This is a genomic window from Terriglobia bacterium, assembly GCA_020073085.1.
GTDB lineage: Bacteria > Acidobacteriota > Terriglobia > JAIQFV01 > JAIQFV01 > JAIQFV01.
In genome coordinates this window covers 1-57671 of record JAIQFV010000019.1, presented here as the reverse complement: position 1 = coordinate 57671, position 57671 = coordinate 1, and the positions used below count along the sequence as shown (strand labels likewise).

General features: G+C 57.1%; 44 protein-coding genes and 2 pseudogenes (1 of these 46 running past the window's edge). 17 read left to right on the top strand and 29 right to left on the bottom strand.

Features of this window, described 5'->3' with window-relative positions:
• Positions 1–346, bottom strand: partial view of a response regulator gene (locus LAO21_17655; GenBank protein ID MBZ5554546.1) — the 5' portion only. 89 nt of this gene lie to the left of the window's left edge; only the first 346 of its 435 coding nucleotides appear in the window; its start codon is at positions 344–346; its stop codon lies off the left edge, out of view.
• 33 nt (positions 347–379) lie between these two features.
• Positions 380–1372: a GHKL domain-containing protein gene (locus LAO21_17650; GenBank protein ID MBZ5554545.1), complete on the bottom strand. Its 993-nt coding sequence runs from the start codon at positions 1370–1372 to the stop codon at positions 380–382.
• A gap of 599 nt (positions 1373–1971) precedes the next feature.
• Here LAO21_17650 and LAO21_17645 point away from each other — a divergent pair.
• The 13 genes and pseudogenes from LAO21_17645 to LAO21_17585 all read left to right on the top strand — a co-directional run bounded on the left by LAO21_17645 (position 1972) and on the right by LAO21_17585 (position 11676).
• Positions 1972–2667 (top strand): Crp/Fnr family transcriptional regulator, encoded by a 696-nt coding sequence (locus LAO21_17645; GenBank protein ID MBZ5554544.1) that lies wholly within the window; start codon positions 1972–1974, stop codon positions 2665–2667.
• 375 nt (positions 2668–3042) lie between these two features.
• On the top strand, positions 3043–3702 hold the full coding sequence (locus LAO21_17640) for a Crp/Fnr family transcriptional regulator (GenBank protein ID MBZ5554543.1): 660 nt from the start codon (positions 3043–3045) through the stop codon (positions 3700–3702).
• A gap of 665 nt (positions 3703–4367) precedes the next feature.
• Complete coding sequence (locus LAO21_17635; protein ID MBZ5554542.1) at positions 4368–5126, top strand: HAD-IIB family hydrolase; 759 nt, start codon at positions 4368–4370, stop codon at positions 5124–5126.
• Between the two features lie 45 nt (positions 5127–5171).
• On the top strand, positions 5172–5276 hold the full coding sequence (locus LAO21_17630) for a hypothetical protein (protein MBZ5554541.1): 105 nt from the start codon (positions 5172–5174) through the stop codon (positions 5274–5276).
• 5 nt (positions 5277–5281) lie between these two features.
• Positions 5282–6817 carry a glucose-6-phosphate dehydrogenase gene (zwf, locus tag LAO21_17625; protein MBZ5554540.1) on the top strand — a complete coding sequence of 512 codons (1536 nt, stop codon included), beginning with the start codon at positions 5282–5284 and terminating at the stop codon, positions 6815–6817.
• A 27-nt stretch (positions 6818–6844) separates the two neighbouring features.
• Positions 6845–7030, top strand: coding sequence for a hypothetical protein (locus LAO21_17620; GenBank protein ID MBZ5554539.1), 186 nt, complete (start codon positions 6845–6847; stop codon positions 7028–7030).
• Positions 7031–7033: 3 nt separating this feature from the next.
• The gene (locus tag LAO21_17615; GenBank protein MBZ5554538.1) at positions 7034–7756 is read left to right on the top strand and encodes an HAD family hydrolase; all 723 of its coding nucleotides are present in this window, start codon (positions 7034–7036) and stop codon (positions 7754–7756) included.
• A 9-nt stretch (positions 7757–7765) separates the two neighbouring features.
• Positions 7766–7933: pseudogene (locus tag LAO21_17610) on the top strand (hypothetical protein).
• 258 nt (positions 7934–8191) lie between these two features.
• Positions 8192–8899: a hypothetical protein gene (locus LAO21_17605; protein ID MBZ5554537.1), complete on the top strand. Its 708-nt coding sequence runs from the start codon at positions 8192–8194 to the stop codon at positions 8897–8899.
• A gap of 317 nt (positions 8900–9216) precedes the next feature.
• Positions 9217–9414: a hypothetical protein gene (locus LAO21_17600; protein MBZ5554536.1), complete on the top strand. Its 198-nt coding sequence runs from the start codon at positions 9217–9219 to the stop codon at positions 9412–9414.
• A gap of 36 nt (positions 9415–9450) precedes the next feature.
• Complete coding sequence (locus LAO21_17595) at positions 9451–10461, top strand: VWA domain-containing protein (GenBank protein ID MBZ5554535.1); 1011 nt, start codon at positions 9451–9453, stop codon at positions 10459–10461.
• Positions 10458–11141 (top strand): class D sortase, encoded by a 684-nt coding sequence (locus tag LAO21_17590; protein MBZ5554534.1) that lies wholly within the window; start codon positions 10458–10460, stop codon positions 11139–11141. Before LAO21_17595 ends, LAO21_17590 begins: the two co-directional genes overlap by 4 nt.
• 193 nt (positions 11142–11334) lie before the next feature.
• Positions 11335–11676, top strand: a complete 342-nt coding sequence (locus tag LAO21_17585; GenBank protein ID MBZ5554533.1) for an Hsp20/alpha crystallin family protein — start codon at positions 11335–11337, stop codon at positions 11674–11676.
• 251 nt (positions 11677–11927) lie between these two features.
• On the opposite strand, the gene LAO21_17580 is transcribed toward LAO21_17585, so the two are convergent.
• From LAO21_17580 to LAO21_17550, 7 genes are all read right to left on the bottom strand, one after another.
• The gene (locus tag LAO21_17580) at positions 11928–13652 is read right to left on the bottom strand and encodes a hypothetical protein (GenBank protein ID MBZ5554532.1); all 1725 of its coding nucleotides are present in this window, start codon (positions 13650–13652) and stop codon (positions 11928–11930) included.
• On the bottom strand, positions 13642–14004 hold the full coding sequence (locus LAO21_17575; GenBank protein MBZ5554531.1) for an energy transducer TonB: 363 nt from the start codon (positions 14002–14004) through the stop codon (positions 13642–13644). Before LAO21_17575 ends, LAO21_17580 begins: the two co-directional genes overlap by 11 nt.
• Before the next feature lie 327 nt (positions 14005–14331).
• The gene (locus LAO21_17570) at positions 14332–16914 is read right to left on the bottom strand and encodes a protein kinase (protein ID MBZ5554530.1); all 2583 of its coding nucleotides are present in this window, start codon (positions 16912–16914) and stop codon (positions 14332–14334) included.
• A gap of 144 nt (positions 16915–17058) precedes the next feature.
• The gene (locus tag LAO21_17565) at positions 17059–19791 is read right to left on the bottom strand and encodes a protein kinase (protein MBZ5554529.1); all 2733 of its coding nucleotides are present in this window, start codon (positions 19789–19791) and stop codon (positions 17059–17061) included.
• A 190-nt stretch (positions 19792–19981) separates the two neighbouring features.
• Complete coding sequence (locus LAO21_17560; protein ID MBZ5554528.1) at positions 19982–22561, bottom strand: protein kinase; 2580 nt, start codon at positions 22559–22561, stop codon at positions 19982–19984.
• Between the two features lie 352 nt (positions 22562–22913).
• Positions 22914–26267, bottom strand: coding sequence for a hypothetical protein (locus LAO21_17555; GenBank protein ID MBZ5554527.1), 3354 nt, complete (start codon positions 26265–26267; stop codon positions 22914–22916).
• 443 nt (positions 26268–26710) lie between these two features.
• A complete protein-coding gene (locus LAO21_17550; GenBank protein MBZ5554526.1) occupies positions 26711–28735 on the bottom strand; it encodes a M13 family metallopeptidase in 2025 nt (674 codons plus the stop codon).
• A 111-nt stretch (positions 28736–28846) separates the two neighbouring features.
• Here LAO21_17550 and LAO21_17545 point away from each other — a divergent pair, with 111 nt between their 5' ends.
• Positions 28847–29035, top strand: a complete 189-nt coding sequence (locus LAO21_17545) for a four helix bundle protein (GenBank protein ID MBZ5554525.1) — start codon at positions 28847–28849, stop codon at positions 29033–29035.
• Here LAO21_17545 and LAO21_17540 read toward each other — a convergent pair.
• Positions 28972–30609: an NAD(P)/FAD-dependent oxidoreductase gene (locus LAO21_17540; protein ID MBZ5554524.1), complete on the bottom strand. Its 1638-nt coding sequence runs from the start codon at positions 30607–30609 to the stop codon at positions 28972–28974. The genes LAO21_17545 and LAO21_17540 overlap by 64 nt on opposite strands.
• Before the next feature lie 370 nt (positions 30610–30979).
• Between LAO21_17540 and LAO21_17535 the strand changes: the two genes are divergently transcribed.
• From LAO21_17535 to LAO21_17525, 3 genes are all read left to right on the top strand, one after another.
• Positions 30980–31861 (top strand): M55 family metallopeptidase, encoded by an 882-nt coding sequence (locus LAO21_17535; GenBank protein ID MBZ5554523.1) that lies wholly within the window; start codon positions 30980–30982, stop codon positions 31859–31861.
• Between the two features lie 165 nt (positions 31862–32026).
• The gene (locus LAO21_17530) at positions 32027–32500 is read left to right on the top strand and encodes a DUF1203 domain-containing protein (GenBank protein ID MBZ5554522.1); all 474 of its coding nucleotides are present in this window, start codon (positions 32027–32029) and stop codon (positions 32498–32500) included.
• 264 nt (positions 32501–32764) lie between these two features.
• Positions 32765–35278: an ABC transporter permease gene (locus tag LAO21_17525; protein MBZ5554521.1), complete on the top strand. Its 2514-nt coding sequence runs from the start codon at positions 32765–32767 to the stop codon at positions 35276–35278.
• A gap of 645 nt (positions 35279–35923) precedes the next feature.
• Here LAO21_17525 and LAO21_17520 read toward each other — a convergent pair.
• The 19 genes and pseudogenes from LAO21_17520 to LAO21_17430 all read right to left on the bottom strand — a co-directional run.
• Positions 35924–36034: an SEL1-like repeat protein gene (locus LAO21_17520; protein ID MBZ5554520.1), complete on the bottom strand. Its 111-nt coding sequence runs from the start codon at positions 36032–36034 to the stop codon at positions 35924–35926.
• A gap of 62 nt (positions 36035–36096) precedes the next feature.
• Entirely contained in the window at positions 36097–36309 is a 213-nt protein-coding gene (locus LAO21_17515) for a hypothetical protein (GenBank protein MBZ5554519.1), read from the bottom strand.
• A 69-nt stretch (positions 36310–36378) separates the two neighbouring features.
• Positions 36379–36716 (bottom strand): annotated as a pseudogene (locus tag LAO21_17510) (helix-turn-helix transcriptional regulator).
• A 269-nt stretch (positions 36717–36985) separates the two neighbouring features.
• Positions 36986–39622, bottom strand: a complete 2637-nt coding sequence (locus tag LAO21_17505) for a protein kinase (protein MBZ5554518.1) — start codon at positions 39620–39622, stop codon at positions 36986–36988.
• On the bottom strand, positions 39612–40184 hold the full coding sequence (locus LAO21_17500) for a sigma-70 family RNA polymerase sigma factor (GenBank protein ID MBZ5554517.1): 573 nt from the start codon (positions 40182–40184) through the stop codon (positions 39612–39614). Before LAO21_17500 ends, LAO21_17505 begins: the two co-directional genes overlap by 11 nt.
• Before the next feature lie 653 nt (positions 40185–40837).
• Complete coding sequence (locus LAO21_17495; GenBank protein ID MBZ5554516.1) at positions 40838–41101, bottom strand: hypothetical protein; 264 nt, start codon at positions 41099–41101, stop codon at positions 40838–40840.
• A 20-nt stretch (positions 41102–41121) separates the two neighbouring features.
• Entirely contained in the window at positions 41122–43374 is a 2253-nt protein-coding gene (locus tag LAO21_17490) for a B12-binding domain-containing radical SAM protein (GenBank protein MBZ5554515.1), read from the bottom strand.
• 506 nt (positions 43375–43880) lie between these two features.
• Positions 43881–45953 carry an oligopeptide transporter, OPT family gene (locus tag LAO21_17485; GenBank protein MBZ5554514.1) on the bottom strand — a complete coding sequence of 691 codons (2073 nt, stop codon included), beginning with the start codon at positions 45951–45953 and terminating at the stop codon, positions 43881–43883.
• A gap of 226 nt (positions 45954–46179) precedes the next feature.
• Positions 46180–46806: a porin family protein gene (locus LAO21_17480; GenBank protein MBZ5554513.1), complete on the bottom strand. Its 627-nt coding sequence runs from the start codon at positions 46804–46806 to the stop codon at positions 46180–46182.
• Between the two features lie 218 nt (positions 46807–47024).
• Entirely contained in the window at positions 47025–47639 is a 615-nt protein-coding gene (locus LAO21_17475) for a LysE family transporter (GenBank protein ID MBZ5554512.1), read from the bottom strand.
• A 321-nt stretch (positions 47640–47960) separates the two neighbouring features.
• The gene (locus tag LAO21_17470; protein ID MBZ5554511.1) at positions 47961–48182 is read right to left on the bottom strand and encodes a DUF1161 domain-containing protein; all 222 of its coding nucleotides are present in this window, start codon (positions 48180–48182) and stop codon (positions 47961–47963) included.
• A gap of 46 nt (positions 48183–48228) precedes the next feature.
• A complete protein-coding gene (locus tag LAO21_17465; GenBank protein MBZ5554510.1) occupies positions 48229–49812 on the bottom strand; it encodes an NADH-quinone oxidoreductase subunit C in 1584 nt (527 codons plus the stop codon).
• Position 49813: 1 nt separating this feature from the next.
• Complete coding sequence (locus LAO21_17460) at positions 49814–51286, bottom strand: hydrogenase 4 subunit F (GenBank protein ID MBZ5554509.1); 1473 nt, start codon at positions 51284–51286, stop codon at positions 49814–49816.
• Positions 51286–51948, bottom strand: coding sequence for a hydrogenase (locus tag LAO21_17455; GenBank protein MBZ5554508.1), 663 nt, complete (start codon positions 51946–51948; stop codon positions 51286–51288). Before LAO21_17455 ends, LAO21_17460 begins: the two co-directional genes overlap by 1 nt.
• A 78-nt stretch (positions 51949–52026) precedes the next feature.
• Positions 52027–52971, bottom strand: coding sequence for an NADH-quinone oxidoreductase subunit H (locus LAO21_17450; protein ID MBZ5554507.1), 945 nt, complete (start codon positions 52969–52971; stop codon positions 52027–52029).
• A gap of 62 nt (positions 52972–53033) precedes the next feature.
• Positions 53034–55070 carry a hydrogenase 4 subunit B gene (gene hyfB / locus LAO21_17445; protein ID MBZ5554506.1) on the bottom strand — a complete coding sequence of 679 codons (2037 nt, stop codon included), beginning with the start codon at positions 55068–55070 and terminating at the stop codon, positions 53034–53036.
• A gap of 39 nt (positions 55071–55109) precedes the next feature.
• A complete protein-coding gene (locus LAO21_17440; GenBank protein MBZ5554505.1) occupies positions 55110–55628 on the bottom strand; it encodes an NADH-quinone oxidoreductase subunit B family protein in 519 nt (172 codons plus the stop codon).
• 18 nt (positions 55629–55646) lie between these two features.
• The gene (locus LAO21_17435; protein MBZ5554504.1) at positions 55647–55997 is read right to left on the bottom strand and encodes a metalloregulator ArsR/SmtB family transcription factor; all 351 of its coding nucleotides are present in this window, start codon (positions 55995–55997) and stop codon (positions 55647–55649) included.
• A 1267-nt stretch (positions 55998–57264) separates the two neighbouring features.
• On the bottom strand, positions 57265–57671 hold a 407-nt coding region (locus LAO21_17430), incomplete at its 5' end, for a transposase (protein MBZ5554503.1).

Genomic DNA, 57671 nt, shown 5'->3' with positions numbered 1-57671 from the left:
AACAATTGGCATACAGGCTGTAGCTCTTGGCGATGTCTTCTTCGGCCTTCGATGAGGTCAGTATCACGACCGGGATGAGCCGTAAGACGGGGTCGGCTTTGATTTCCGCCAGGACTTGCCTGCCATCCTTCCTGGGCAAGTTCAGGTCGAGCAAAATGAGGTCTGGTCGCGTAGCGTGGGCATATCTGCCGGTCCGGCGAAGCAGATCCAGTGCTTCAACGCCGTCGGCGGCGACGCTCAAGGTATTGCGAACCTTGGTTTCCTTCAAGATTTCCACCGTCAGTCGTACATCGGCGGGATTATCCTCAACGAGCAAGATTTCAATGGGCCTTCCAGCGGTCTCCATTTTCGCCTCCTCCGACCCATGGCCATGGCGGGGTCAAGCCGGTATCGTAAAGTAAAATGTCGATCCCTTCCCCGCTTGCGACTCGATCCAGATCTTTCCTCCGTGCCGCTCGACAATCTTCTTGCAAATCGCCAAGCCGATCCCTGTGCCGGAATGCTCACCCTTGCCGTGCAGGCGCTGAAATATCAAGAAAACGCGATCGAAGTGCTCGGGGTCCATGCCGATGCCATTATCCCGCACCGAGAAGAGCCATTCGTTCTCATTTCGCCGGGCTGAAACATGAATGACGGGCGGTGCCACCGAGCGAAACTTGATCGCATTGCTGAGCAAGTTTTGGAACAGGCGGCTCAGTTGGTCCCGGTCGGCCATCACGGTCGGCAACGGGTCGTGGGTCACTGTCGCTCCGTTTTCCCCCATCGCGCTTCCCAGATTCGAGACAGCAGCAGTCAGGATCTCCTCGCAGTCGGAGGGCGCAAATTCCGCGCCCCGGGAACCCAGGCGTGCATACGCCAGCAAGTCGTTAATCAGTCGATGCATTCGAGCAGCGCCGTCTACGATATAGGTGATGAACTCATCGGCATCGGAATCGAGTCTTCCCTTATAGCGTTTTGCCAGAAGCTGCGTGAAACTCGTCACCATGCGCAGTGGTTCCTGGAGGTCGTGGGAGGCCACATACGCAAACTGTTCGAGGTCCGCATTGGATCGCTCCAATTCCTTCGCATGAAGTTCGAGCTCCCTTCTAACTTCCGTGCGCTCAGTGATGTCTTCTATGGCGAGGAGAATCATCGGCTGGCCTGTCTCGGGCTGGATCCGGCGGGCATTGAGAACCATGAACCTCCGGCCGATGCCGGCGAATTCGCGCTCTACCTTGAAGTCCTCGATCGGCATGTCGTCACCGCAAACCTCATCCAGAAGAACGCGAAGCTCGGGAATGTTCCACTGGCCGTCCCCCAGTTCATAGATGAGTTTGTTCCCGGTCTCCTCGGGCTTGACATCAAAGGTTCGGTAGAAAGACCTGTTTGCCATTTTCACCCGGAAAGCAACATCGAGAATCAAGATCGGCTCCCGCATCGTATCGAGGATAGTCTGTGCAAGGATTTGGGGTGCTGCTGAAATCCTCTCTGCATGCGCCCGCTTGCCCCGAGTGACAACATTCATCAGAGTTCAGAAGCCTCCTGTCTTTACCACTGCGATTGGTGATGCCTGAACCCCGTCCTATTCGCCTAAAATAGCACACTCAGACCCGGTAAGAAACTTTCTCGGAAGGATTCTCAAATACCGGGGGCCGAGTGGCAGCTTGAGGTTCTATATGACCCTGATCTGGCTTCAGCTCGGATCAATCCAGCCCTTCGCCTCTACTGTGGATTCTGTAGAAACCTTCAGCGTCCTAGCCCTCAAATGTACTGTCGGATACTCAATCTGAAGAATTGCATCGGCTGCCGTTAAGGTATAGCCTCCACTCAGAGGAGCGTCTATCGTCCGGGGAGTACCCTGATCGTCGATGATAAAGCGGCAATCCCCCTTGCAATCCTCAGCTCCTCTCCAGCAAGCAGAAGAAGGTTGTCATGGCAAGCAAGAGAATTCCTATCGACGGACCCACCTTCAGCAAGATGGGGGATGCTGTGATGGCGCGCAACAAAAGCCGCCCCGCGGTTATTAAGACAAATCAGAAAAACCAGCCGATCGATTGGGAAGTCCTTCTCGCTGGAATCAACGGGGGGAAGACCGTTCTGGAGTACACCGCGAACCGCACCATCTACCGGCAAGGAGACCCCGCGGATTCCATCTTCTACCTCCGGCGAGGCAAGGTGAAACTCACGGTTACTTCACAAGAAGGCAAGGAAGCGATCGTCGCCATCCTGGGCGCCGGTGAGTTCTTCGGCGAAGGATGCCTGGCAGGCCAACCGTTGCGCGTTTCAACGGTTATCGCAATGACGGATTGCACCTTTGCCAGGATTGAGAAGGCGCGGATGGCGCGCATGCTCCACAAGCAGCACGACATTTCGGAGTTGTTCGTCACGCACCTGCTTTCACGCAACATCCGCTATGAAGAGGACCTCGTCGACCAGCTTTTCAACTCCAGCGAGAAGCGCCTGGCACGGATTCTGTTACTCCTGGCTCATTTTGGCAAGGAGGGTCGCTCCGAAACGGTCGTTCCCAGAATCAATCAGGAGAATTTGGCGCAAATGGTGGGCACCACCCGGTCGCGGGTCAGTCATTTCATGAACAAGTTCAGGGACCTTGGCTTTGTCGATTACGACGGCCCCACCGGCGGGTTGATGGTCCATAGTGGACTGCTCAGCGTGATCCTGCACGACTAGGCTTGTGTAACCCAAGTTTGAGTCAATGCATAATTAGTCTGAAGAATTGTATCGGCTCCGGTTGGAGTATATAATCCCTAATCCGGACGAGCCGGAACCGAAACCGGATTTTATTACGAATCCAGGAACCCGGAGAATCGGTCCTCGATGGAAGACACACCGCGGAGGGACCCTCTCATTCTCTTCCAATGGAAGGTTTCTGACTTCCTGTATTCCTGGCCTCCTATTGATTTTTTTTGCCCTCGTCGGCACAAGTTCTATTGATAAGTTACGAAGAGGGTTCACTGTGCCGGAGAATCGCCTGATTGTCGATGACAAAGCGGCAATCTACCCCGCGTCGCGACGCCCCTCACCAGCAAACAGAAGGAGATTGTAATGGCAAGTAAGAAACAGCAGCCTGTCGATTGGGAGGCCTTCCTCGCTGGATTTTCCCGCGGCAAAACCGACACAGAATACCATGCGGGTCGTAAAATCTTCCGTCAGGGAGATCCTGCGGATGCCGTGTTTTATATCCGCCGAGGCAAGGTGAAGCTTTCGGTGACATCCCAACAGGGTAAGGAAGCGATCGTCGCCATTTTGGACGCCAACGAATTCTTCGGCGAGGGATGTCTCGCAGGTCAGCCGTTGCGCATCTCAACGGCCGTCGCGAGGACGGATTGCGCTCTTTCCCGGATTGAGAAGTCGCTGATGACGCGCGTACTGCACGAACGGCACGAGATCTCGGAACTGTTCGTCGTGCATCTACTTTCACGCAACATTCGATTCGAAGGGGATCTCGTCGACCAGCTCTTCAACTCCAGTGAGAAGCGCCTGGCTCGGATTCTCTTGCTGCTGGCTAATTTTGGCAAGGAGAGCCGGGCCGAAATCGTGCATCCGAAAATCAATCAGGAACACCTGGCACAAATGGTCGGCACCACGCGATCGCGGGTCAGTCATTTCATGAACAAGTTCAGGACGCTTGGTTTTGTCGAATATACTGGTGATGGCGGGTTGACGGTTAACAGTGGCCTCCTCAGCGTGGTCCTGCACGATTAATCCTAGGTATCGGAAATAAGTGTTACAGGCGCACCCAACCTGCACTGGTGAGCGGTGTATCGCGGAGATAAGCATCTTGTCTAGATGGGGTGCTCCAAAAGGGAGACCCTTCGCTCCGACTCCGCAAAACAGCCCCCGCATCGTCCCACTTTCTTACGTCACCCAGCACCCGTATCCCTATCAAGCCCCCGGTAATTCCCATCAGTCCCAGACTGTGGCTCCCCTTCATTAACAGGGATGAGCAATTCTAGCCACCGCCTTGAGCAGGATTGAACTGACCCCGAATTGCCTCCAAGGTATAAGAAAAGCGTCCCCACCAGCCCGTCAGAATTCAGTGGCAGACGGACGTCGTGGGCGTACTATGCTCGCACGAACGGTTTCCATCATGGTGACGCCTGGTTGTGAAGCGGGGCATACCAGGATCTTCGAACAGGAAGTGATCCCGCGGGTGTGCGGCGCGTGCTGATATGCATCGAGGGCACGGGGCAGGGCGACGCCATTGCTCTTGCCGGAGCTGGTCGGAGCGCGTGCTTTTCGGCCGCCGAGGGCCGTGAGCTTGTTAACAATGGCGCTACCGGAATAGTTTACATCCGGGCCAGCAACGGGAGGGTTGGCAGGGCCGGAGACTGCAATTGAGAGCGCAAGAATTCAGAGGGGGAAGGATAGTGAAAAAGCTAATTGTTTATGATCTGGACGGCACACTGGCCGAGAGTAAATCGTCTCTTGATGCCGAAATGTCGGCACTGCTGCATGACCTTCTCGGTGTCGTCAAAGTGGCCGTGATTTCCGGAGGCGATTGGCCGCAGTTTGAAAAACAAATGCTCTCCAATCTTCCCCATGACGAACGCCTGGCGAATCTATCCCTCCTTCCTACATGTGGAACAAAGTTCTTCCAATACGCAGGGGATTGGAAGAAGATCTATTCAGAAGATTTCACCGCGGATGAAAAAGAGAAAATCGTCAGTTCTTTAAAGAAGGCGCTCGGAGTAGCAGGGTTCAAGGTCGAAAAAGTCTGGGGAGAGGTCATTGAAGACCGGGGAAGCCAGATCACATTTTCCGCGTTAGGTCAGCAGGCCCCCTTGGGAGAAAAGAACAAATGGGACTCCGATTTCACCAAGCGGAAGAAGATCAAAGCGATCCTTGATACCTTTATTCCCGAGTTTTCGGTCCGAATGGGTGGCGCGACATCCATTGATGTCACTAAACCGGGCATTGACAAAGCCTACGGACTCAGAAAGCTGCGAGACCTTCTGGGCATTCCACTGGAAGAGATGATTTTCATAGGGGATGCCCTGTTCGTCGGAGGGAACGACTATCCGGCGGAAGAAGCAGGGGTGTTTTCTATCCCAGTTCGAGGTCCCGATGAGACCAAGCAGGTTACCGAAGCAATCATCGCTTGTTTAGATCGATCTCCGCAAGCGTGACGTCGTGAAAGGACTTGATGAGTGGAATCAAGTTGAAGCGCCAGGCTGCCACTCAATCTCATCCAGGCCCGTAGGGATCACTTCGGCGCACACGCTTATGAGCGGATCGATGCCAAGGGCACGTCTCACCCGGAACAGGTGAAGAAGTGAGAATCATGGAAAAGAATGACCAACTCGAACCGACGGTGTTCGTCATTTTTGGCGGGGCCGGTGACTTGACCTGGCGGAAACTTGTGCCGGCCTTGTTTGACCTCTCACGCGACCGAAGTATGCCCGCTCATTTTTCGGTCATCGCGGTGGATCGCGTTGACTTGAGCGACGAAAAGCTGCGCCGGCGTCTCCACGACGGCGTCAAGGAATTCTCGCGCCAAGGAAAGGTGAAAACCGGCGAATGGGGCGAGTTTGCCCGGCATCTCCATTACCAGCAGGGCGATTTCAAGAAGCTGCAAACTTATACGGACCTGGGCGAACAATGCGCGAAGCTGGAAAAGGAATGGGGCGCCAAAGTCCACCGCGTCTTTTACATGGCCACACCGCCGAGCATGTTCGGCGAAATCCCAAAATACCTCGGCAAGGCCGGACTGGCGCGTGACCGGGAATGGGCGCGGATTGTGGTCGAGAAACCGATCGGCTATGACCTGGAATCCGCCCGCGCCCTGAATGCCATCCTCGCCGCCAATTTCGAGGAATCTCAAATCTTTCGCATCGACCATTATTTGGGCAAGGAAACGGTGCAGAATATTCTGGCTTTCCGCTTTGCCAATCCACTTTTCGAGCCGCTCTGGAACCGGCGTTATGTGGATTACGTGACTATCACCGCTGTCGAAGCTGTCGGTGTCGAACATCGCGGCGGCTATTACGACCACGCCGGAGCCCTGCGCGACATGGTGCAGAATCACCTCATGCAACTCCTTTGTCTCGTCGCCATGGAACCGATGGTCTCCTTCGAGGCCGACGAGATTCGCAACAAGAAAGTAGACGTCCTCCACGCCGTTCGTCCGATTCACGCTGACGCCGTCCATCATTGCGTGGTGCGCGGGCAATACGGCGCGGGTTGGGTCGGCGGCAAGAAAGCGCCTGGTTACCGCGAAGAAGACGGCGTATCGCCTGATTCCCAGACGGAGACATTTGTGGCGTTAAAGCTGTTCCTTGACAATTGGCGCTGGCAGGACGTGCCTTTCTACCTCCGGACCGGAAAGCGGCTCGCCCGGCAGGCCTCCGAAATTGCCATCCAGTTCCGCGGCGTCCCGCATCAGTCGTTTCCGCCCGAGTCGGGCCGCGATTGGCATCCATCTCGGCTCGTCCTGTCGATCCAACCGGAGGAAGGAATCGTATTGGGATTTCAAGCCAAATATCCGGGGCCAAAGATGCGACTGCGACCGGTGGACTTACGGTTCAATTATCGTGAGAGCTTTGCCGCACCATCTCCCAATGCGTATGAGACGTTGCTCTGGGACGTCATGAAGAACGACCCCACGTTGTTCATGCGGGCCGATCAGGTTGAGGCGGCCTGGCGGCTGTTGATGCCGGTCCTCGACGCCTGGGCGGTAGCTCCGCCCAGTGATTTTCCCAATTACGCCGCCGGCACTTGGGGACCCGAGGATACTCAGGGACTGCTGGCTCACGGACACAGTTGGCCCGAGCCGACCGAATTGGTGGGCCTGCGCAAGAAAAAGGGAAAGAATTCGTGATTGACACAATCTGAAATATTTGATGCCATGAGAATTCTCGTCATCGACGCTGGCGGCACCCATGTGAAGATGCTGGAGGGAGGCAGTGCCAGACTGCTCAAGAAACTTTCATCCGGCACGTGCCCGGGAACCAACTCCAACGTATTCCAAGGCGGATATCGCCTTTGGACCAAGCCTTATAGGGGTTCAACTCATAAGCAGTTCGTCCATTAACTTATGAAAAGAAAAACTCCCAGACGTTCAGTTCCCGCGAAAATCGTTTTCCTTTTCGACGTGGACAACACGTTGCTCGACAACGACCAGGTCATCGCCGACCTCAGCAAATATCTCAAGCGGGAAGTCGGCCCCAGGCGGGCGCGGTGCTACTGGACCATTTTCGAGCAGTTGCGAAGCCAGCTGGGTTACGCCGATTACTTGGGCGCCTTGCAGCGTTACCGAAGCGAGTATCCGCATGACCTGGGTCTGCTGGCCGTTTCGCGTTTCCTCATAAACTATCCCTTTGCTAACCGCCTCTTCCCCAACTCGCTTGACGTCATCGAGCGCGTCAAGCAATGGGGAGCGGCCGTACTTCTGACTGACGGCGACGTCGTTTTCCAACCCCGCAAAGTGGACCGCTCCGGACTTTATGAAGCGGTCGATGGGCGCACGTTGATTTACGTGCATAAAGAGCACGAGTTGGCCGACGTGGAAGCGCAGTACCCAGCGGATCATTATGTCATGGTGGATGATAAGCTGCGCATTCTCGCCGCCATCAAGAAAATCTGGGGCCGGCGGGTGACGACTGTCTTCGTGCGGCAGGGGCACTACGCGCTGGATCCGAAGATTCTGGGGACCTACCCGGCTGCTGACGTGAGTATCGATCGGATCGGCGCTTTGTTGAACTACGACCGGCAAGACTTTGTTCCACGGGCTGTCCAGGTTGCTCGCGGAAGCGTTTGACATCCTGATATGAATCCAACTGAACACTTGATCGCATTCGGCGCGCCCGGAATCGAACCGCGTTGGACGTCCAGGGCCAAAGAAGGTCTCGGCACCGCCTATCACACCAGCTGCCGGCTCTGGTTTACACTCAGCCACGGCATCGTCAACGAAATCTACTACCCGGACGAGAATTCTGGCTCCCCCGCCAACTCGTGACCGACCCTGCCTGGAACCTCCCCTCAATAACTGGCCTGAGCAATTGTGACCAGAGGTATGAGCAGGACTGAACTGACACGCCAATCACCTCCGGGGTATAAGAGATGTGCTTGAAATTCCCAGCCGGATTTGCCTGGGAGGCAGGTCTGGAGTCTCATCAGTTCACTTGATAGGTAATCCGATTATGTTTGCTCCGGGGCAGAACCGATCGCCCCAAGAAAGACAGAGGGAATACCCATGAAAAGGACAAACTTATACACAGCAATAGCGATAATTTTCTGCATCAGCCTGGCTCTAACGTTTCTGTCCACCAGTTCGAGGGCAGGCGAGTGGGACAGGAAAACCATTGTGACCTTCAACGCGCCAATCGAAGTTCCAGGTGTGGGCGCTCACAATTTGCCGGCGGGCACCTATGTCTTCAAGATCTTTGACTCACTGGCAGACCGCCACATCGTCCAGATCTTCAGCGAAGACGAAACACATGTGTTTACAACCATTCTCGCCATCCCCAACTACCGTTTGAAGGCGACCGACAAAACGGTCATGACGTTCAAGGAGAGGGCGGAGGGGCAGCCGGAAGCCATCCGGGCATGGTTTTATCCAGGGCGTCAATGGGGCGAGGAATTTGTGTACCCCAAGTCAAGGGCCATCGAGCTGGCGAAGATAACCAATCAGCCCATACTCGCGACGCCGATCGAGCTGGATGCAGCGCCCATCGAGGCTTTGAAGACGGCGCCGGTCATCGCTGTTGCACCTACAGGAGAAGTGGTCGAAGTAACTAAGGTGGTTGAGACACCGCCGAAGGTGGTTGAGCCCGCGCCGGTTGAGGTCGCCGCAAAGAGCTTGCCCCAAACGGCCAGTTTATTGCCGCTCGCGGGATTGATTGGGCTGCTTTCGCTGGGGACAGGCCTCGCGCTCCTGGTTATTGGGAAGCGAGCTGCTTAAGTCAGGCAAGTCTGTGGTTGTGTGGGCCACGCGTCGGGGTCCCCTGAGGACGTTTCGGGAGCACCTTCTTAACCGGAGTGGACTCGACGGGACTCCGGGAGATTGCGGGGGGGAGGCGGCTACACGAGGACAACCTCCCCTGGCGGGCGACAGAGTCCGTCCTCACCCGAACATGGGCCCTTGAACTACGGGTCCGATTCCTTCTACGGACAGGGCCGATCAGGAATAAACCTGCAACGCTACAACCTGGATAACCAAGGACAGGTTCAAGACTAATCAGCGGTACAACTTGATATGATGACAAAGACTCAAAGAATATGCTCACTCTTGGTGAATTCGCCGTTTGCCTGCTTGCAGGTTTTTTCGTTGTAGCGCTACTCTTTGGTGCCTATGTGATGTGCCTCGTCCTCAAACGGGGTGGCAGTCTCCTGGGACGCGGAGCGCAAGCGCTTGCGAGTAGTGCCCTTCAACTGAAAGGCAGATGGGTGGCCGATCGAGTCTCTTCACCCGAGTAACAGTTCGCCTTTACAGGGGGGTGGAAGTTGAGGGCCTTGGGATCAATCAGAATTGGAGCACGCCACAAGAGGGATTGTATCGCCATTTGCCGGTGTCTGGCCGCACTGTTCTTCCTGATTCTTCTGTCGAGCGTTGTCTGCCCTCAAGAGAGTCCACCGGCAGAGAGCCGCCAAACCGATCCCTACACGATTCGGATGGACGTGGAAATGGTGATCCTGCGCGCAACCGTGCAGACCCACAAGGGTGTTCTTGTTTCAGGATTGGGCAAAGACCACTTTCAGGTTTACGAGGACGGGGTTCTCCAACAAATCACGTATTTCACCCACCAGGATATTCCGGTCACGGTCGGCTTGGTTGTCGATAACAGTGGAAGCATGAAACCGAGGCGCGCTGAAGTGATTGCCGCCGCTTTGGCCTTCGCACGGTCCAGTAACCCGCAGGACCAAATGTTCGTGGTCAATTTCAACGAACACGTTTCCTTTGGCCTTCCCCCCGACACGGCGTTCACCGACCAACCGGATCAATTGGCGGTCGCCCTCTCCCGAATTGCCGCAAACGGCGAGACGGCGCTCTACGACGCCATCGCGGCTGCGCTCGAACACCTGAAGAAAGGTAATCGGGACAAGAAAGTCCTCATCGTCGTCAGCGATGGGGCCGACAACGCCAGCAAGCACACCCTGGACCAGGTCATGGCATTGGCGATGAAGTCCGACGTCATCATCTATACCCTGGGTCTCGTTGAACCGGATGATCCCGACAAGAACCCACATGTCCTCCATCGGTTTGCAAAGGCCACGGGTGGAAAGGCTTTTTTGCCGGAGAGGTTAAAGGACGTGATCCCCATTTGTGAGCAAATCGCGCATGATATTCGTAACCAATACACCATCGCTTATGAGTCTACCAATGAAAAACGAGATGGGAATTATCGGGCCGTGACGGTGAAGGCCGTGGCAGGGGGTGGACGCCTCATCGTTCGAACTCGTCCCGGTTATTATGCGCCCAACAAACCCGAATCCTCGCCAGCCAAACTGAGCAACAAACCATGATCCCCAGAATCGGAGCGCCAAATTCTCGTCGACGAGGCCATTCGATCTTCCATTGGAGCCGAAACCTCTTTCTTGTCATCGGCACTCTTCTGTTGGTTTACGTCGGCTACGTGATGATCGACACGAGGATTTATCAGTCTCACGAAAAGTGGCGATTCGAGCAAGCATCGAAAGATTTGAGGATCTCCACCGACGGGGATAAGAATATTCCGCCGTCGCCCCTTGCAGCTCCCCTGGAGGAAACAAACGGCGTGAAGTCCGCGAGCCCCGGCAAGCCTGTTCCCAGGGGCTTCCCCGTGGGGAAGATCGAGATCAGCACAATCGGTCTTGAGGCAATGATCATGGAAGGCACCGACGGAAAGACCCTGCGACGCGCTGTCGGGCATCTTTCGGGTACCCCGCTGCCGGGTCAGCAAGGGAACGTTGTGATTACGGGACACCGGGACACGTTCTTCAGAGAGTTGCGCAAGGTCACCAAGGATGATGAAATCACGTTGACGACGTTGGACGGCTCCTTCCGCTATCGCGTCGACTTTACCGCAGTGGTCAGCTCCGATAACGTTTCAGTGCTGGACGATTCCGAGGATGCAGTTCTTACCCTCGTGACTTGTTACCCTTTCTATTATGTGGGTCCGGCACCCAAGCGATTTGTCGTCCGCGCGCACAGGATTTCCAGTTGAGGCAAGAGTAACTCTACTTGTTTAGCATGATATGGATCGCAAAAGACGCGGAGGACAGAGGTTTCAGGTGATGGGTGGTAGCAGAAGCAGCGACGGGCTCTCAGCCCGCGGCCGTCGTACTTGACCTGCAAAGTCAACCATGTTATAGGGTTAACGAGGCTGAGTTGTTCCCAGCAACAAGGGGGTTGCCAGTATGCCGGAAAATCGGATTAGGGTTGCGCCCAACACAGTAGCGTATGCTGACGAGGAGAACCTGAAGCTAGTAGTGGAGTTCGCCATCCCAGGAGCGCCAACGGATATCATCGATCTGAAGATCCTAGAAGACAGCGTCCACCTGACCGCGCCAGCAAGGGACATCGAGTATGTTTCAGCACTGGCTCTAGCTTGGGCAGTGAAACCTGACAAAGCCGAAGCGATCTACGAGCACGGCCTGCTCCGAATCGAGGTGCCCTTCAAAGATCCCATGGAGGATGCTGTGAAGGTCGCCATCAAAACGGGTCGCGCGAACACCACGATCAAGAAAATCAAAGCCTGATAACCCAGTGACTCGAAAGAGCCTCTTCTCGTCCTACGAGGGGATGAGCTTCGATTCATCAGGTCGGACACGACCGCCCGCAGGTGCCACCCGTATTCGAGCGGTGCGTTAAGTCCCAACGAAAGACTACGACCGTCCACCAATGCTGATACCGTCACCCCTGCCGGCCGTCAACGCGGAGTTGGGGGAAGGTTGCCCCTCCATCGGCTCCAAGCAAAGCCAGGCTCAGACCTTTCCGATTTCCACAAAATTCATTCTACCAAAGTGGCGTAAGAAAATTTTGGCGCCTGGCCTTGTTCAATCGACTCTCGCCATCTGAGCAGGGCTTCCTTCCCCTTGTTCCAGTGGTCGGCGCAGATTTTCAAATACTCGAGGACTGCGGCTCGTTCGCCATGTTCCAAGAGCTCCTTGGCCAATGCCATACTTGGAAACATCCTCTCGAGCCATTGTCCTATGGGCTCGTTGCCTGCTTGAATCAGAAAGGACCTGGCGGAGTCCATATCGCCTCGCCGAAGCGCCACCCGGCCCAGTATCATCTTCATCTTCGCCCGATAGATGCTGGAAACGATGTCCTGGCCTCTCGTGAGGTCCAAACCCTCCTGGGCGTATTCTTGGGCTTTGTCAAGTTCGCCTACTTGAAGAGCCATCAGCGCGCATCCCGACAGATAAGATATCCGATAGGGTACAGTCCCCATCTTTTGGAGAGCCGCTTCCTGACCCTCAAGAACCTTCTTGAGTTGAGGAAGGTAGTCGCTGGACAAGCTCAGTTTTCCGTAATACCTCTCCAACTGTCGTCGGAGCCGATTCCACGCCGCTCGCTCCGGACTGAGGCGCTCACCTCTTTGAATGAGCTGTCGAGAAAAGCTTTCGAAATCGACGGTAAAATCGCCTGTGGCATCTTTCTCACGCATGCGGATTCCGAAATCAACAAGCACAGCGGCGGCGTTTTCAATTATCGGAACTTGATGGGTATGGAGCAAAAAAGCCTTGGCCTTCCGTGCAAACGGACTCTGAGCATCACTGGGATCGGTGGCTTCGGGAAACGCGTTGATGGTCAGACCGGTCAGACCTAAGATCCCGTAAGCATACAGCCGGCTCAAGTTCTCCTGAAAGTGCGGGTCGGCGGGCTTGCCGCGGTAATAGCCTCTCAGAATTTCCTCTGCAAGGGGCTTGTCGTGGAGTTGAACGAACAAATAAGAATGCACGTACACACAGAAATCACATTTATTTGCTTTCAACTTCTGCCGCCAAAGTTGTTCGGCCTGTTTGAAGCCGGCCGCATCGGCCAAGGGACTGTGCCGCGGTGCAATCAGCGCCTCGTCGATGCGAGTAATCTCCGATTCCGGGGCGTGCTCGATCAACCAGAGAATGTGTCGCTGCCGCGCCGCAATTACGGGTTGAAGGTCAACCTGTTTTTCAACCTGCCAGTAGTAAAAGCCAAGCAAAAGCGTTCTCGCCGCCAGGTTCTCAGGAAATTGCTTCAGATTCTCTTCCGCCAGTTCGGCCTGGTTTGCGTTCAAGTACCGGCCCTCGTAAGCCAAGACTGTTGCGCGCTCCAGGGAAAACTCCTGTGTGAAGAATTGCGGCTCTCCTCTCGTTGACGGATTGATGGCATCGTCAGTGGACAACTGGACCGGGAGGACCTTGAGCCGGCCATCGGGCTGCAATATGAACTTCCAGGCATTTCCCGTGCCGAAACGGAGGTCCTTTTCCACTTGGATCGTTCCCTCTTCATACGCCGAGTAGAAGAAACGAGCCTCGCCGGCATCGCACTCATTCCCCCCGCAATGATTCCAGAAATGCGCGGACAGCCCTTTCTCCAAATCGTGATGTATATCGATTCGGGAAATCGGCAGGGTATTTGAGCGTTCGCCTTTCCAGCTCCCCAAATACTGGCCCAGGCTGACAAGAGGATCCCAGTTAAAGTACATCCTGATGAGACCCTCCATCTCCACGGGAACTCCGTCAATGACCATGGGGGTAATAACGATAAGACTTGGCCGCTTCAAGGGCCCTCAGAGCAAGCCTTGGATCCCCATTCTCCAGCCTGGCATCGATCACCCGCCCACCGGTGGATACGACGACGTGAACCACAACCTCACCTTCTATTCGTACCAACTGGTTCTGCATCGGGAAAGTGGGAATGTGTTCGAAAAGCAGATTTCGTTCCAGGAAAGCTTGATCCACCTGGACCCGTTTGGGGTTCAAGGATTCCGTTTGCTGCCCCAATGAAAGAGCGGGGTCAGACATACCGCGAATCCGACTGCCCCCGACTGGATTGATGGCCAACAACATGGCCAACACACCCAGCGTTTGTAGATTCTTCATGAGCCATCTCCCTTCCTTCGTTTTACGGAGGCCAGTCAACTCATCATCGCATGATTAGCATGATTAGGGTCGCACCTCCAGAATCCATTTTTCGTGCTGAGACTACGTGGCGATCCCTCAAGTTGGACACACTTGATGTCCAGACCCGGGACTCACGTCACCTTGAGTTGAGCACCTGAGATCCGGCCCGCTTCCGGGGAATTCCAAAATGGAATACGGAGATGCGACCTTGATGTTTCCTACCGCAGGGGCGCAAGGGACGCTGAGGACAGAGCTTTCAGGTGATGGGGGATAGCAAAAACAGCGCCAATCCCTCGTGCCCGGCCCTCATTTCAATCCTTCGACGAGGTAGAGGTCCGAGAGGCTGCGCACGTAGCCGTAGACGAAGTTCTTGCCGTCGGGAGTTGCAAAGATGGGACCGATGACATTGATGCCGGCAGAATCGGAAGGCAGGAGCTCCTTTAAAACGGATTTTTGTCCATTGCTCAATTCCAGGCGATAAACCTTGGCGGGCAATTCCCCGAGACGGTAAATCAACAGGGCGCGGCCATCGGCACTCCAGGAGACGGGCAGTTCGTCGGACGCCAGGCCCGGGATGAGGCGGGGCTGGCCACCCTCGACGGGGAAAAGATATCCTTTCTGGTCAGGCCCTACGGCGGCAACCATTTTGCCATCCGGGGATAGCGAGAACGAAAAGGCGTTCGTTCCTTCGGGCGTGATGGGTTGTGGTTTCTTCCCGTCCACCGCTTGAACGTAGAGCCGCACACCACGACCCGGTTCATTTCCTGAAAAAAGAAAGCGCCCTCCATCGAAAAACCAAATGGCCCGGATATGATTCAGTTGGTCCTGTGACAGGATCCTTGCTTCTCCTGCCTTGGTGGGAAGAAGAGTGAGAAGTCCGACCGAATCGGCACGAGTCGCGAGCACCCAGGCCCCATCGGGTGACAATGCCAGTCCGGTGCCCTCGCCCAGCCGGGTCGCAGGGGTCCCATCCATTTTACGAATGCAAACGGAGTAACTGGCGCCGCCGCCTTCTCCTTCTTCAGAGAAGAGGACTGTCTTGCCATCCGCGGAAATCCCCGCGGGACGAGACCAGTCGAGCCACGATAAATCCCGGTCTTTCGATTCGCCGGCGGAAAGCCCGATCATTCCCCGCCGCTCATTGTTACGGGTCATGAGCACGCGACCGTCGCGCCAAATGTCCTGTATTATCAGGGCACCGGGAACCCGGGCGACGAGCCGCTCCCGACCTGAAAGCGTCACCGCGTAGAGGGCGCGGTCCCCTCCCGCCTTGTTTGCCGTGAACCAAATCTCATCCCCCGCGGGAGACCAGGCCAAACCTTCCATGGTGCCCCAATTGCTCGAAATCGTCTTTTTCTTTCCCGACAGGTCCACCACAGCGACCGATCCGCCATCGTCTCCCTGCAACGGATGATCGAGGAAGGCAATCAGGTCGCCTCCCGGGGAAACCCGTGGATAGCTGGTCCAGCCCCCGGTTTCGTAAAGCACCTTTCCGATGGGGTACTCCAAACGGTTGTGACCCATGATGTCGCGGATCGCGACGAGATTGGCGCCCTTCGGGTCCCACTCCGCCCCCTGCACATTTTCAAGAATTTCACGAGGCGCCATCCCCGCGAGCGGCGCCCGGGCCAGTGTGCCGCTATTAATCCACGTGCCGGCGGGACGGCTGTTCAAGAGAAGCGCCATCTCGCCCCCCGGAGAAATCCCGAGGATCTCCGCGCGGTTCAACCCCAGAGATCGCGATTCGGGACTCTCGGGGCGGGTGGTGAAAATTTCGATAGGATTCCCCTCCCAGGCCGCACCGTAAACAATGGTTTGTCCGTCGGGTGCAAATCGCGCCATGTGTAAGTTGCCGCGACGAAAAGTGAGCTGGTGATACAAGGGCTGCGAAGGTTCTCCACGGTTCCACTTCAGGAATCCGGCACTCAACACGACCACCAGTGCCAGAAGAGGCAAGAGCCAGGGAAGAAAGACTTGATAGCGTCTCTTCGGGGAGACTTCGAGAGGGGGAGTGCTCAGTCCGGATAGATTAGAAAGCGAATCCAGGCCAAACGCCAGATCACGGGCTGACTGGAAGCGTTCTTCCGGGTTCTTCTCGAGGCAGTGACGCACAATCCGCTCCAGCCCGGGAGAGATCTTCTGATCCAGTTTCGTCAGGTCCGGAGGATCCTCTTTCAAAATGGCCGTCAGGGTTTCGGGGGCGGAGTCATGCTTGAAGGCGCGCTGGCCCGAGAGCATTTCATAGAGAATGGCCCCAAACGAAAAAATATCGGAGCGATGGTCGGCAGGCTGTCCGCGCACTTGTTCGGGAGAGATATAGCCGAGAGTGCCGATAACCATCCCCGGCGACGTCACACCGCTGTCGACTCCCCCGACGGTATGCGTCCCGCTGACCGGAAGCGTCTCCGACCGGGTCAGTTTCGCCAACCCGAAGTCGAGTATTTTTACCCGCCCATCCCGGGTGAGGAATATATTATCGGGTTTTAAATCGCGGTGAACGATGCCTTTTTCATGAGCCGCCGCGAGGCCGTGGGCGGCCTGCAAGGCGTATTCAATGGCCTTTCGGGAAGGAACCGCGCCATGGGCGATCCGTTCACGCAGACTTTGTCCTTCCAGCAATTCAGACACAATGTAGGGGCTGTTCTCGCAGGAGCCGGTATCGAAAATGGCGACAATGTTGGGGTGACTGAGCGCCGCGATGGCCCGGGCTTCTCCTTCAAAACGGCGGAGGCGATCGGGATCGCTGGAGAACGAATCGGGCAGAATCTTGATAGCGACGTCTCGATTCAGCCGCGAATCTCGCGCCCGGTAAACCTCCCCCATGCCTCCAGCACCCAGGATGGAAAGGATCTCGTAGGGACCAATTTTGGCGCCTGCGGCAATGGACATGTTGTGATTTTCCCCCAAGTTCGAAAAAAATTCAAAACCAGGAATTGCAGAGATTAGGCCATGAGGCTCCGTGAATCTTCACCGCAGAATCGCGGAGAACGCAACATGTGTGGCGCCGGGCTTCATCGTTAGCCTTGGTGTGAGTCACGGCTTCACGCTTCCGCTTCCAGCCGCCTGTCGAAAACGCCAGATGGTAGACCGCAGCGGGATGCCGATGCTAAGGATGCGGTCATCGCTCGTCCAAGCGGGCATCAGGGCATCGCCCTCATAGTTCAAAGGGACCATCTCCAGTTTCCCTGTGGAGGGATCGAGCACCGCCGGTTTCCAGAACCAGGAATCCTTTGTCGTCACCTGCACGAGGATCCGCCCGTCCTTCCGAACCGCATCGCCCGCCAGTGGAAAAAGGGCGAGGCGCATTTCACTTTTGTACGGAATGGGAATATCCGGCCCGCCCGAGAGAGGAACCCGCACCAGACGGGCGCCATTCATTTCAAAGAGCTGGATGATCAAATCCTGTTTGCCGCGATCGACTGCAACCCCATCGCCGGGGTGAATCTTTCGTGGCTCTCCATCAACTGCGGGGATCGCCCATACATTTCCATTGGCGGCATAGTAGAGCGTTCTGCCATCAGGAAATGCCGTCAGGCTTTGAATGTCGGCACCTTGGGACCCCTGGAGCCGGCGAAGAATCCGGCCCCCACTCAGCGACGCGACCGCAATGGTCTGATTCGGCGGCCGACCCGCAAGAAATGCTATCTCACTTTCCCCGAGCAGGGTGGCGGGAGAGGCTGTATCCTCCACCGCGTCAAACATGGGCACAGGATCCTTGCCGGGAGCGACAAGGAGAAGCCGGTCCCGCCCGGCAAGGCGAGAAGGGACCAGAACGCGGCCATCGGGAAGGACGAGGGCTCCCCGGCCATCACCCGAGGAGCCGACAACCGTCGCGACCTTCTCGGGAACTCCCCCGGAAGAGGGATAGCGAAGCACTTCCCCCACACGATCTATCTGGTCCAAGTAAAGGCTGCCGTCGGAACCCACGTCCATGAAGCCCGTCAGCATCGTCAGCGTAAGCAGCGTTTTTTGGGAGCTGGACCCATCCCGGGGGACCGAGACAATGGTACTTAGATTTCCCGAAGACAGATTGACAAGAACGGAGCGTCCATCCGGCGTAACAGCCATGCCACCGGGAAGAGCCCCCTGGTTAATCGGAGTAATGGAAGCCAAATGGCGAGTGCGTCCCGAATGCAGATCGATTACGTACAAGGAATTAGCTCCCTCGGGCGGGCCTTCGAGGAGTCTTCCATAAAATACTGCCTCCTTACCGTCGGGAAACACGCGCACCAGTGGCGTCCCTTGATCCGGGATCCAAATGGCTCCCAAGGGTTGAAGGCGTCCTGTGTCGGGCCAGAACCGGTGGAGTTGAAGAAGACGTTCCGCGTTGAGCCGGACGACCAGGAAGCTTCCGTCGTGCAGGCTCTCCGGGTACATCGAATCTTCCAGAACCGGACGCTCTTCTCCCCCCAACACCGGGACGCTGTAGATTCCGGTTGGAACGTCCAGGTAACGGTCGAAGTAAATCCTTGTCCCATCCGGCGACCAACTCATTTCCAAAATCTGACCGCGCGACCGGTCATGGGTCAGGACCGTCCAATTCCCCGAATCGGGCTTCATCACCGCCACCTGGTTCAGACCGTTGACCATCGCCTGGAAGGCCAGTATTTGTCCATCCGGTGAGATTCGCGGTCCGAAGGCGACAGAAGATCCGCCCAGCAATTCGCCTGTCCACTTTTGATCCAGGGAAGGTCGCGAATTCTGCCACCATAGAACTGCGGCCAGGGCGAACACGAATACCGCAGCGGTCAAGCGAATGGGAAAGCGACGCGAGGAAGAGATCGGGTGTGGAACGGGGGGAATGACTGTTTTATCTTCAGCCTTTCCGTCGAGGACATCTCCAATAACGATGCGTGCTTCGCCGATGGCTTGCAGGCGTCGCTTGGGATCTTTTTCGAGACAGCGCCGCAGTAGTTTTTCAATCGCGGATGGGATGTTTGCGGGCAGAAGAATCCAGCCGGGTTCATCCTTGATCACCGCCGCCAGTGTGTCCGAGGCGGTCTCACCGTGGAAGGCTTGATGTCCAGTGAGGAGTTCATACAGAACGGCCCCGAAGCCCCAAACATCGGTCCGTCGATCGACGGACTTCCCCCGTGCCTGCTCCGGACTCATGTACGCTGCAGTGCCCAGGATGACGCCTGACTTTGTCCCTCCCAACGTAAACGTGGGCGAATTGGAGGTGTCAGAAGCGACGGGTGAATCTTCCAGCGCCTTTGCCAGACCAAAATCCAGAATTTTTACATCCCCGGCCGGCGTCACTTTCACGTTGGCCGGCTTCAGGTCGCGGTGGATGATGCCTTTCTCATGGGCGTATTCAAGGGCCTCCGCGATTTGCCGGGCGATGGGCAATGCCTCTTCTAATGGGAGGGGCGCACAGCGCCCGCTCTCTTTCATGTCTGCTTTCTGGCTGGGGCGCATGCTATGCGCCCCTACAGGGTCCGCGAGGCGGTCCTCAAGCGTTTGTCCTTCCACCAGCTCCATCACCAGGGCGCGTGTCCCCTCCGCTTCCTCGAGTCCATAAATTGATGCGATGTGGGGATGATTCAGCGAGGCCAGCAGTTCCGCTTCCCGCTGGAAACGTGCCATGCGCTCGGCATCGTTTGAAAACTCAGGCGGCAACACCTTAATCGCCACGTCGCGATTAAGCCTTACATCACGGGCGCGATACACCTCGCCCATGCCGCCTGCGCCGAGCGGTGAGAGGATTTCATAAGGTCCGAGCGTCGTACCCTGTGGGAGCATTTCATTGACGTGAGGGACAGGCACTTAAACGACGATGATCTTCACTGCGGCCGATCGAGCCGGTGTCTGTCCCTGTGATTCGCACACATGCAAAGAACGCATGTACGCGGCACTCCGATTTTAGCGACGGCTCAATTCCTGGACTTAAGGGACAGACACCTAATCTCTGCCGATCTTCACTGGAGTGGAGCGAGTTGGTGTCTGTCCCTGTCTTTCATTTCAATCCTTCGACAAGGTACAGGTCGGTGAGGGTCCGATGGTAACCGTACACATAGGTCTTTCCGTCGGGCGTTAAAACGATGGGGCCGATGTGATTCACCCCGGCGGGATCGGAGGGCATGAGTTGCTCCAATAGGGTTCTTCGGCCGATGCCCAACTCTAGCCGGTAGACCTTGGCGGGCAGGTCCCCCGGGCGATAGATAAATAAGGAGCGACCATCTGCCCCCCAACTGATGGGCTCTTCACCGGGTTCAAGGCCGGATATCGGACGCGGCTCACCGCCGGCCACGGGATAGAGGTAGCCCTTCTGGTCTGGTCCGATCCCTGCCACGAGCTGTCCATCAGGAGAAAGAGTGAAGGCAGAACTGTTGATTCCTTCCGGCGTGATACCCTGCGGCTTTCCACCCGCCATGTCCTGAACAAAGAGCCGAACCCCCTGGCTGGGTGCATTTCCAGAGAAAAGGAATCGCTTGCTGTCGGGGAACCAGCATGCCCAGATATGATTGATGGATTCATTGGTCAGAGGTTTCGCCTCCCCCGCCTTAGTGGGCAAAAGAACAAATTGTCCACTGGAACTCGAAGGAAGTGAAATCACCCACTTTTCATCGGGAGACAACGCCATGGCCTGACCTGGCCCGAGTCGGATCGCGGGAGACCCATCCGTCTTGCGGAGGTAAACCGCGTAAGTCCATCCGCCCCCTTCGCCCTCCTCATCAAACAGAAGTGTTTTCCCGTCCCGGGAGAGGGCCGCCGGGTAAGAGTAATCGAGCCAGGAGAGATCGCGTTCCTTTGTTTCACCTGCAGGGAGGCCTTTGAGTTCCCGGCGCCAGCTGTCTCGCGCCAAGAGGACACGCCCGTCCTTGTAGATATCCTGGAGCGTCAAGGTGCCGGGCATTCGCGCCACCAGCCGTTCGTGTCCGGTCAAGCTGATGGCAAACACTGCCCGCGCGCTCCCTTGCCGCGTTGCGGTAAACCAGATCTCTTTCCCGTTAGCGGACCAGGCCAGGCCTTGAGTGCTGATTTGTCCCACGGAAAGGGCTTGCTTGTGGCCTTCCAGATCAACGACCGAGACCAGACCTCCATCGTCCCCGGGAAGAGGATGATCGAGAAAGGCAATGCGGTCTCCCTGGGGGGAGATTCGCGGGTGGCTGATCCATCCGTTGGTTTCGTAAAGCACCTTTCCGATCGGAAACTCAAGGCGATTCAACCCACCCACATTGCGCACCACCGCGAGATTGGTGCCGTCCGGAGACCAATCCGCCCATTGAACTTCCTCCAGCATTTCGCGGGGAGCCCCGCCTGCCAGTGGCAAACGGGCGAGGGTCCCGATACTGGTGTAAGGGCCGGAAAGGCGGGGAGCCAGAGTGACGGCCATCTCTCCTGTCGAAGAAATTGCGAGAATCTCGGTGCGTGCAAGCCCTAGCAGACGCGACTCCGGACTTTCGGGCCGCGATGCGAATATTTCAATGGGGTTCCCTTCCCAGGCGGCGCCATAGACAACGGTCTGTCCGTCAGGGGCAAATCGTGCCATGCGGATGGTGCCTCTGCGGAAGGTAAGCTGGTGATACAGCGGCGGCTTTTGCTCCCCCTGCCTGCCTGCAAAATATCCGATGCCAAGCAGGACAACAGCGGCAGCAATTATGAGCACGAGTCCCAGAAAACGATTGCGCCTCTTCGGAACGGACGCTGCGGTGGCCAGGGATGAAGCCGACAGATCGGAGAGGGATTCAAGATCAAAAGCCAGATCGCGCGCTGACTGGAAGCGCTCCTCGGGATTCTTTTCCAGGCAGTGGCGAACGATTCGTTCCAGCCCGGGCGAAACTTTTGGGTTCAGCTTCGCCAGATCCGGCGGGTCTTCCTTCAGGATGGCGGTCATGGTCTCGGCGGCCGAGTCATGTTTGAAGGCCCGTTCCCCGGAGAGCATTTCATACAGGATCGCCCCAAACGAAAAAATGTCGGAACGATGATCCGCCGGCTGACCACGAACGAGTTCGGGCGAAAGATATCCGATGGTTCCCATGACCACTCCCGGCGAGGTGCCGGTGTTTTCCGTCTGTGCGAAGGTCTGAGATCCACTTCCACTGAGGGGCTCAATGCGGGTGAGCTTGGCGAGCCCGAAATCAAGAATCTTGACGCGGCCATCCTTGGTAATGAAGAGGTTGTCGGGCTTTAAGTCGCGATGAACAACGCCCTTTTCGTGCGCGACGGCCAGGCCTCTGGCGACCTGGAGTGCGTACTCGATCGCCTTTCGGGAAGGCAGCGCTCCCCCCTTGATTCGCTCGCGCAGGGTGCTTCCTTCGAGCAGCTCCGAGACAAGGTAGGGGGAGCCGTTTTCGTTGCCAATATCGTGGACCGCCAGAATGTTGGGATGGTTCAGGGCCGCAACCGCACGGGCCTCCTGCTCAAAACGGCGCAGGCGGTCGGCTTCTCCCGCGAACGAGGAGGGGAGAATCTTGACGGCAACATCACGTCCCAGGCGCGTGTCCCGGGCCCGGTACACCTCACCCATTCCGCCCGCGCCGAGAAGCGAGAGGATTTCGTACGGTCCGAGACGACTGCCTGTGGCCAACGGCATCGATGTTCCTGATGGATAATCCAAGAAGGAGTAACTGTTATGAATCCTGAAGGGGATTGAGATTACCCTGAGGCAATGGTCCAGTCAACCAGAAAAATGAGTTGGAGAAGGACCGATGTAAAGGCCAGACTTCCGGCTTCCTCGTTAGTGCCGGCCTGTTCAGCGCGATTCCGAAATCCACGCGGGGAGCGCGCCGTGGGATTCTTACTGCGGACAAACTCAGTTCGACCTTCGATGAGAAATCTGGAGTTCGGAACTGCCCCGAATGATAGGAAGTCGAACCCGCTGGGACAAGAATCAACCCCATCCCTGAACGGGATGTCGATGTGAGCCCAGGGCATTACCCTTGAATTCATTTTCCGACAGGCAAGGGGGATCCGCTCTCGCCGAAGAAGCTCACGGCGGCACTCGATGCGCCGCTAGTGGAATTGATCAAAATGATCTGCGTGCTGTAGCCTCCGCCGTCGGCGATCTGTGGAAAAATGACCGGGCTCGGCGCCGGACGCGTCAGATCGGCAGTCGGGAACGTCGTCAACAAGCCGTCTCCCCGGGCGTTATTGAGGGACCGAAGCGTCAAGGCAGCAAAGGGAACGTTTGAGGTAATGTCCATGACTCCCTGAAATCCGTTCGACAGACCACTCAGCAACTGATCGGCAAACCGGGCCGTGTGCCCGTTGGCGGGCAGGGAAATATTCGCGACCTGCGTTGTCCCATCAGAGTTCGTGACACTGAACTGAAACGTTCGAGGTACCCCCGAGGCATCCGCGAGGGCCAGGCCGGTATTGTGCCCGCCTGATTTGTCCACGTAAATGCGGGCCCGGGTGGTCAGCGTCGAGGATGGAATCCCGGATTCGGTGATCAAGATACCCGCACTCGTGAAACCAAAAACCCCGGCACCAATCGGGGTGATGCTTCCGGCATTCGGAACCACGCGTACCGATCCAGCCCGAATGGCACTTTGACCTCCTCCGGTCGTCAAGAGCCGCGCGCCCCGAGGCGGGAGCGTATAGGAAATCGATGCGGCGGCCTGGCCCCCTTCGTTGAGAAAACTGGGCAGAGGCGCACCGTCGTCATCAAAGATTTGAATGGTACCGGTTTCTACCGTGCCGGTTGTATTCAAGAGGAAGAGAGTCGTTTGGTAGCCGCCCCCATCGACTATCTGTGGGAACAGGACCATGTCTTGAGGATCGGGTTGGGTCAGATCCGCAATGGGTGTCGTGGTAATCAGGCTTTCCTGACGTTGGTTTTCCGTGACGCGCAAGGCCAGCAACGAGAGGGGCTGGTCGCTGATCAATTCCAACGTGGCGTTCCGGGTGGCGGTGGCAAAGTCCGGGGGCAACACCAGGTCGGGAGCAAACTGATCGATGAATTTGGCGAAATGGCCATTGGCCGCCAGGGTCGTCGCGCCTTGACGGATAATGGTCCCGGTCAGATCACGCAGGATCATTTGAATGTGCGCCAGGGCGCTTCCCCGATTGACCGCCGCAACTCCGGTGTTGATATTGATTACATTGGCGTCGCGCTCGCCCGATTTGGCAGCAACATTGGTCCGAAGATCGATGAACACCTCGGCGTGGGTGGTGGGAGGCGATGCAGGCACGCCGGCTTCTGAGATGGCCTGTCCGTTTTGAGTAAAGCTGAACACGGCCGTGCCATAAGGTGTCGAACCCGAATTCACGTCGACCGTGGCATAGCCGACGGCGAGCGGGTTGCTCGTCCCTAAGCTCGTCGTGGAACTTGCGGCATTGCCGCCGAGGCTCAGATTCACCTGGCTGTGACCCACATCGAGCGTGGAAATGGTGAAGACCCCGAAGTCGGTCGCTGCGTAATAGACTCCCGGGCGGGTGGGATCCTTTGCCAAAGCGATGACCCGAGAGTTCTGCAGACCCGTGTTCATGGGGATCCAGGATCCGCTCCCAACTGTCTGTTTGAAGACGCCTGCGCCGGCCACCCCGATAAGGATCGTATTCGGGGGCGTGGGGTCGACCAGCACTGCCAGCACGTTGGGGGGATTCAGGGGGATAAGCCCCGGCAAATTGGCGTCGATGCGAGACCAGCTGGCGGCGCTGTTGGTGCTCTTAAAGATTCCACTCAATGTCCCGGCATACAATACATCGGGCGAGATTGGATCAATGGCGAGACTTCGGACAAAGGGTCCTAAGAGTCCCGAAATGCCACTCCCGGAAGAACTCCAACTCCCCCCGGCATCGATGGATTTGTATAGCCCTTGATTCGCGGCGGCGTAAAGTATGTTCGGTCGCATTGGGTCGATGACCAGGGCAGGGGTATAGCCGTTGAAGCCGGAAGGATAACCCGTGTTAGCGCCTGTCCAGGTCTTCCCTGCGTCAAGGCTCTTGAATATCCCCCCAAAAAATGTGCCGGTATAGAGGATGTCCGGGCTGGAGGGATCGATCGCGATTTGAGTGACCACGGTGCCCGCAAGATCAGTGCCGGTGGGAGACCAGGTTACACCGCCGTCCGTACTCCGATAAAAGCCGAATGAATCCGAGACTGCCAGAAAAAGTCTTGCAGGGTTGATCGGATCAACCGCGACCGCACCCCCGGATCCAGTCAAGCCAGGCGTTTGCTGGGTCCAGGTTTCACCCGCATCCTGACTTTCGAACACCCCGCCAAAATTCGCACTTGCAAAGAGATGCCCCCGGGTATCGACAGCGATACCCGTGACACTGGTCGCAAACAAGCCTCCATTGGAGGGTGACCAACTGGCGCCGCCATCTGTGCTCTTAAAGAGTCCGTCCATATCGGAAGCCGCATAAATTGTGTGTGTGTCAACGGCTAGCAGGCGTCGAATGGGGACTCCCGAAATGCCATTGCCAATTAAAGTCCAACGGGTGGCGCTCTCTTCCCGCTTGTAGATTCCTTGCTCTGATCCAGCTAAGAGGGTTCGGTCGGCAAAAGTAATCGAAACGATAGAAAGACTTGCCGGAAGACCGTCTGAACTCAGAGGCTGCCATGTGGCGCCTCCATCAGCACTCCTAAATACTCCTCCCACACCATTACTCCGGTCCACCGCCAGGTATAGATTACCCGGGTTACCTGGATCAAACCTCATTGTCGTTACTTCCAGGGTAGACAAACCAACATTGGCGGTTTGCCAGGTGTCCCCACCATTGGAACTCCTGTAGACTCCTCCACCATAATCCCCAACATAAACGTTTAGTGGATTAATTGGATCCACGGCGACCGCAAGAACACCAAGCCCGGTGAGGCCCGCACTGAGTTGGCTCCATGTCTGCCCGCCATCGAGGCTTCTGTAAATCCGAGAGTCAGATACATCCAGTCCGCCGGCGATATAAATGGTGGTTGGTGTAAGCGGATTAATTGCAATTGAGAGCAAATTGAGAATGTGCATATCAGTCGCATGCAAGGAGATGAAATCCCAATGGCCGCCCGCATTCATGCTCCTATAAACTCCGTTTAGACTCGCAGCGTAAATTGTGGCGGGAGTTTTGGGATCCACCGCCAAGGCTTGGATCATGGGAAGTGACCCGAACGCGTCAAGAGTTCCATCGTTAATCGATTGCCAGGTGGTTCCACCATCCGTGCTCTTGAATAGCCCAGCCGTTTGACTTCCCGCATACAACACACTGGAGTTTGTTGGGTCGACGGCAAGCGTAGTCAGCCCTCCCCCCTGTGGGCCATTTGTGGTCCACTCCTTCTGCCCTGCGACCAGGATGCTGTTCATTGTCAGAAAAAAAACAAAAGCAGTGAATGAGAGAGTCTTTATTGTGGACACCATAGATACCTCGCCGACTTCCAGGCGTTATGTGTTAGCGGATCAAGGACAAACACCACTGCAAGTGCTGCTTCATTCAGGACCGGGTTTATACCGCTACTGAGACGAGGGAGAAAGGGGACAAAGCCTCTTAAGGCCAGTTGAGCTCATTTGTGGACTAGAAGCCAAGATGGGGGCAGCTGGCCGATGAAAAGTGTATGACTAGGCCGATGCGGAAGCAAGAGGAATTTTTGAAGATTGCGAACGATGTCAAAAGCGACTGATCCGTTTTTCCGAATTTGATGGTGTAACAGGTCTCATCCACCGAGAATCTTGAGACCTGTCCCACCCTCATGTTTGCGATTCCTTGAAGCTCTCCGTTGAATTCCGTCTGGGCTCCACATCAATGCTAATTACCAGATACTCGGTCTGAGTTCCGCGGGCCGGACCATGGCCTCACCCGCGTTACAGCCAAAGGCTTCATAGAACTCCGGAAGGTCGCTCAGCGGCCCAATCACCCGGTACATCCCGGGGCTATGCGGATTGGTATTGAGCTGCACGCTCAATGCCTTGTCGCGGAAGGCCGTGCGCCAGACCTGCGCCCAGTTCAGGAAGAATCGCTGCTCCGGGGTAAAGCCGTCAATCGCGCCCGGCCGTCCCTTTTTCGCCAGCGCCTTTTGGAACGCTGCATAAGCGATCTTGAGTCCGCCCAGGTCGCCGATGTTCTCACCGAGCGTGAGTTTGCCGTTGACGTGCTCTCCGGGCAGGGGTTCATACGCGTCGAACTGTTTCACGATCAGGTCGGTCCTGGACTTGTAGGCGGCGCGGTCGGCCTCGGTCCACCAGTTCTTAAGATTCCCGTCAGCGTCGAACTGGCTTCCACTGTCGTCGAAGCCGTGACTCATCTCGTGACCGATCACCGCCCCGATGCCGCCGTAATTCACGGCATCATCCGCCTGCGGGTCGAAGAAGGGCGGCTGAAGGATGCCCGCGGGAAAGACGATCTCGTTCAAGGTGGAGGTGTAATAAGCGTTCACCGTGGGGGTTGTCATACCCCATTCAGTTCGATCGATGGGCTTGCCGAGCTTTGCAAGGTTACGGGCGCTCTCGAACCGCCGGGCCCGCATGAGATTCTCTGAATAAGAAGTCGGGGTAATCTCGAGCTTGGAATAATCCCGCCACTTGTCGGGGTAGCCCACCTTCACGCCGAAGGCCGCGAGCTTTCGAAGCGCCTGGGCCTTGGTTTCGGGACTCATCCACTCTAATCCCTGGATCCGGTCTTCCAGGGCGCCGCGGAGGTTTTTCACCATCTCAATCATCCTGGCCTTGGCCTCCGGACTGAAGGCCCTCTTCACGTAGAGCTGGCCCAGCGCCTCTCCCAGGCTACGGTCCGTCGCCGCTTGCACGCGCTTCCAGCGCTCTTCCTGTTCGGGAATGCCGTTCAACACCTTTCCGCGGAAGGCAAACGATTCATCCTGGAAGGCTTTGGTCAGCATATCCGCCATCGCGTTGATGACATGCCACCGCAGATAGGCGCGCCATTGTTCCGGCTGCACGGTCGTGCTCATCTCCGCGAAGGCCTTGAAGAACTCTGGCTGGCGCACGTTCAGGTCCGGAACCTGCTTCACGCCAAGTTCAACGAAGTAAGCTTTCCAACCGAAGGGGGGACCCATCCTCTCAAGTTCCGCAAGGGTCATCTTGTGGTAGGTTTTTTGCGGATCGCGATTCTCCACGCGAGTGAAGCTGGCTTTGGCGAGCTGTGTTTCTATATTCATCACCGCTTTGGCGCCGGCGGTGGCAGCCTCGGGTTTCTCGCCGGCGAGCTCCAGCATCTTCGTCACGTGATCGACATATTTGTCACGGATCTCTTTGGTCTTTGGATCTTCTTTCAGGTAGTAATCCCGGTCTGGCAGTCCCAGGCCACCCTGGTTGAGGATGCCGATGTAGCGTGTGCTTTCCTTGGCATCCTGGGCGACGATGAAGTTGAAGGCGCCGGCGAGGCCATTCAGCCGCAGTTCACCCAGAAGCACCGCGAGATCCCGGTCGCTCTTGAGAGCATCCACCTTCGTAAGCCAGGGCTTGAGCGGCGCGATGCCGGCCTTCTCGATGGCCGCCTCGTCCATGCCGCTCGCATAGAAATCTCCGACCTTCTGCTCGATGCTCCCTTTCGGCCAGTTTTTCTTCGCACTGACCTCGTCCAAAATGGACTTCAGGATGTCGCGGTTGTGGTCGGCCAACTGCGCGAAGCTGCCCCACGAGCCCTTGTCCGCGGGCACCGGATTGGCCTTGACCCAGCCTCCGTCTGCGTATTGATAGAAGTTCTCGCATGCCTTGGCGCTCGTGTCCATGTTTGCGGGATCAATCGCCTTCGAGGGTTGAGCCACCAAGCTCACTGTGGTCAAAAGAATGCTGAAAAGCATGATGAGTGTTTTGCCCATTCTTCACCTCACTGAAAGAGTCGGGAGATTATACTCGCTCGTATCACCATTGCGCATCATTGGATTTAAGAGTTGGAATTCCGCTTTCGGGTGGCGCAGTTGCTGTATGACATGACGGTGCGGTTCTGCGATCGGTACGTTGAGAAGCGCAGTCGCACGCGCGATCAGATGGCGCAGGCGGCGCGATCAAGCGTGCAGAATATCGCGGAGGGTAGCCAGCGGCACGGCGACGCCCATTACGTCCAGTGCTTCATGATCTCTCCAAAGCACTCTAGCCCGCTCGGAATGACGGCGCCGTAACCATGCCCTGGGGCGGTCCAGGCCCCGGCAAGGTACAGGTTCTTGATGGGCGTTGTATGCGGCAGCCTCCGCGGGTTCGAGTTATCGAGCGTCTGGTCCCATCCATAAATCGCCCCTCGATAATTCCCCGTGTAGCGGACGTTGGTCAACGGCGTCCCGATCTCTTGCACCTCAATGGCTTTCGACAGTCCCGGCAAAATGATCTTTTCGGCCTGCCGGATGAGCAGATTGGCCATCCGCTCTTTCTCGGCTCGGTATGCCGCCTTGTTTCCCTTCCAGTAATCACTCTCATACAGCTTCCAGTGATCAAATCCCTGGAGGGTCAGCAAGCTGACGGTGTTCTTCCCTTTGGGTGAATATCCGGGGTACAGATTATCGTAGAGGGTGATGCAGAAACCCGGATTGCTGAAATCGGCCTTCCGTGCCCCCTCGTAGCTGGCTTCGATGTCGTAGCCCGGGTCATAGAAGATTTCTGTGTCGGTGAGGCCTGCCTCGCGCACCAGGTCGCGCTTTAATCCCAGGAAAATCTGGAACGATGACAAACTGACACTGAATGTATCCATCCGGGCCAGGTAATCCTTCAGGTGCTCGTCCTTGTCGAGCAGCGTATGGAAAGTGTCGTAGGCATTCGCGTTCGACACGACAACCTTGCCCTTGTATTCATGTCCGTCGGCCGTGCTCACGCCATAAGCGGTTTCATCCTTCATCAGAATCTTTGTGACACGGTTCGAGAGCAGCACCTTGCCCCCCCGCGCCTCGATGAAGCTTACCAGCGCATTGCTGATGGTTTGGGATCGACCCTTGGGATAGAAGCCGCCCCCGGTCAAATACGAGTACGTCGGAAGACCGTAATAGATGCTCGCCAGCTTCGACGGAGGCAAGCCGAAGTATCCCCACAGCGATGAGATGACGGCCTTGAGCTTCGGGTCCTTGATCCGGGAATCAACAATCTGTCCCCACGTGCTGCCGGAGAATCGGAATAAATACGGGTAGTCCTGAGGGAAATGCATCATATCCACATTGCCCTTCTTACTGGAAAGCCCGAGAATGTCTTGTGTTACTCCCTTCATATCCTCAAATAGAGCTTTGATTCCTTCTGCTTCGGCCGGGAAACTCTTTGTCAGGGTATCAATGTAAGCCGGCAGGTTCCGGTTGGGGACCCGGATATCGTGGTTTGGAAAGATGGCGCGATAGAGTGTCGGATGAGGAACGAATTCGACGTCGGTGATTTCCGGAAATCCGGGGATGAGGTTATGAACTCCGTTTCTTTCACCGACGCCCGTCGAGTGCAACGAGACGTCAAACTCAAACCCTCCGGGACGTGTGAACCTGGTGGCGTACCCGCCGGGTTTGTCATGTTGCTCCAGCACCAGCGGCTTGAATCCTTGCCGTGCAAAGGCCGCCGCACAACTCAACCCGCCAAGCCCTGATCCAATGATCACCGCATCGAAATGTCCCTCGGGCAGGGTGGCAGCCTGGCCGATGGGAAGTGAATCCCAGTCGAGCACCCCTACCGTCATTGCTCCCATCACTGTCCTGATGAAATCCCTGCGTTTCCACTCGGTGTTTGACATGGCGCGTGGCCTCCTTCCAGAAATTGAAAAGTGTAGAAGCCGATCCACAGGAATTCAAGAATTAATTCACAAATTTCATCAAACGTCACGGTTTCGTCAGCTTTGGTAGCCTCGCCGGGCGCTCTTTGCCCGGCGGGGGTTCTTGCCTGGATGCGCGCACAACATCGAATCGCCTCCACCTTGCGGTCAAACGATCCCGCCGCCCACCCCGTGGCGGGGGTACCGGGAATTGCGACCACTTCGACTGACATGCCCACCGCCCCGCCGCAGGTCCGCGGAACTTCTCAGTCGGCGACGAATTTGGTAGAGTGATCGCGCTTGAATAGCTTCCATCACAGCTCCGGCGAACCTCTTATTGAAAGGGGAATGAATGAAACGAATTGTCCATGTATTGGCTGTCGTCGCTCTGTTAACCTTGAGCGTCAATGCGCAGGTCAAGAAGTTAAAAGTGTATATCTCCGCCGACATGGAAGGCGTGGCGGGGGTCAGCACCTGGAACGTCCAGGGCCTGCCCCCCGGTCGCGAGTACGAGCAGTTCCGCCATCTCATGACTAACGAAGTCAATGCCGCCATCCAGGGCGCTTATGATGCAGGGGCATCCGAGGTGCTGGTGAGCGATGGACACGGAGACGGTCAAAACATCGATGTCGAGAAGCTTGACCCCCGCGCGCGGCTGATTCGCGCCTGGCCTCGTCCGCTCCAAATGATGCAGGGAATCGACGGCACTTTTGATGCGGTCGTGTTCATCGGCTACCACGCCGGCGAGGGCGAAGCGGATGCGGTCCTTGCCCATACATTCTCCGGAAAAGAGACCATCAAGCTCAATGGTCAACCGGTGCCCGAAGCCGGTTTCAACGCCGCCATTGCCGGCGAATTCGGCGTCCCGGTCGTGTTCGTCTCCGGCGACCAGACGATCGTTACGGACGCCAAGCGAATGTTTGGAAACATTGAGGGCGCGGTGGTCAAGCAGGCAACGGGCTTTGCATCGGCGACGATGCTATCCCCGGAGGAGTCCAGGCGGTTGATAAGGGAAGGAGTAAAGCAAGGCATCGACCGGAGGAAAGAAATAGCCGCCTTCAAATTGTCGCATCCCATCAAACTGGAAATAACCTTCAAAGATATCGTCATGGCGGAGGTGGCGTCTTATCTTCCGGGAGTCGAGCGCGTGAACGGGAACACGATCCTGTTCACCGGACGCGACATGATCGAAGTGTCTAGGTTTCACAGCGCCGTCGCAAACATAAGGCCGTAAGCGCTTTCATTTGTCGAGCGGAGAGATGGTTCGGAGAAACCTCTCTGCCGCTGCTAATTCGACCGCAAGATTCGGATAGAAAACAACGCATACACTTGACTAAACTCTTCGTGTTGGGCAGATTTCAGAAAAACCAAAAACCTGCGCCTGCGGAGGTTCAAGACCATGACATCTGATTTTCAAATCGTTGCTCTTTCACGCGAGAATTTCGTGCATCTTTTCTCAATGAATGACGCCGAGTTAGCTGCACAGGGCGCTCGACGACTGCGCGTTGATGAAGATCCGGGTTATCCATGCAGAGTCAGTCTAATGGACGCCCCCATAGGGGAAGGTGTTATTCTGACGCCTTTTAAGCACCATAATGTTGATTCTCCGTATCAATCTGCAGGACCTGTTTTTGTTCGCGAGACGGCACAAACCGCAAGGCCCGAAGTCAACGAGATTCCGTTGATGTTCCATCACCGGCTTCTCTCCGCTCGCGCCTACGACAACACCGCGATGATGAGAGGGGCAAAGGTCGTTGAAGGGCGGTCTCTGGAAGAAGCGATCAGGCATTTCTTCTCCGACAGAGACGTTGCCTATTTGCACCTCCACAACGCAGGCGCCGGTTGTTTCAATTGCCTTGTGAAACGCCCCTGACCATACACGTCAACCAAGCGAGCTAAGCTTTCCTCTAGGGAATGCTTTGGTAGCCTCGCCGGCGTTCTTTGCCGGCGGGGGGCTTTTCCCTCGGCGCGCGCACCGCCGCTGGTTCTGTCCACCCTGCCCCCGAATGCCCCCGCCACCCACCCCGTGGCGAGGCTGCCAAAACTTTCCTCGCGGCTATACCGCCATGCTACCATCTGGCGAGATTTCACCGTTCACAATCGCACCTTCAGGCGAGTGTCCGGCGGGAAAAGAATCATGAACCAAACGAGCGACCCCGCGATTTCTTCTTCACGGTTTGGAGACGGTCATTCTGCCGAGGCATGGGCCGTGCGCGCGGCCGGGCAATTGCTTCGCGATTTTCGCTACGGCCTGCGAATGGTGGTGAAGAATCCGGCCTTTTCGGCAATCGCCGTCTTGACGCTGGCGCTCGGTATCGGGGCCAATACGGCCATTTTCACGGTCGTCAATGCGCTTTTGCTGCGTCCGCTCCCCTATGGCGACTCCAGCCGATTGGTCTACGTGTACGCGGCGCGGCCCGATACAGCGGACCAGGCGGGACCTTTTTCCTACCCGCGATTCACGTTGCTCCGCGACGCCAACCGCTCGTTTTCGGGGGTGGCCGCATTTTCAAACGAGACGTTCAATCTGACCGGCCGCGGTGATCCGGAGCAGATTTCTTCAGCCCGAGTCTCCTGGAATTTCTTTAATGTCCTGGGGGTGAACCCCTCGCTTGGCCGGACATTTATTCCTGGAGAAGGGCAGCCGGGCGGGAAGGAGGTCGCCCTCATCAGCCATTCATTGTGGAGGCGGTTCGGCGGCAATCCCCAGGTGGTCGGCCAAGCGCTGACATTGGACTCCCGCGCCTACACCATTGTCGGCGTCCTCCCGGGGGATTTTATATTCAATCTGATCGGCCCGGACGTCGACCTCTGGGTGCCCCGGGAGTTTGAATTGAATCTTGCAACCCCTGAGCGCATTCAAGCAGGAGCGGGGTACCTGGACGCGGTCGCGCGCCTCCGCGACGGTGTCACCGAAGATCAGGCGCAGGCGGAGATGAATGTGTTGACGGAGCGCTATCAAAAGGACAATCCCACCAAGGCCGATGCGGATCCGAAGCTCACGATCCTGCTCAAGGCCGTCGAGGAGGCGTTGGTGGAGGGCTTCCGTCCCGCCCTGTTCCTGCTGTTGGGAGCGGTTGGGCTGGTGTTGTTGATTGCCTGTGCCAACGTCGCCAGCCTTCTCCTCTCACGGGCCCTGGTGCGGAGGAGAGAGATCGCCGTGCGCACCGCGCTCGGCGCGAGCCGGACGACGATCGTTCGCCAACTCTTGACCGAAACTCTGGTGCTCGCGTTCCTGGGCGGAGTGCTGGGAATCCTGGTTGCATTTGCAGGCACACAGTTGCTGTCGGTTCTTGGCGGGGGCAATCTTCCTGGCTCCACCGACTTGCGCATGGATTGGCGGGTGCTTACATTCACCGCACTCATTTCCCTTTTGAGTGGTGTGTTCTTTGGCCTCATGCCGGCACTTCAAATGGCGAGGACTGACGTCGGCACGGTTCTGCACGACGAAGGGCGGGGCAGCATCGGCAGCCGGACTCGCAGCCGGGCCCGGAGTCTCCTGGTGGTGTCACAGGTGGCGTTATCGATGGTTCTGCTGGTCTTTTCGGGGTTGTTGATCCGCAGTTTTATCCGCTTATTGACCGCGTACCCCGGCTTCGATGCGAGAAATATCCTGACACTGCAGATGTCATTGCCTCCTTCAAGGTACGGGACGGCGACACAGCTGATTGCCTTTTATGACGAGACCTTGCGAAGGATGTCGTCGCTGCCGGGAGTGGAAGCCGCAACCATCTCCTCCGCACTTCCAGTCACCCCCTCACGATTCTCACCCGTGCTGGTCGAAGGGCAACCAGTGGTTCCCCTCGCGCAGCGGCCCATCTTGAGCATTCGGACCATCAGCCCGGACTATACCAAGGTGATGCGGACCCCGCTTCTGCGCGGCCGCCCGTTCACGGCGCAGGATGACGCGCATGCACCGCCGGTCGCATTGATCAACCAGGCGCTCGCGCGCCGCTTCTGGCCGAACGAAGAGCCGATTGGCAAACGCCTCTGGCTCGGCCGGCAAACGGCTCCTACGGAGGTGGTCGGTGTGCTGGGCAACGAGAAGAACATCAGCCTCACCGCCGACACCAACCCTGAGGTTTTCTTGCCATTCCCGCAATTACCCTGGTCGTCGTTGAACCTGAGCGTGCGGACGGATGTTGATCCGCACAGCATCGTCTCCCCGGTTCGTCGTGAGATTTCGGGGATTGACAAGGATCAACCGATTACCCACGTGCAGACCCTGGAGGAATTGGTGGATTCGGCCCGGGCGTCACCGCGGTTCACCATGTTCCTGTTGGGCGTCTTCGCCGGCACGGCACTCATCCTGGCCGTGGTAGGGATTTATGGGGTGGTCGCCTATTCCGTCGCGCAACGCACGCAGGAGATAGGAATCCGTTTGGCCCTCGGCGCGGCGCCGCGCGATATCTTGAGACTCGTCCTGGACCAGGGATTGATCCTGGCGGCCAGTGGGATCGGGATTGGCCTGGGCGTGTCCTGGGCGTTGACCCGGATGATGAAGAGCCTTCTTTTTGAAACCAAGACCACCGACCCAATTACCTTTGTCGCCAGTGCGTTCTTATTCACGGCGGTTGCCCTTGTGGCCAGCTATCGGCCTGCCCGCCGCGCCATGCGCGTCGATCCGGCCGGCGCACTCCGCGCGGAATAGTGCATTAAAGCATTGCTTGGGTAGCCTCGCCGGCGTTCTCTGCCGGCGGGGGCTTTTTCCCTCGAGTTGTGCACGATCGTTGGTTCCTACGCACCCCGGTCCCAAAGGCCCCCGCCACAAAAACATGGCGGGGCTACCAAAACTATCCTCAAGGCAACGCTTGGGTAGCCTCGCCGGCGTTTTCTGCCGGCGGGGGCTTTTTCCCTCCAGTTGTGCACGATCGCTGGTTCCTACGCACCCCGGTCCCAAAGGCCCCCGCCACAAAAACGTGGCGGGGCTACCAAAACTTTCCTCAAGGCAACGCTTGGGTAGCCTCGCCGGCGTTTTCTGCAGGCGGGGGCCTTTTCCCTCCAGTTGTGCACGACCGCTGGGTCCTACGCACCCCGGTCCCAAAGGCCCCCGCCACAAAAACATGGCGGGGCTACCAAAACTTTCCTCAAGGCAACGCTTGGGTAGCCTCGCCGGCGTTCTCTGCCGGCGGGGGCTTTTTCCCTCCAGTTGTGCACGATCGCTGGTTCCTACGCACCCCGGTCCCAAAGGCCCCCGCCACAAAAACATGGCGGGGCTACCAAAACTTCGCTCAAGAATACAAGGGGATAAGGTAGGGACAATTCTGAAACAGGAAACCGGATTGGAGAAGACACTCTATTTTTGGATCACCGACTGCGCTTTGCGATCTCCTCCCTCGGCGGCCCGGCGGTACCATCGCATCGCCCCGGTTTCATCCGCCGGCACTCCCTGGCCCTTTTCGTACATCTGGGGTAAACGGAGTTGAGCAGGAGGAAGTTCGGCTTCCGCTCAGAGGGCTGCGGTAACCTTCAGAAGACCGGAATCAAGTCCCCCGTCGGGGCCATGTTGTCCACCGGAGGCCTGCCGGTGTCCCGTTTGATCTGCTTCCTGACGCACTTCTCTGATTTTTCCAAGTCCTCGCAGTACAACCGAATCCAGCCTTGCTTTACGATCTCCGAATTTCCTTTGAATTTAATAAAGAAGCCACAGATATCTAAGTTCTCACAGTATTCTTGCTTCATTCGTCTCTCCTTCCCATTCCGCGAATAAATCCAGGACGCAGGTACAGTGCGACTGCCGACTCGATTGAATCAGAAGACTGTTACGAGAATCTTACGGACGTCCCTTATTCTTTGGACTCTCGAATCGCCCCCCGGCGGACTCCCAACGCTCTTGTCTTCATGCGAGGGAGGCCCCGATGAACCTGAAATGCGATTGTTTTCAGTTGTTCCCCATTCGGATTTGAGCACCCCCTGATGCTCCAGGAGGTAAAGCGCGGGATAGAGCGCCCCCTGTTCAATGGTGAGTGCAGCCCGGGAAATCTGCCCAATCCCCACAGCACGCCGTAGCCATGCATCGGTTCCAGGGAGACCGCCTTCAGGATGAGGAGGTCGAGGGTACCGGGCAACAAACTGGCGGGGCCGGCCATAAGATTCTCCTAACCAAGTTAGGAAACGGATACCGGCTCTCTCCTAAGCTGTCAAGGAGAAGAGGGCATCGATGCCGGGTGAGATGTCACGGAAACCGGAGGATTGTCTGGATTGGTTTATAGAGCGAAATTCAAATGCCGGGAATGTGGGGACGGGCAATTGATGCGAGGCTTGGAGGCAAAATACCTCCGGGCCTACTTCGGGCCGGAAGGCCGACACTCCATGGGACCCATAGCGGGCCAGGGGCGGCCCACGCTCCAAAGCGGATTCACCGCTCGAGTCCCAGACAGTCGAGAATCTCCCGGAAACGCGGGTGGGCCCGCACATTGTCCATCTCGGGTCCACGCATCGTAACGGCAATATCTTCCCCTTGGCGACAGCCTTTCATCAACCACTGCAAGGCCTGCTCCACGTCACCCAGTTGAGCATAAGTGGTGGCAAACTCAACGGTGACATCCTCCCCTTCCTGGCGTCCCTGCGTGACCAGTTCCATTGATTTCAACCAGTAGCCCCGAGCCCCTCCAGCTTTATAGGCGTCGCGGAGCGAGGTGGCCATGCGCTGCACCTGCTCCGGCTTCTCCCCTAGGAGAAGATGGAATTTTTCGAATTCCTGGATCGCTTCACGGAACCTTCCCCGGTCCTCGTAGATCACCTTCAAAAAACCGTGCGTGTTGGCAAATTGGGGATCCAATTCAATGGCCCGCCGCAACACCGAGATGGCCTCATCGCCGCGATGGAGACACCATAGATGATTCGCCAGGTTGACTTGAATGACCATGGACCTCGGGTCCACTTGCTCTGCCTTCCGGATCTCGGAGAGGCCTTCGTCCTGCCGGCCCACACTGAGCAGGAAAAAGGCATACCGTTGGTGCGCCGTCGGTTCATTGGGATTCAAGGCGATGGCCCGCTGCAACTCCTTCCCGGCAGCGGTCCATTTCCTTTGAATAAAATAGATCCGGCCCAGGGCGGCATGTCCTTCCGCCAAACTGTCATCCAATTCCACCGCCTTCATCGCTGCTTGCAGGGATTTCTCCTGGACTTCCTCTGGCTTCATCTCCCAGTAGCCCACACTTCGCAGCAGGCTCAATGTGTCTGCCAGTCCGGCCCAGGCGGGGGCATAGGTCGGCTCTTTGTCAATCGCCTGCTGGAAGTAACCCCATGCTTTCTCCATCTCCCCTTTGTTGCGTTTGTTCAAACAAAAGCGGCCCTGAAGGTACAGGTCGTAAGCTGCCGGGTCGACCACGGACACCCGCGTCGGGCCTCCTGCCGCTTCCTCGGGAGAAAGTGTGACATTGACTTGCTGTGCTATTTTTCGGGCCACATCGGTATGAAGCGCGAGAATGTTCTTGTATTCCCGGTCAAAACTGTCAGCCCAGAGATGGGCATCCGTGGAGCCTTGAATCAATTGCACCGAGATACGCACCATGTTGCCATCTCTCATTGCCGACCCTTCAATCACCGCATCCACGCCCAGTTCCTTGGCAATCTGGGGGATCGGTCTCTTGGTGCCTTTATATTGCATCACGGAGGTTCTCGAAATCACCTTGTTCAGTGACTTGATCTTCGATAATTCGGTGATCAGCGATTCGGTCATGCCGTCGGCAAAGTACTCCTGCTCGGGATCGTGGGAAAAATTCACCAGCGGCAGCACAGCCAAGGAGTGGATCGTCTGACGGCCCATTCCTCTCAAAAATCTATCGCGCAGCCCTCCCAGATCCAGGCCCAGTCCCAGTGCCAGAAAAAGGGATACAAAGAGTACCGCGCCGATTACCACTCTTTTCTTGATGGTTCTCCTTCTAAAGGAGACTTGGTGCGTGGTGGAAGTGGGGGACAGCAGCCGGCGCAAATCCACCGCAAATTCCTTGGCAGACTGGTAGCGGTTCTCCGGGTCTTTCTCGACACATTTCAGGATGATATTCTCGAGCCCCGCGGACACATGACGATTGAGAGCGGAAGGGGGTGGGAGCGCTTGGTGCAGAATGGCGTCAATAAGGCGAGGAGTGACCGTCTCCTGAAAGGCTCTTTCCCCGGTGATCATCTCATAAAGCACAACGCCTGCGGAGTAGAGATCGGTGCGCGCATCCAGAGGTTCTGCACGCAATTGTTCCGGGGCCATGTAAGGCAGGGTGCCGGCCACGCCCTGGGTCGGGGCCTCGCTCTCTGCGGCCTTGTCCGGCTTGTCGGGATGAATCAGCTTTGCCAATCCGAAGTCGAGAATCTTTAACCGGCCATCGGGGGTAAGTCGCAGATTCCCCGGCTTGAGGTCGCGGTGAATCACCCCCTCCAGATGCGCTGCCTCCAGCCCCATAGCCAGTTGGGCGCCCAGAACGGCGATCTCTTTTTCGGGCAGGGGTCCGGTGGCGAGCCTCTCGCTGAGTGTCATGCCGGAGATGTACTCCATGACCAGGTAGTCCACCCCCTGCTGGGTGTCAAAATCGTGAATGGTAGCGATGTTGGGATGGTTAAGCTTCGAGAGTGCCAGGGCTTCCTGGTGGAAACGCTGGCGGGAAGTCTCGTCGGCAAGGGTGCCGGTGGGCAGGACCTTGATAGCGACATCCCGCTGGAGGTGATCATCAAAGGCACGATAGACCTGGCCCATCCCTCCTTCCCCGATCTTCTCTTTGACCCGGTAGTGTGACAGGGACTGGCCGCTCAGGTCGGGATTCAGCTTGCCTCGTGGATCCTTCGCCAAGGCCCTGGCCGCCACTTCCAAAGCCGGGGATTCGATGAACTCCTCCGCTTGCTGCTGGCGCCCGAGCAGGCGTTCGACCTCCTTCTGAAGAGATCCATCGCCGGCACAGGCTTCCTTGAGAAACCCCTCCCGCTGCTCCGGTTCCAGCTCCAGAACCGAGTTAAAGAGTTGTTCGATTTGCTGCCAGCGCTCAGGCTTTATCTCACCCTTCATCACTCAATTCCTCGAGTAGCCAAACCTTGGCCAACCTCCAGTCGCGCTTGACGGTGTTGCGCGAGACCTTCAAGACCTCCGCAGCTTCTTCCTCACTCAAGCCGCCAAAAAACCGCAGCTCGACCACTTTTGCCTTTCTGGAGTCAAATCCAGCCAGGGTGTTGAGCGCGTCATCGAGTCTGACGAGATCGACTTCCGGCTCAGGCGAGACGATCTGTACCTCATCAAGCAGCTCCTTTCTCACGGCGCCGCCCCTCTTCTGATATCCGCGCGACCGGGCAAAATCCACCAGGATGCGACGCATCAGTTGGGCGCAAATGGCGAAGAAGTGGGCGCGGTCCTGCCAATCCACCCGGTTCACATCGACGAGCCGCAGGTAGGCCTCGTTGACCAGGGCCGTGGTTTGCAACGTGTGTTCCTCTCGCTCGTTCACCATGAAGCGATGTGCCAGCCGGTGCAGCTCCCCGTAAACCAGGGGCATCAGTTGGTCGAGCGCCGCTTCATCCCCGGCGCGCCAGGCCTGAAGCAGGAGTGAAATTTCTTGCGGGGAGGACCACTTCACGAAGACTCCTTGGCTGGAGAAGAACAAGCCCAAGAATTATCTTCATTATACACCTGTTCGGGACAGAGCCGAAGGATTGGGGCACCAACACTTCTAAGCCTTTCACCCTTATCGCTGACCTTTCCGCCTCGGAGGCAGACGATGAAGAAACAGGAACCTTAATGAGCGGCACGCCGAAAGTCAATCCGAAGGATGGACAGCACTTGGTGTTCTGTTGCTTGCCAACTTACTTGCCTGTGCCGTTCAACAGGCAGGTCCGGAGGACACCGGAATTGTTCGCCCAACAGTCCAAGCGTGCAACCCCTCTGACAATAAACAGGAGATTCTCGACTGAGCGAAGGGCGGAATGGAGTGGATTCTGTAGAAGAGGGGGATCGGAGTCCAATGGCTTGAAGGATCTTGGAGCGTGCTCGATCTGAACGCTTTTGTAGTCAGACGCCCGCCTTTAGCGAGATTGCTCACCTCCGGGCTTCATAAAGGCTTGACCCGATTGATCCAAACAAACTCCAGCCTTGTGTGAGCAGTTCCACCTCAATCCCATAGAGAAGGGGAGACGGCCCAGAGGGAGCCGTTCCACCGGCACCACTAGCCGTCAAAACCCCTTCACTGTGGTGACGTGACTTCTTGATTCTCCTGACTCCGGATTCCCTGATCTAAGTGCTCGGCGTGACTGCAGCGACAGCCTCTGTACCCGCTTTCAGGGCTAGTTTGAGTTTTCCGCTGATCTGTTTTGAGCTTGAGATCTTGGCAATGACAGCACAGATCTCCTTCTCGATTTGTGCGGAGATCATTTTTTCGACCTTCGCTCGGGCCACACCCTGCTTGCCCATCGCATCGATCTTTTTCAGCAGCTTGCCAGCGGATTCTTTTCCCAGGTGTTTTCTCACCAACTTCTCAATACTTGGTTTTGATGGCATAGAGCGCCTCCTTGGGTTGGTTATCCTTGCGGTTTAGTGAACGACTCACTGCTCTCCATTCGATCAGCTTGACTTTCAAGAATGATGGGCAACCTGGAGTACAACTCCGTCAAGTCCAGGAAGCGCAGGATTCGAGGCTGTTTAGTCATGATGCGGCAATAGACCTGATCCTTAACTCCGGGAAACGGACAACGGGGACAATGCGTGTTGGGACACTTCGCGCACCCCCGCCGTTGTTCTACTTCGTGGACGACCCCGGCCAGCCGCCGGGAAAGCCTGTCTCGGGTGTCTCCCACCGTGCCGATGGGTTCGCCGTGGCGACAGGTGCGCACCATCCCTTGCGAATCGACTTCCATCCGCGTCAATCGCCGGCACGGAGCCCTTCTCTTTTGCCATCTCCCCGAATATCTCACACCGGGTGGAACGGGCATCTGCTGAAGGCGCGCGCCGAGGTCGCGTTCATCCATCTGATCCAGAAAATGTTCCAGCGCGTCGGGTTGCTGCAGGTATTCGGTCACCTCGCAGAGGGCGAATGGTGTGGATATCCCATTAACCCAATCGACAAGAGGGGCCGGTCCATTTGACGATAGGACTGAAAGGATCCCGGGTTTCAGCTTGCGGTAGAGATCGACGGCCAAACAACCGGCAAGCCATCGTTCATCGGCGATTCTGTCCCGCTTTCGCAGGGCCTGGACGTAGTAGCGAGCGGGCACCAGACTGTCGATGAGCAAGCGCCGATCGCGGTAGAGCCTGGAGTCCAGTTCGTTTCGCCGGAGCGGTGGGTAAGTCTGGACCACAAATCCTCCGATTCTCAAGACCCGGGAAAGCCATTCAGCCGTCGGCGCTGTAAGTTCCGGCGCGTTCACCACAACAACTTCCGCTCCCTTCCCCCTTGAGAAACTCGCCTCGCAGCCGTAAAGAGTGTCAGCCGTGAGCAACCTGATGAATCGTGCGTCCCGTTCACGCGTGCACTTTGGCCGCGGCTTGACCCGGGCGAGGTCGTATGCATATCCGGTTGTATTCGGCAGGCCCTGAGAGTTGGTCTCGCACTCGATGCCATATCGGCTGTGTGATTCCCACAGCGGCGTCCCGGGAAAAACCCAAAGAAGGTTGTGCGTGTAGTAATCAATAGGGAGCTCTTTGACAAACCGGAGCGTGGCGGCGCCGTCTTCGGCTGTTTCGGTCGGCAGACCCAGAATAATGCTCACGCCTACACTGAACCCCTGCTTCTTGGCGGCGAGGACGCTCGTCCTGACCTGCTCAACAAATCGCCTCTCGGGCCCAAGATCCGGGTCGGGCCAGTCAGGCGGCCTTACTTTTCCCGTGGCGCGCAGCACTGACGGCACAGAGCTTTCCAGGCCGAAGGCCAGACTAATGAAACCCGCCTTTCGCATGAGGCGAAGCAGTTCCTCATCAACCGCGTCGGCCCGAGTGATACCCATCAGGGCCAAGCTCAGCTTTCTCTCGGCAATCGCCTGGCACAAGGCTTTTGCCCGGGCTGGCAAGAGGGTGAAGGCGTCGTCATGAACTGAAACGATGTAGTGTTCGCCCGTTCGCTTTTGGTGTGCGGCGATGTATTCAAGTTCCGCGACCACGCGATCGATCGAATGCAGCCGCAGCTTCTTCCTCCCCAGCGCCGCGAAGGCACAATACTGACAATGGTGGGTGCAGCCACGCCCCGTGAGAATGCCCGCGCGTCCATCGGTCAGTATGCCTGAAAGATAGGGTGACGGCGTTGTGTCGAGCGCCGATTGCGCAACCCCACCCTTTGATCCGACCAGGGGCGGCAAACCGGTACTGAAAACCAATCCTTCCCTACGGACAGCGACCCCTGGCTGCAGAGTATCGAAAGAGCCGCCCTCCAGGAGTTTCGCAAATATCCGCGCCCCTGTTTCCTCAGCCTCCCCCAGGAGGCAGGCATCAATCACCTGATGACGCTCAAGAATCTGCTTGGAACAGAAGGTGGCAGTAGGTCCGCCCAACACCACGCGGACGCCAGGGCGTCGCCGCTTGATGCTTCGGGCCAAGGCCAGAGCGGTTGGAAAGTTGGTGTCGTACACGGTGAAGCCGACGATTTGCGGCTTGAGCGCAAGTATCTCGGCTGCAACCGCATCCACGGGTCCCGGATTGTCATTGTGGTATTGGGCCGTAACGATACCGTCCCTGGCGAGCGCACCTCGTAAATACGCAACTCCCAAATGACTTCTAAACGCGCCCAGACTCCCGTAGGCAGGCGGGAAGACAAAAACAATGTCGGGCCGATTGGGTTTCATGGAGGGGATTGGGTTAGCTTGCTCTTTGTGCAATCCGCACACACGTCAGATTGCGTATTACTTTGTAGTTCCCGCTTCACTCAGATCGATGTTTCCTTGGGGTCGAAATCTCACTCCAATCCTTCGTGGTGAGCACTGGCGGTCGGTCGATAACCCCGCACACAACACCCCTTTCACAGCCAGAGATGAGGTACTTTGGGTCAACGTCAAACTGGACTACTCCCCGCGAAAGTGAAAGAACCCCCGCAACGGAAAACGCCAACTCCTAGAACCAACAACCGGAGAAAATCATATTAGTGATGTTCAGTGGAAAGGGCCCGTTTGGGTCAGGCGATTGGCCGTAGGACGATTTTCAGGGGCAGGTCGTCTGGCCGATAAAAAGTCTAGACCTTGACTGATGTGAATTCAAGCGGAATTCACAATAATCCCGCGAGATGTCACGCGGGCGGCAGTATTGCCATCGTGGCGGGGCGATCCAAACGTCCCACGGGAGGTTTCTTGTGGGCTCATCCCCTGGTGTTCTTCAATCTCCGTAAAGACGTAACGACCAGGATCGATCCGATCAATGCCATGCCGAAAAGACTCAGTCGGTAACCCGGGTTGGAAAATACTTTGGGGAGTTTTATTTCGGCAAAGGCGAGGGCCGCAAAAAGGATGCCGATAAGGGCTTCGCCGGCAATGAGTCCCGAAGCAAGCAGGGTGCCGGTATTGCCGATCTTTTCTTTTTCTTCTCCCGACAGCTTCCGCCCTTCCGTGTAGCGCTCCACGATCCCTTTAAAGACCCCTCCCAGAAAAATGGCGAAGGAGGTGTCGATCGGCAGGTACATGCCAACGGCGATGAGCATGGGGCTTTTGACCTGCATCAGGATGAATGCGAGTCCCATGAACATGCCGATGAGGATGAGAATCCACTCGGTCTTCCCCTGCATGATGCTGCCGGCCACAACCGCCATCAGGCTCGCCTGCGGGGCAGGTATTCTTTCACCCCCGAAGCCGGCGTTCGTCCCTAGGATTTCGTTCTGTTTCTCGGGCGCGAGGACCCTGATTTCCGCCAGCGTGTAAGCTCGTCGATTAATGCCGGGACTACTGCCCTTGTAGGTCACCTCCTGGATGTTACTTTTTTCAAGATGGGTCAGCGTTTCGGAAACCTGCTGCTTGATGTCGCCCAGGTGAAGCACCGAGAGCACCAGAAACATGACGACCGCGGCCGCAAGGACTCCGAAGATATCGCCGAGCTGCATGCGCCACGGAGTGCAGCCGAGGATGTGCCCCGCCTTCAAATCTTGCATCATCTCGCCCGCCACCGAGACCGACACACAAGTGAAGGCGGCGACGCCAATGACCGCCGCGACGCCGCTGCTTCCGTTGAGTCCCATCAGCACCCTGACGAAGGCGACCGCAATCAAGACCGACACGGTCAGGCCGCTGGTCGGATTGCTGCTCACCCCGATGATGCCGACCAGGTAGCCGGACACCGCGGCGAATACGAATCCCAGGATCAACGTCATGACCGCGGCAACCACCGCGGCGGCGGCATTGTGAGCAAACGCATTGAAGATAAAGAAAACGAGGATGGCGATGGCGACAATGGCCGTCAGGGCCCACTTGGCGTGGATGTCCCGGTCCGTGCGCGGCACGACCGCATCCCCGGCGTCCCGGGTGTGTGTCAGCGTGGAGAAAGAGCGGGAGATGCCTTCCACCAGGTTCTTTCTCATCTTGAAGAGCGTGTAAAAGGCCCCCACCAGCATGCCCCCAATGGCAATGTACCGAACATAGTTTTTCCAGATCAGGGTAATCTCATCCGCCCAGTTGGCAACCGCGGAAAGCTCATGGTAATGCAGGAAAAAAGCGATTGCCGGCGCCAACAGCCCCCAGGCCAGCACCCCGCCGCTGAAGTTGATCCCAGCCAGTTTGGGGCCGATGATATAACCCACGCCGAGAAAAGCCGGGCTCATTTCCGGGCCGCGCAACAACACCGACCCTTTCCCGACGGAAAGAACCTTCTGCCATTTCGAGGCGATGATCTTGAATTCGGTCAGCAGGGTGAAGAGGGCACCCACCGCCATTCCCGAAAGCAGATACCGGGAGCCGCCCGAGCCTTTCTGGCCGGCCTTGTGTATCTCCGCGGCTGCGACCGACTCGGGAAAAGGGAGTTCCACGTTGCTCACCAGGATTCGGCGCGTAATGGTGACGAACATAATGCCGAGCACCCCGCCCACCACAAGGATCACCGTCGAAAACAGGTAATGCTGGCTGCTAAAAAACGGCAGCCAGATCCCGGAGATGAAAAAAGCCGGAAGAGTAAAGATGGCGCCCGTGGCGATGTTGCCGCCAATGGAGCCGACCGTGCGGGCACAGTTCTCCTCCAGCAGGGTCCCCTTGAGCGCCTTAATGATGGCCATGCCAATGACAGCGGTCGTATAGGTGGCGGCAATCGTCATCCCGGCCTTCAAGCCCAGGTAGGCATTGGCCGCTCCCATGAACATCGCCATGATTACACCCAGCACCACCGCTCGTGGAGTGAATTCCCTCATGTCGCTGTCCGCCCGGACGACCGGCTCGAATTTCTTTTCTTCCATGGCTGGTTTTCCTTCGAAATGAAGATAAGAAAGCCCCGAGTGTAAGCCGAGTATAACGGGGATTCTACATGCTGCTGCGGAAAAACTGTGTTGCCAGCCTGGATAGAGTGGCTGTCCCACTCCCTGGCGGCGGGCGATGAGGTGTCAGGAGGATTCGATGGACCCACTGCTGAACTCAATCATAAGAGGTTCGTCCTCCCGGCAGGTATTGACGGGTCAATCTGCCTCAAAACCGGAAGACCGCACCAAACGACAACCGAAGGTCGTTCTCCGCCTTAAATCCGAATCGGGTCCTCACATAGTCAGCCTGAAAAATACGGAGGGCCACATGCTCCGCGACTTTGACATCCAGACCTCCTCCCAGTGCCATGCCGAACGAGGTCTGTGCCCCTCCGGTTGAGATCTGAGGACCTTCGATGGTCTGGCGGATACCCCCAAAGAGCGCATGGACAAACGGGGTGAACCTTTCATCTCCTCGGTAAGAAAGCCGAGGCCCAAGCAGATAAGAGTAGTATCTGACCTTCGCCGTGTCGTTGAATGGCGTCGAAGTGACTCCTGGCGGGTTGACATGAAAAATCACTACTTGCGTTGTCACTTTCCCATAGTAGCCCGCAAAATCACCTTCGATTCCCAACCACCGGTTTGCGTTCCCGGTGATCGACGCCTCCCAACCGTTCACGTTTGCATTGTCAAGGATCGAGGCACTTGTCCCCCCAATCTGGCGGCTGAAGGATCCGCTGGGGGTTCGAAAATGTGAATAGCCTCCAAAGATTTCAAGCCTCGGAACCTCCTGGCCAGCCATAGAGATGGACAAGGAAAAGAAGAAAATCCAAAAAGAAGATGATCTCCGCATAATAGCCTCCATTGATCCAAACTCGGAATGTCTTGATGAAATCCGTCAGGGGTGTGGTGTGCGATTAACTCTCCGAACCCAAGTTTAAAACTATGCGAATGGCCAGTCAAGGTGCAGCCTCAAACCTGTCGAGACTCTTTGATCAAGTCCTCGCTTGGACTCATTAGAAATGTCCTCGTGGCTAACTCATTAAAACTGTCCTCCTTCGAATTTTCGTCCTACCACAATCCCCTCGTCCCTGCCCATAATTGATAGAGGCCGAAGCAAGCCAGGCCAATGGCCGACACACCGATCAGGGTGCGGCTCACTCGTGGCCCAAGATTCCGGGCAGCAGCAAAAAGCATAATGAATCCGGCCAAGGTCAGGACCATGGTGAGATAGAAGCCTGCCACCAGGGCGATCCCATGCGCCGGGGTCTCGTGCCATCCCTTCAGCAGGAGAGGGCCCAACACCAGGCTCCAGCCCAGATAAGGATTCGGGTTCAGCAGATTGACAACCGCGGCCCGGAACAGACTTTGTCGTGGAGATTGAGCGGCTGCCGGGACTGTTCCTGCGTAGTTCCGCCATGTCTTCCACGCACTGGCCGCCAGGTAAAGAAGAAACACCCCGCCCGCAAACCGCAGCACCTGTTGGAGCCCCGCCGGTACACGGCTCAGGACGAGAAGCACTAACAAGATGATCGGTCCATCACTGATCAGTGGCGAAAGGGCGGCCGGCATTGTACGGCGCCAGCCATTGCTCAGGGTTTGAGAAACGAGATAGGTTTGAAGCGCGCCGGGTTGTACCGCCGCCGCAAAGGCGTAAGTCGCTCCGAGAATCAGGTAAACGATCATGTATGTGCGGCCTTCACTGAATTCTGCAAGTCGCCGCGCGCCGACGGCATCTCCAAGAGTCCGCCTGAATTCCCTCAACTGTTTGAGGACTTCGATCGGCTCTCAAAGACGGACCCGGACTTTCAGGCCGCTCTCCGACATGCGAGCGATTCCTATCGTGATCCGCGCGTTCGAGCCGTCTTCGCCATGGCGCCGGCGCTCGGACCCGCCTTCCGGCCGGCAAGCTTGGCCCGAATCTCTGTTCCCGTCGAGATTGTGGCTGGCGCATACATCGTCCGCCTTGGCGGAATGTGTGTGAGTCATCTGATGCGGGATGGCCAGTTACTTCCGTGTATAAACAATCTTCTTTGTCCCACCATCACAACTTCCAACGACCTTTCCATCCTTGACGTCTTCATTGGCGACAATTTCCAGGGTGTAGTTCTTTACCCCTTTGGCCTGGAGCTTGGCATCGATCTCCGACTTCAGCTCTTCACAAGCCTTGGCCGCAAACAGCGGTGTTGCGACCAGCAGGAAGAACGCGCAAACCAGCAATTTTTTCATATCAGGTCTCCTTATGGAAATATGGGTTGCTTAAATCGAAGGATCCTTACAGGTCGTTTCCGGCATAAGAGAGATTGAAACTCTTATTGATCAGTGGAAAATCGGGAACGATATTTCTCAAGATGGCATAATTCAAGGCAGGCCAATTGGCGAAGGAAGGATCTTTGATCTTCACCCGCGACGGAGAAGCCCTCCGAGCACCGACGACCCAATGCGCCACCGGCCCGCGCCAGCCTTCCACAAGGCCAAGAGCCCCTCCTTCTATCCCTTCCCCTGCCACCGCTTCACAGAGCTTTCCTTCCGGCAACTTCTGCAAAGCTTCTTCGATGAGCCGAACCGATTCGCGCACCTCTTCCACGCGGACCATCATTCGCGCCCAGACGTCTCCCTCAGCCCTCACGGCCACCCGAACCTCGAGTTGTGGATAGGCCGCAAAGGGGTGGTCACGCCGGACATCAGCGTCAATGCCGCTGGCACGGGCCACCATTCCAACGACCTGCATCTCTTGTGCCGTGCGACGCGTCAACAGGCCCGTCCCGATCAATCGATCCATGACTAGGGCGTTGGTCCGGGCGATCTCGACGATCTCTTCGAAATCCTTCAACACTCGAAAAAGGACGGCTTGTGCCTCTGCCCTTTGTACGTCGTTCAAGTCCTTAAGGACACCACCCGGGGTCAATACACCCCGCAACAGGCGGTGCGCGAAAAGCCGATCATTCAAGCGTAAGAGATCTTCACGCAGGCGCATCGCATGCGCGTTGGCGAACGCAAACCCGGTATCGGTGCAGATGGCGCCCACATCCGCGATGTGGTTGTAGAGCCGCTCGAGCTCCAGCACGACCACGCGCAACCAGGCCGCCCTCTGAGGAAGGGTTGTCCCGGCGATGGCTTCCACGGCCTGGCAAAAAGCCATAGCGTGTGCCACGCTGGAATCCCCCGAAATCCGTTCCGCCAGCTCGACGCCACGTTCCCACGGAAGCGTTTCGAAGAGCTTTTCAATCCCCTTGTGGACAAAGTAAAAGCGCGATTCGAGATTGATAATCGTTTCGCCTTCCACGCTGAACCGGAAATGGCCGGGCTCAATGATCCCCGCATGAACCGGCCCGACCGTGATCTCATAAATTCCCTCTCCCTCCACGCGACGGAACGGAAACGGCGAGCCGTCGTCGATGAACCGGGAGGGCGGGGAGGAATCTTTGAGCAGCGGATGGAAATCCGCAGGCCAGAATTGATGGAGGGGCAAGCGCCGGAGGTCGGGGTGTTCCAGCGGGACCAGTCCAAACAGGTCGTGGATTTCACGCTCGAACCGGCTGGCTAAATACCACCGCGTGGCCAGTGAAGGGAAAGTGCGATCGCCTGCCGGAACGGATACTGATAGGAGGATGAAGGCATCCGCGCCCTCCACTTCGAAAAGATAACGCAGAGTGAATGACCCTTCCTCCGCGCGCGTGTCCTCGGCCCAAATCATTTCAGGACGGGCTTGATATCGATCCCGCAGCCACTCGGCGACCGGGACGATGAGGTCTCTCCCTCCTGTGATGCGGACCTCCCGCGCTGTGACCTGCTCGATCGCGGTCAGCCCCAAATTTGCGCCTTGCAGTTCCCGGGTAATCGTCTCTGTGTCGGCCACCTTAAACTCCAAAGATCTTGATGATCTGGTCAAGGACTCGCATCACCGCCACCGGCAAAACAAGTCCGAGCAGCAGAAGCAGTCCGCCATTGATGGCCAGCGGCGCGAGAGACCACGCCAGCGGGTCGCCCCGCTCCAAGGACTCGGGGGTGGGCCCGTACAGCATCGAGTTAACACTTGCCATCATTCCGGCGAATACCACCACGAGCAGGGAGATCGCGATTGCCACAACGGCCATCATTCCCGCGTCCACTCCCGCCCGAAAGATCAGAAACTCGCTGATGAACAGTCCAAAAGGAGGCAGTCCAACCAGCGCCAAGGTCCCCATAAGAAACGCGATTCCCGTCACGGGCAGGGTCCGCAACAAACCCCGCACCCGGCGGATATCGGTCGTCTGGTATTTCAAATAAATATTTCCGGACAGGATGAACAGCATCGACTTCGAGAACGCATGGTTGAGGACGTGAAGCAGTGCCCCCAGGATACCCCACGCTCCGCCAAACCCGAGACCCAGGCAGATGATCCCCATGTGCTCGACACTGGAATAAGCGAGAATGCGTTTGTAATTCCGCTGCGAGAGGAGAAAGGCGGCCGCCACGGCCAGCGACAACAGCCCCAGCCCCAGCAGACAACGCGATGAGAATCCCGGCCCGATGGCGAGATCGGCGACGATCTTAAAGCGGATGAGGGCATACAAGCCGACATTCAGCAGGACCCCCGACATCAAAGCGCTGATCGGGGCCGGCGCCTCGCTGTGAGCGTCAGGAAGCCAGGTGTGCATGGGCGAAAGACCGGCCTTGGTCCCATAGCCGATCAGGATGAAGGCGAAGGCCAGGCGCACCAGCGAAGGATCGAGCTGGCCGGCCATGGCCCGAAGGGATGTCCAGTTCGAGCCGATCACCCCGGCCCGCGAGGTGCCCGCATAGTACATCAGGACCGTGCCGATGAAAGCCAGCGCAATGCCGATCGAAGACACGATCAGATATTTGTACGCGGCTTCCAGGGAGGTCCGGGTGTTATGAAGATTGACCAGAAACACAGTGGCCAGGGTCGTCCCTTCAATGGCCACCCACATGACCCCCAGGTTGTCGGTGGTCACCGCCAACAACATGGTAAATAGAAAAAGGTGAAAAAGTGCAAAGAAGGTTCTGGCCGGGGAGTGAAATCCGTCGCTGGACTCGGCTCGCATATAACCGATGCTGTAAATGGCTGCAATCGCCCCTAAAAACGTCACCACCAGGATCATCAGGGCGGAAAGGGCGTCCACGCGGAGAATCCCGGCCAGGGCATGGAGCGCCATGGGCGTCGCGACCGTCAGGGAACCCATCCGAAACACCCGCAGCGAAACCACCCCTCCCATTCCCAGTCCGGCAAGCGCTCCGGCAACGTAGATGAACTCCAGCACTCGTCGGTGACGAAGCACGGCCATCGCCGCAGTCACAATAAGAGGGGTTATCAGCAAAGCAACCAGCATTAGCCCTTCAACTTTCCGAGTTGATCCACTTCAATGGAGTCGAAATTCTCTTTGATCTTGTAGATAAACACTTCCATGATGAGCACTGCGACCAGCACGTCGAGAAAAACTCCCAGCTCCACGATGAACGGCACTCCGTATGTGGCCAGAAGCGCGAGGAGAAAGATGCCGTTCTCCAGCATCAGGAATCCGAGAATCTGGGTCAAGGCACGGCGCCGGATGATGGTGATGAAGATACCGATCAGAACGCCGGCGAATGCCAGGGGGATGGCGTCGGCCGTGGGCAGGCGATTGGTATCCGTCAACGGCGCCATCACGTAAAAGGACAGCAACACCAGCAGACCGCAAATCGCCAGCGACGCCGGGGTCTCCAGATAGGGCGCCGCGCTTCGCTGCAGGCCGATCCGCGTCACCGCACGATTCAGCACACGAGGAATCACAACCCCTTTGAGGAGCACGACCGCGATCGCAACCGCAAACAGCTCAAGACTCCGCGTAAACCCGGCCACCAGGGCCGCCAGGACAGCCAGCACGATTGACTGCACCGCGAACAAGCGCACTTGCCCTGCCAAGTTCCTGCGCACGATCAAGAGGAAGGTGGTGCCCAGGAAAATAAAAGAAAGTAAATTCACCAGCTTCGGAAAGAGAATCGATGCCATCATAAAATCCTTAGAATTTCACGTGCTGCAAGGGATTCAAATCCCAGCCCCCCCACAACCTCTCCAGAATTCACCCTCGCGTCACCGGACAAAGAAGAAGGACGCCACGGCCAGCAGCGCCAGCAAAAACGATCCGCTGAGCAGTTCGGGAACACGAAATAATCTCAGCTTGGCCACCGAGGTCTCCAAAACGGCGATGATTGCGGCCAGCAGGCCCACCTTCAACACCAAAACGACACAGGCCAGCAAAACCGACGGCCCATCCCGATTCATGGCCACGCCCCAGGGAAAGAACAGATTGGCCAGCAGTGAGAGAAAAAGGAACAACTTCATGCCGGATGCCCACTCGATCAACGCGAGGTGACGGCCGGAGTACTCCAGGATCATCGCTTCATGGATCATCGTCAGTTCAAGATGGGTGGACGGATTGTCGATCGGCAGGCGCCCGGTCTCTGCCAGGGTCACAATGAATAGCGCAATGAACGCGAGCAGGTGGCCGGGGTTCAATAACAGCAGCGATTCCGCCGCTCCCCGCCGGATAATCTCGTCGAGGCTGGTGCTGCCGACCCTCAGGGCGATGGCAAAAATCGCGATCATCACGGTCGGCTCGGCCAGGGCGGCGATGGTCATTTCGCGGCTCGATCCCATCCCGCCGAAGGCGCTCCCCGCATCCAGTCCCGCGAGCGCAAGAAAAAACGTCGCCAGCAAAAAAAGATACATCAACACGATAATATTGCCCGTGAATCCGAGCGGGGTTTGCACCGTCAGCAGGGGGATCAGAAGCGCCGAAAGCAACATGACCGAAGCCTGGAGATAAGGTGTAAACCGGAAGATCCAAGACGCGTTCTCGGACACCACCGCTTCTTTGACCAGCCACTTCCGCATGTCCAAGTACGGCTGCAGCAGGCCGGCGCCGCGTCTTCCCTGCAAGCGGGCTTTGACCTTGCGGATCACACCCACCAGTAAGGGGGCGCCCAGTGCGACAATCAAGAGTTGAGCGAGTTCGATCAGGATCCCGATCAGCATGATTCCTTCTGGATGGAAAATTTGTTTCTCCAGCGTCTTTTCACCCGACCTCCTCAAACCGGCTAACGAGCGAGCAACAGCAGCACCACGAGCGCGATCAGAATATAGAGAAGATAAACATGAACATTGCCCGACTGAAAAACGCGCGCCCGCCTTCCGAGCCATTGCGCAAAACGCGTCAGCGGACGATAGAGGGCATCTTCAAAAATCGACCGCGCCTCGTTCCGGTAAGCGATGGTCCTCATGAAAAACCTGGATTCAGGATGAAATTCGATGTCAAGCTCCTTGACTGGACGATAGAGCAGTCCAAAGACGCGTTTGAACGGATTGGCAAACGCGGTGGCCGTGTACTCAAACCGCGCTGTCTGTAACGCCCGTCCGCACCCCCAGGTTTCAAAAGTGCGACCGCGCCGATTGGCACGGCTGAGCCGCAGGCCGACCGGTACCGCTGCCAGCAGCACCAGCAGCGCGGCAGCCACCCAAAGCGGCGACACCGTCGCGAACGTTCCATGGGCCGCTATCGACGTCCAATGGAATTGCACGTCCGCCTGGGCGCCGATCAAGTCCGACGTCGCCCGGTTCAAAAAGGACAATAAGGGAAAGGGGGCGACGCCCAGTCCGAGACAAGCAATCGCCAGCAGGGCCATCGCCGCGCGCATACTGAAGCTCACTTCATGGGCGCGTTCGGCGTGCTCGCTGCGCGGCAACGCCAGAAACGTGATGCCGAACGCCTTGACGAAGCAGGCCGCAGCAAGCCCGCTCGTGAGGGCGAGCGCCGCGACAGCGAGGACAAAAATGAGGTTGGTAGCGCGTGCGGGAATCTGAAAGCTGAGCAACAGGGATTGAAATGTCAACCACTCGCTGATGAAGCCGTTGAACGGAGGCAGCGCGGCAATCGCCACTGAGCCGACCAGAAAACAGGCGGCGGTTTGGGGCATGCGTTTGATGAGTCCGCCCATCTCTTCCATGTTCCGGGTATGAGTCGCTTGCAGGACGGCGCCGGAACCCATGAACAACAGGCTCTTAAAGATGGCATGGTTCAACGTGTGATAGAGCCCGGCTACAAGTGCAAGGGCAGCAAGCGCGGGAAATCCATATGTCTGAAACAACATTCCCGCGCCCACCCCGAGTAAGATGATGCCGATATTTTCGACGCTATGATAAGCAAGTAGCCGCTTCAGGTCATGCTCGACCAAGGCGTACAGTACGCCCAGCACGGCCGAGATGGCCGCGACGATCAGCACAGCTCCTCCCCACCACGCCGGTCCCGGGCCGAGCCAGTCGAACCCGAGGCGCACCAGCCCGTAAATGCCCAGCTTAATCATGACTCCGGACATTAAAGCGGAAACGGGTGTGGGAGCGGCCGGGTGCGCCTGCGGCAGCCAGATGTGGAGCGGAATGACCCCCGCCTTGGAGCCGAACCCTATGCCCAGAAGCAGGAAGACGGCGTGAGGCGCGGCTCCATGCCAGCCTGCGGCGAGTGCATGCCAGCGTGCAAAATCCATCGTACCCGCATAACGGCCCATCAACAAAAACCCCGCGAGGAGGCAGACAAACCCTGCGTGCGTCATGACCAGATAAGTCCACCCGGCGCGTTGCGTCTCTTCGCGGTCGCTTTCCGTCATGACGAGAATGTACGACGCCAATGACATAGCCTCCCACAGGATCAGGAAGGTCAGCCCATTGCGAGCCAGGACGACCAGGACCATGGCCGCAAGGAAGAAGTTAAAGGCGAACCCGTAGGCCGCCAGTGAATACTTCCCCTCATATTCCCGGGTATAGGCCAATCCATAGATCGAGGCGGTGAGGGCGCCGATCGCAATCACCAACAAGAAGAACGCACTCAACCGATCCATCCCCAAAGCGAAGCCGCCCGTGGGAAGGAGGCGCGGGAGGAAGAGGCCAAACGTGTTCCCGGCCAAACCGGCCAGGCTGAGGAGCAGAATACACAACCCTCCCAGCATAGCCACCAGATGTCCAACCCGGCGTGCAAAACGGGGCGAGCGGGCGCACACCAGCACTCCCACGGCGCCAGCCATAAAACACGCCAGGGCCACCGCCAATAAACGGAGTAACTGTGCCTCGCCGATTTGGATCATGTTCGATATTTCCGAAGGCGCCGATTCAAATATGAAGAACTAATCACCGCGCTCCAGCGCCGCAAAGATCCCCAACAAAATCATTCGAGGAGTGGGAGGACAACCGCTGACGACGATGTCCACCGGGATAACGGATGACACCGATCCCAGGACTCCGTATCCTCCTGCAAAGATGCCACAATCCCTCGCGCAATCGCCAATGGCCACAACGAGCTTGGGGTCGGGGGTGGCCTCATAAGTCCGCTTGAGTGGATCGGCCATATTGCGGGTCACGGGACCGGTCACCAGTAAACAATCCGCATGGCGAGGCGAGGCCACAAAGTGGAGCCCAAACCGTTCCAGGTCATAGTAAGGGTTATTCAAGGCGGCGATCTCCAGTTCGCAGCCATTGCAGGATCCCGCATCCACCTGCCGGATGTGCAGAGAACGACCCAACCGATCCGACACGCGTTCTTTGACGGACCGGCCCAGAATTTCGATGGAGGCATCTCCCGGTGAGGGGGCCACGGGCTCAAGTACCAGCGGCGTCTTAAGAATCTTCTTCCATAAGGTCGTCATCGTATCTGATGGTCCCGGTCAACGTCTCTTCCGCCGTCCGGTCGGCTGGGCTTCCAACTCCTCCAGCATGCCCCGAACCCCGAGAAGCTGGCGGTTGAAGATCTCCCTCGCCACATCGAGCAGCTTAAACAGGGTGGGATCCCCGACGCCGTAATAAACGTTTGATCCTTCCTTGTGGGTCTCGACGATGTTCTTGCTCCGCAAGATCTTCAGTTGCTGCGACGCGTTGGCCGGCTCCACGCTAAACTGCCGGCTGATTTCATTGACGGTGAGCTCGCCCTCGCGCAGCGCATCGAGAATGGAAACACGCAGGGGGTGGGCCAGCGCCTTAAAGAACTCCGCCTTGAACTGACTGAGCTGTTGTCGCATGAAGTTCCCGCAATTATATGCATTTCTATGTTGATGCATTTGCGAACATCTGCATATCCTAAACCGGCCAAGGCCTGCCGTCAAGGAAGAACCGCCGGCCGCCGGACAAATTTCAGAATCTAATTTTCATGGATTGAAAACAGAGCGGGCAGGAGGGATAGGCCAACTTGAATTGTAGAAAAGTGCAGACCTAAATTCTCGAGGACTAAATTCTCGCGACCTCAACTTCTCGAATTCTCGCATGCCTGTGATGGACAGCGTCCATTTCACAGTCTCGGTCGTACGTGGAATTTGGAATTTGGATCTTGGATTTTATCTGGATTTTGGATTTTGGAATTTGGAGTTTGCTCTTTTGAGGCTGGGGCCGCAACCTGGTCTTGACTCTGGCATTCCGTTATGGGGGGCTGGGACTCAAACAGTTGGGCGCTCTAGCAGGGGGGTTGGACTATGTCACCGTCTCAGGCGCCATTCATCGATTCGAACAAAAGATGGAGACAGACCAGCACTTAGCCGAGAGCTTCCAGAACGCCAAATGTCAGTTGGAGATTAGAAAGATCATACTCCAATGATTTTCGTCCTGAAATCTTCCTTGGTCGAATCTTCAGAGCACCCCGATTCATCGGGGTGTTCGCGGCTCTTCCTCCTTCGGTCTTTGAACCGATTTATCGGTTTGCGATGGTTGGCTCGAGTCGCATACAGGATGGCCGCTTTTCCATTGCACTGGGCCGCTCTTAGGAAACCGTTGAAAACGGTTCCCCTTTCATTCTCTTGAACTCGTTGTCACCCCGATGAATCGGGGTGCTCAGACGAATAGGGTCGCGCCTTCCCAATCTCCATTTTCAACCGTACGATAGACTTGGATCATGTCACCGTCTCCGGCGCCATCCACCGATTCGAAGAAAAGATGGAGACAGACCAGCACTTAGCCGAGAGCTTCCAGAACGCTAAGTCTCAAATGGAGATTGGAAAGACCCCAATGTTATTCACTACGACATATTTGGGCCAAGTCACCGTCTCCGGGGCCATCCAGCGGCTCGAACCCTAAATGGAGACGGACCAGCACTTAGCCAAGCCCTTCTGAAACGCCAGATCTCAATTGGAGATTGGAGATTCTGCTGCAAAACCCCCTGTTTTTCGGCGACGAGTTTTGGCGGAAGAGGGAATCCATCCCAACCAAGCGAGGATTTCCTCAAGACTTCACGTTTTTTCAGCGATTTGTTTTGCTCTGGCCCGGCTTTGTTCCGTGCCGGGCCACGGGTCTCCTCCGTTAGGAACTTTCCAGCACCGTGGGAACCGCAGGGATAGCCTGCTTCATCTCCCACTGCACTCTCCGAATCCATCGTTTGACATTGCAGGCCGCCCCGATAAAGTAATTCTGTAGCTGCACTTTCTTCAATCCCCGGTAGCGCGCGCCTTCAATGGCGTTGCGGTGTTTCTTGCGCTGCTCAAACGCCTCAGTCTTCATCTCGCGCCGTCTCCGCTCGAGCGCGGTGTGATACTCACCCACCACCAGGGTGCGATGCTTCTGGTCCGGCGGCACACACGCCCCCCGCAGCGCGCAACTCTTGCACCGCCAACTCCATTCGAAACGATAACTGACTTTGCCTGTCTCCTTTTCTACCAGGCGGCTCGATTGGGTACTCTCCTGAGCGGCCGGACAGAAGGCCCGTCGCT

Bases quoted from the DNA above. Each gene is read 5' to 3' on its own strand.
- LAO21_17650 (MBZ5554545.1), bottom strand. From the start codon at position 1,372: ATGGCAAACAGGTCTTTCTACCGAACCTTTGATGTCAAGCCCGAGGAG.
- LAO21_17645 (MBZ5554544.1), top strand. From the start codon at position 1,972: ATGGCGCGCAACAAAAGCCGCCCCGCGGTTATTAAGACAAATCAGAAA.
- LAO21_17640 (MBZ5554543.1), top strand. From the start codon at position 3,043: ATGGCAAGTAAGAAACAGCAGCCTGTCGATTGGGAGGCCTTCCTCGCT.
- zwf (MBZ5554540.1), top strand. From the start codon at position 5,282: ATGGAAAAGAATGACCAACTCGAACCGACGGTGTTCGTCATTTTTGGC.
- LAO21_17620 (MBZ5554539.1), top strand. From the start codon at position 6,845: ATGAGAATTCTCGTCATCGACGCTGGCGGCACCCATGTGAAGATGCTG.
- LAO21_17615 (MBZ5554538.1), top strand. From the start codon at position 7,034: ATGAAAAGAAAAACTCCCAGACGTTCAGTTCCCGCGAAAATCGTTTTC.
- LAO21_17605 (MBZ5554537.1), top strand. From the start codon at position 8,192: ATGAAAAGGACAAACTTATACACAGCAATAGCGATAATTTTCTGCATC.
- LAO21_17600 (MBZ5554536.1), top strand. From the start codon at position 9,217: ATGCTCACTCTTGGTGAATTCGCCGTTTGCCTGCTTGCAGGTTTTTTC.
- LAO21_17590 (MBZ5554534.1), top strand. From the start codon at position 10,458: ATGATCCCCAGAATCGGAGCGCCAAATTCTCGTCGACGAGGCCATTCG.
- LAO21_17585 (MBZ5554533.1), top strand. From the start codon at position 11,335: ATGCCGGAAAATCGGATTAGGGTTGCGCCCAACACAGTAGCGTATGCT.
- LAO21_17580 (MBZ5554532.1), bottom strand. From the start codon at position 13,652: ATGGTCATTGACGGAGTTCCCGTGGAGATGGAGGGTCTCATCAGGATG.
- LAO21_17575 (MBZ5554531.1), bottom strand. From the start codon at position 14,004: ATGAAGAATCTACAAACGCTGGGTGTGTTGGCCATGTTGTTGGCCATC.
- LAO21_17570 (MBZ5554530.1), bottom strand. From the start codon at position 16,914: ATGTCCATTGCCGCAGGCGCCAAAATTGGTCCCTACGAGATCCTTTCC.
- LAO21_17560 (MBZ5554528.1), bottom strand. From the start codon at position 22,561: ATGCCGTTGGCCACAGGCAGTCGTCTCGGACCGTACGAAATCCTCTCG.
- LAO21_17555 (MBZ5554527.1), bottom strand. From the start codon at position 26,267: ATGAACAGCATCCTGGTCGCAGGGCAGAAGGAGTGGACCACAAATGGC.
- LAO21_17550 (MBZ5554526.1), bottom strand. From the start codon at position 28,735: ATGGGCAAAACACTCATCATGCTTTTCAGCATTCTTTTGACCACAGTG.
- LAO21_17545 (MBZ5554525.1), top strand. From the start codon at position 28,847: ATGACGGTGCGGTTCTGCGATCGGTACGTTGAGAAGCGCAGTCGCACG.
- LAO21_17540 (MBZ5554524.1), bottom strand. From the start codon at position 30,609: ATGTCAAACACCGAGTGGAAACGCAGGGATTTCATCAGGACAGTGATG.
- LAO21_17535 (MBZ5554523.1), top strand. From the start codon at position 30,980: ATGAAACGAATTGTCCATGTATTGGCTGTCGTCGCTCTGTTAACCTTG.
- LAO21_17530 (MBZ5554522.1), top strand. From the start codon at position 32,027: ATGACATCTGATTTTCAAATCGTTGCTCTTTCACGCGAGAATTTCGTG.
- LAO21_17525 (MBZ5554521.1), top strand. From the start codon at position 32,765: ATGAACCAAACGAGCGACCCCGCGATTTCTTCTTCACGGTTTGGAGAC.
- LAO21_17520 (MBZ5554520.1), bottom strand. From the start codon at position 36,034: ATGTACGAAAAGGGCCAGGGAGTGCCGGCGGATGAAACCGGGGCGATG.
- LAO21_17515 (MBZ5554519.1), bottom strand. From the start codon at position 36,309: ATGAAGCAAGAATACTGTGAGAACTTAGATATCTGTGGCTTCTTTATT.
- LAO21_17505 (MBZ5554518.1), bottom strand. From the start codon at position 39,622: ATGAAGGGTGAGATAAAGCCTGAGCGCTGGCAGCAAATCGAACAACTC.
- LAO21_17495 (MBZ5554516.1), bottom strand. From the start codon at position 41,101: ATGCCATCAAAACCAAGTATTGAGAAGTTGGTGAGAAAACACCTGGGA.
- LAO21_17490 (MBZ5554515.1), bottom strand. From the start codon at position 43,374: ATGAAACCCAATCGGCCCGACATTGTTTTTGTCTTCCCGCCTGCCTAC.
- LAO21_17485 (MBZ5554514.1), bottom strand. From the start codon at position 45,953: ATGGAAGAAAAGAAATTCGAGCCGGTCGTCCGGGCGGACAGCGACATG.
- LAO21_17480 (MBZ5554513.1), bottom strand. From the start codon at position 46,806: ATGCGGAGATCATCTTCTTTTTGGATTTTCTTCTTTTCCTTGTCCATC.
- LAO21_17475 (MBZ5554512.1), bottom strand. From the start codon at position 47,639: ATGATCGTTTACCTGATTCTCGGAGCGACTTACGCCTTTGCGGCGGCG.
- LAO21_17470 (MBZ5554511.1), bottom strand. From the start codon at position 48,182: ATGAAAAAATTGCTGGTTTGCGCGTTCTTCCTGCTGGTCGCAACACCG.
- LAO21_17460 (MBZ5554509.1), bottom strand. From the start codon at position 51,286: ATGCTGGTTGCTTTGCTGATAACCCCTCTTATTGTGACTGCGGCGATG.
- LAO21_17455 (MBZ5554508.1), bottom strand. From the start codon at position 51,948: ATGATGGCATCGATTCTCTTTCCGAAGCTGGTGAATTTACTTTCTTTT.
- LAO21_17450 (MBZ5554507.1), bottom strand. From the start codon at position 52,971: ATGCTGATCGGGATCCTGATCGAACTCGCTCAACTCTTGATTGTCGCA.
- hyfB (MBZ5554506.1), bottom strand. From the start codon at position 55,070: ATGATCCAAATCGGCGAGGCACAGTTACTCCGTTTATTGGCGGTGGCC.
- LAO21_17440 (MBZ5554505.1), bottom strand. From the start codon at position 55,628: ATGACGACCTTATGGAAGAAGATTCTTAAGACGCCGCTGGTACTTGAG.
- LAO21_17435 (MBZ5554504.1), bottom strand. From the start codon at position 55,997: ATGCGACAACAGCTCAGTCAGTTCAAGGCGGAGTTCTTTAAGGCGCTG.